This is a genomic window from Pseudomonas sp. Pseusp11 (assembly GCF_047304405.1).
Classification (GTDB): domain Bacteria; phylum Pseudomonadota; class Gammaproteobacteria; order Pseudomonadales; family Pseudomonadaceae; genus Aquipseudomonas.
Genome location: NZ_JBGLZF010000003.1, coordinates 1 through 57671 on the forward strand (window position 1 = coordinate 1; position 57671 = coordinate 57671).

The window sequence follows — 57671 nt, forward strand, 5'->3', positions numbered from 1 at the left end:
TGTAAGCGCTGTGAGGCGTTGAGCTAACCAATACTAATTGCCCGTGAGGCTTGACCATATAACACCCAAGCAATTTGTTGATCCGAAAGGACACCAGATTGCGGTGTGTGAAGACGCAATGAACCGAAAGTTCGCAACCATTCACAAAAGCCGCACAAACTATCGCATACCCAATTTGCTGAAGCGTCGAAAGACGGTTCGGTACCCGAATTTCTTGACGACCATAGAGCATTGGAACCACCTGATCCCATCCCGAACTCAGAAGTGAAACGATGCATCGCCGATGGTAGTGTGGGGTTTCCCCATGTGAGAGTAGGTCATCGTCAAGATTAAATTCCGAAACCCCTATCTGCGTACGCAGGTAGGGGTTTTGTTTTGCCCGCAGGAAAGTTCGTACAGCCTGAATCATGGCTATATCTTTTTTATCGAATATCGCAGTATATGAAAATATATAGCGAGAATTCGTATAAAAGGAATGATCGATGACAACGGCCCTGAGCGGTAAAGAAGCAGTAGGCGAGCGTTACACGCTGGAAACGATGCGCCATGCGCAGCAGATGACCTGGAAGGCCATCGAACAGATTGCCCGGGTTGTTTCTCCCGGCATGCGCGAGTCCGAAGCCCAGTCACTGGGTAAACAGGTTCTGTCGGAACTTGGCATGGATCGCATCTGGCACCCACTGCTGATCCGCTTTGGAGCCAATACACTCAAGACGTTCAAACAGCGCTCCGATGGCGATCCTGTGTTGGGGGACGAAGACATTTTCTTCGTCGACATGGGCGCGGTCTGGCAAGGGCATGAAGGTGATGCAGGGGCGACTTTCACCACCGGTTCCGACCCGGAAATGATCGCCTGTGCCGCGGCCTCCCGGGAGCTTTTCAATCGGGTCGAAGGCTTTTGGCGCAGCGAGCGGGTTTCCGGCATGGAGCTGTACAGCTATGCGGCCGACCAGGCGCAAGCCATGGGATGGAAGCTCAATCTGGACATCAAAGGCCACAGAGTCAGCGATTTCCCTCATGCGATTCACCGTGGTGGCGACCTCGGGGATCTAGACCAATACCCGACGACCGGCCTATGGATTCTGGAAATCCAGATCGCCCACCCTGAGCGCCCTTTCGGAGCGTTCTACGAAGACTTGCTTATCTGATCAAGGAAACCTCATGCCAAACCAAACAGAGCAACCGGTTCTGCTGTTCTCCTACGGTACTTTGCAGGACCGGGCCGTTCAGCTGTCCACCTTCGGGCGCGAGTTGAAAGGGCGCCTGGACAGCCTGCCAGGTTACAAGCAGAACCTGGTCGAGATAACCGATCCGGCAGTGTTGGCCGCTAGTGGGAAAACCCATCATCCGATCGTGCAGGAGAGTGGCGACCTGTCGGACGAGATCGCCGGCACTGTTTTCGAGATCACGGCCCAAGAGCTGGTCGCGGCCGACGAATACGAGGTGGCGGACTACAAACGTGTCAGGGTGACCCTCAAGTCCGGCATCAGTGCCTGGGTCTACGTGCGAGCCTGACTTCTGGAAGTTTCACGCCGACGGGCAAGGATTCTCGCCGGCGATGATCATGCAGGCCCAGGCTGAAGTTCAGCAATCGCCTGGGGGGATACTCATTTGCTGGGGAGGAGGATTACTGACCACACTACCAAAGTGATCGCTGCCGCCAACAGACTACACGTCCCGGCAATCAAATGACGGAAGGCGGGGTGTTCAGACTGCTTGAGTCTGGCAATCACCAAGAGCCATGTGCCGACGAAGGCGCCCATAACCGCCATCAACGTATAGAGTACGTATAAAACGATCCGTGCTGAGGAGGCTTCTCCGGGGGCAAGCCATCTATTGAACAGAACCAGCACCGCTATCCCGACAATAAAGCTACCCACGGCACCTGCCAGGTTGGCGAGCCATAGATTCACAGCTCCGCGGTTCTTCACCACCCAAATCCACATCCCCACTGTCGCAGCGAGGAACACCAATACGCCAATTAGCAGCATTCAATCCTTTTCCTTGTTCGCAATAACCCTGAAACCGCCATTGGTCATCTTTGATGAGATGAAGCGATGGCAACACGATATCAAACCGATGGGGTTATGCCGAAGGATGTTGCTGACTGATGTGGATTTTGGCTGCGTTTGGCTCCGTCACTCATTGAATATAGGGTCGACGTTAAAAACGCTGGAACGCTCCCTTGGCCTGTCTCAACAGGCCAAGGGATCTGTAAACCTAAGCCTCCCAGCCCGCCCCACTGACCGCTGCCTGCGCCAGCGGGTGCAAGTCTGCCCCCTGATGCGCCGTCTGCCAGGCCAGCAACTCCTTGCGCATGCCGGGTGTCCAGTACATCTGCAGATGATTGCGCACGCCGAGCACGGCCTGTTGCTGATCCGGTTCGCTGGCAAAGTATTGGGCGATCTGGTTGACCATTTTGATCAGGTTTTCCGTACTCATCGGCGTACCTCGGCTTTTGTCCCGGCGCTACGTTCATGGCGACGTTCGTTGAGCAGGCGTTGTTGTTCGTCGCTGAATGCCTGATAGCGTTTTTGCCACTCGGAAGGGTGATAGACGCGGCTGACCTCCACGGCGGTGACCTTGTACTCCGGACAGTTGGTAGCCCAGTCGGAGTTGTCGGTGGTGATCACGTTGGCACCCGACTCAGGGAAGTGGAAGGTGGTGTACACCACGCCTGGGGCAACCCGTTCGGTGACTCGTGCCCGCAGTACGGTCTGGCCGGCGCGGCTGCCGATGCCGACCCAGTCACCTTCGTTGATGCCACGGCTCTCGGCGTCGGTCGGGTGGATTTCCAGGCGGTCCTCATCGTGCCAAGCGACGTTTTCAGTACGCCGGGTCTGGGCGCCGACGTTGTACTGGCTGAGGATGCGCCCGGTGGTCAGTAGCAGCGGATAGCGACTGTTGACCTTCTCTTCGGTGGGCACGTAGCCGGTGAGCATGAAGCGCCCCTTGCCACGCACGAATTCCTCGATGTGCATGGTTGGCGTGCCGTCTGGTGCCTCGGCGTTGCATGGCCATTGCAGGCTGCCATGGCGTTCCAGTGAGGCGTAGCTGACGTTGGTGAACGTCGGCGTCAGGCTGGCGATTTCATCCATGATTTCCGACGGATGCTTGTAGTTCATCGGATAGCCCAGGGCGTTAGCCAGAGCCACGGTGCCTTCCCAGTCGGCCTTGCCGCCCAGAGGCTCCATGACCTTGCGTACCCGGGAGATGCGCCGTTCGGCGTTGGTGAAGGTGCCGTCTTTTTCCAGGAACGAGGCGCCCGGCAGGAACACATGAGCGAACTTGGCGGTTTCGTTGAGGAAAATGTCCTGCACCACGATGCATTCCATGGCCGACAGCGCCGCGGTGACGTGTTGGGTGTTGGGGTCGCTCTGGGCGATGTCTTCGCCCTGGCAGTACAGGCCCTTGAAGCTGCCGGCCAGTGCAGACTCGAACATGTTGGGAATGCGCAGGCCCGGATCGGGTTGCAGGGTGACGTTCCAGGCCTGTTCGAACTGCGTCCGTACCACCTCGTTGGAGACGTGACGGTAACCGGGCAGTTCGTGGGGGAAGGAGCCCATGTCGCAGGAGCCCTGAACGTTGTTCTGCCCACGTAACGGGTTCACGCCCACACCTTCGCGACCGATGTTGCCGGTGGCCATGGCCAGGTTGGCAATGCCCATGACCGCGGTACTGCCCTGGCTGTGCTCGGTGACGCCCAGGCCGTAGTAGATCGCCGCGTTACCGCCGGTGGCATACAAGCGTGCAGCGGCACGGATGTCGGCAGGTTCTACGCCGCAGACAGGGCCAAGGGCTTCCGGCGAGTTTTCGGCTCGGCTGACGAACTCTTTCCAGTGGGCGAAATCGTTGCCCTCGCAACGAGCGTCGATAAAGGCCTGGTTGAGCAAGCCTTCGGTGACGATGACGTGGGCCAGGGCGTTGAGCATGGCGACGTTGGTGCCCGGACGCAGGGCCAGGTGCAGTTCGGCGCGGGCATGCACCGTGTCCACCAGGTCAATACGGCGTGGGTCGATGACGATCAGTCGCGCGCCTTCACGCAGACGGCGCTTGAGCTGGGAGGCGAACACCGGGTGAGCGTCGCTGGGGTTGGCACCCATCACCAGGATCACGTCAGCCTGCATCACCGAGTCGAAACTCTGTGTGCCGGCGGACTCGCCCAGGGTTTGTTTCAGGCCATAGCCGGTCGGCGAGTGGCAGACCCGCGCACAGGTGTCGACGTTGTTGTTGCCGAACGCGGCGCGCACCAGTTTTTGCACCAGGTAGGTTTCTTCGTTGGTGCAACGGCTGGAGGTGATGCCACCAATGGAATCGCGGCCGTATTTTTGCTGCAACCGGCGGAATTCGCTGGCGGCGTAAGTCACCGCTTCATCCCAGCTGACTTCCTGCCAAGGGTCGTTAATGGACTTGCGGATCATCGGCTTGGTGATGCGATCCGGGTGAGTCGCGTAGCCCCAGGCAAAGCGCCCCTTGACGCAGGAGTGGCCGTGGTTGGCTTGGCCGTTCTTGTCCGGAACCATGCGCACCAGCTGGTCGCCTTTCATCTCGGCGCGGAACGAACAGCCCACGCCGCAATAGGCGCAGGTGGTGATCACACTGTGTTCGGGTTGACCCAGTTCGACCACACTTTTTTCCATCAGCGTCGCGGTCGGGCAGGCTTGCACACAGGCGCCGCAGGACACGCATTCCGAGTCGAGGAAGTCCTCGCCACCGGCGGCCGCGACCCGGGATTCGAACCCGCGCCCGGTAATGGTCAGGGCAAACGTACCCTGGGTTTCTTCGCAGGCGCGCACGCAGCGGTTGCAGACGATGCACTTGCTCGGGTCGTAGTCGAAGTACGGGTTGGACGTGTCCTTCACGTCGTCCAGATGGTTCTCGCCCTCATAGCCGTAACGCACTTCCCGCAGGCCGACCTGGCCGGCGACGGTTTGCAGCTCGCAGTTGCCGTTGGCCGAGCAGGTCAGGCAATCCAGCGGGTGATCGGAGATGTACAGCTCCATGACGTTGCGGCGCAGGGTCGCGAGCTTCGGCGTCTGGGTGTGCACGGTCATGCCTTCGCTGACCGGCGTGGTGCAGGATGCGGGGTAGCCGCGCATGCCGTCGATCTCCACCAGACACATGCGGCAGGAGCCAAAGGCTTCCAGGCTGTCGGTGGCGCACAGTTTTGGAATCGTGGTGCCGAGCAACGCGGCGGCGCGCATCACCGAGGTGCCTTCGGGCACGCTGATGTTTTGGCCGTCGATGTTCAGGGTGACTTGCACCTGGCTTTCGCGGGCCGGGGTACCCAGATCCATATCGGTTTTCGGGTCGAATACAGTGATCATTGCTCGGCCTCCGAGGCTTGCAGACCGAAGTCGGCGGGGAAGTGCTTGAGGGCGCTGACGACCGGATAGGAGGTCATGCCACCCAACGCGCACAGCGAACCGTATTGCATTGTGTCGCACAGGTCCTTGAGGATGATCGCCTGCTCATCGCGACCGTTCTGGTCAGGCGCAGCGAGCAGGCGGTCGATCACCTCAACGCCCCGGGTCGAGCCGATACGGCACGGCGTGCATTTGCCACAGGATTCTTCGGCGCAGAACTGCATGGCGAAGCGCGCCATGTGGGCCATGTCCAAGCTGTCGTCAGCCACCACCACACCACCGTGACCGAGCATCGCGCCGATGGCGGCGAAGGCTTCGTAATCCAGCGGCGTGTCGAATTGCGACGGCGGCACCCAGGCGCCGAGAGGGCCGCCAACCTGCGCGGCCTTCAACGGCCGGCCACTGGCGGTCCCGCCGCCGTAGTCTTCCACCAGTTCGCGCAGGGTCAGGCCAAAGGCCCGTTCCACCAAGCCGCCGTGACGAATATTGCCCGCCAGCTGGAAGGGCATGGTGCCCAGGGAACGGCCCATGCCGTAATCGCGATAGAACTGCGCGCCCTTGGCCATAATCATTGGCACCGAGGCCAGCGTCAGCACGTTGTGCACCAGGGTCGGCAGGCCGAACAGGCCCTGCAAGGCCGGGATCGGCGGCTTGGCGCGGACGATCCCGCGCTTGCCTTCGAGGGAGTCCAGCAGCGCGGTTTCCTCACCGCAGATGTAAGCGCCGGCACCGACACGCACTTCCATGTCGAAGGCCAGTCCGCTGCCACCGACATTGGCGCCGAGGTAACCGGCGGCCCGGGCGATGTCCAGCGCCTCGCGCAGGGTGGCCACGGCCTGTGGATATTCCGAGCGCACATAGATGTAGCCGTAGCTGGCGCCGACGGTGATGCCGGCAATGGCCATGCCTTCGATCAGCAGGAAGGGGTCGCCTTCCATCAGCATACGGTCGGCGAAGGTGCCGGAGTCGCCTTCGTCGGCGTTGCACACAATGTATTTCTGCGTCGCTTGGGTAGCGCGCACGGTGCGCCATTTGATCCCGGCCGGGAAAGCCGCGCCGCCACGGCCACGCAGGCCCGAATCGAATACTGCAGTCGCGGTCTGCTCGCCGCCCAGAGCGATGGCCTGGGTCAAGCCCTCGAAACCGCCATGAGCCCGGTAATCCTCCAACGACAGCGGCCGGGTAATGCCGGCGCGGGCGAACAGCAAGCGTTGTTGGCTCTTCAGATAAGGCAACTCCTCCACCAGCCCCAAGGCCAGCGGATGAGCGGACAGCTCGCCTTGCAGCGCATCGAGCACGGACGGCACATCGGCAGCGGTCAGCGGGCCGAAGCCGATACGACCTTGCGGGCTGTCCATTTCCAGCAGAGGTTCCAGCCAGTACAGGCCGCGCGAGCTGGTGCGTTGCAAGTCCAACGACAGACCGCGCTCCCGGGCCTGAGTGACCAGGGCCACGGCCACCTCATCGGCGCCTACGGCACGGGCAAGAGAATCACAGGGCAGATAAAGCGTCGGCATCATGCGTCCTCCTGGCAAGCGTTGAGCAGGGCATCCAGGCGTTCGGCAGTGAGCCGCGCATGCACCTGACCATCCAGCTCCAGGGCAGGCGAGCAGGCGCAGGCGCCGAGGCAATATACCGGGCGCAGACTGATGTTGCCGTCGGCACTGCTGCCGTGGTCGTCCAGTTGCAGGCGGTCGCGCAATTGCGCCGCGAGCTGCTCGGCACCGCGGCTCTGGCAGGACTCGGCCCGGCACAGACGCAGGATATGCCGGGCCGGAGGCGCGGTACGGAAGTCATGGTAGAAGCTGATCACCCCGCGAACCTCGGCCTGACTCAGGTTGAGGGCGTGGGCAATCTCGGGAACGGCGGCATCGGGAATGTAACCGATACCCTCCTGAATTTCATGAAGGATCGGCAACAATGCGCCGGGCAAACCCTTGTGGCGCTCCAGCAGGCTGTTGACCATAGGCAGGTGCAACATCTCATCAGACATACAGCATTCCTCACGGTCACGGACAAACCAGGCGGTTGTCGGTCGTCCGAAAGTGTCGGCTGCGGCGTTCACGCCACGTCACGGTTTCGTGGCATTTTCAGACCGTTGGCCAGGGCACCCTGAGTGGGCATCTTGTTGTGCCCGGCGCGGTCTTTGCCGCACCTCTTCAGGCATATCACGCAGCTTGCCACGCCGCCTTTGAATCATCCGCACCAAAGCGACGTGTTCGGTTCTGCCTACGACTATCCATTAAGTCTAGATGAGCGGGGCGTGGGGCGTTCACGCACTGGCTCAATGCTTTGAGGGCTTGTCGATGGAGGATGTATAGCAAGCATTACGGGTGAGAAACAGCATCAGATCTGTGGGTGATTTCAGGGAGCAGATGCGTCGATTTATTGCGCTGTAAACCAAAGGCCCTATAAACATTCACGCTGGATAAAAAGCCCCGCTTTGATCTGATCAACTAAAAGCCCCGAAAGCTCGGGGCTAACAATCCCTGTCAGACAACCGCAACCCCTGTAGGAGCGAAGCTTGCTCGCGAAAGCGCCAGCTCAGCCAACATCAATACTGATGCCCGGCCACCATCCCAAGCAGCTCACTCCCACAGGCGTCATACCAGTCACCCACCGGCATCAAAACCATCCCGCCATTCTCCAGCCACTACCCTTCAGATGTCGCCGCCCGCTCAGGTGCTGGTGCAGAATCCCGATCCCGCGCAAGCACCTTCACCGCATCATCAACCACCGCCTTACTCATCGCCGTCAAATAATGCGCGGTCCAGGCATGGCGGTCGGTATCTCTGGCGTAGGCGGCATCTTCGGTCAGCTTCTTGGCGAGAAACAGAAAATCAGAAGCCATGGCTAGTGCATCGCCGAGGGGGACGCCGTGAGAGACGTGGAAGAGGGGTTGATCGGAGCAGTAGATGGCGGGGGTTAGGCCGATGGTTTTGAGGTCTGATTGATCGGTCATTGGCCACCTCCGATGACGGAGAGGCGGTGGGGAAGGGGGGTACGCGATTGGAAATTGCGTAGAGTGGAAAGCCAAATTTTGTACGGATTCATGCTGCGCATTATCAGACTCCTTGATATGGGGAGCCGCCACGTTCGTTTCCACACGAATGGGTGACAGCTGTGCGCAGGGTGGAAAACCGGGAATCAAGGAAACCGGCACGCCCGAAGACGTCCCACGCACAGCCGCCATAACTCACGCCGCAGACACAAAAAAAGCGCCGGCAGACGTGATGGGGGCGCTGTTGCGCCTTGAATTACACGGGTTTCCACACCCGGTCGCTGAATTGGCAGCGACGGTGGGAGGGTATCCTGCGGACCACTTCCCTGCAACCTTTGAACGCTCCTAGTTCAAACTCTGCGGCTGAAAATTGGGGGGGGCAGATTGCGATCTATAATCGGTTTCTTGTATATGATTATGATTTTAAAAGATTTTATTTTTATAGCGAAATAACAGATGATTCCGTATTGCCATCCATTACAAAGAAAGGGTATTTTGCTCTGGCGTAAGCGTACCGCTTATTTGCGGCAATCGAAATTAGACATCTGCTGATTAGCTCGGATGTTCGAGCATTCAACGTTCAGGCGTTGAACAGAAGGGGAGACGGCCTAGGCAGTCTCCGACCCCCGCGTCCCGCTGGAGTGCTTCACGGTGGGCCAACTATGAGAAAGATGGTAGTTCTCAGCGGATGGTTTCGATGAAAGCAACATCTTTCTCTTGACCCTTTGTATTGGGTTGGTTTGGCCCACATTTATTCCTATGGATAGGATATGGAACTATCAAATCCAATAAAAGTTTCTCCCAGATCTATAGCCACGAAAGAAAGTTTGTGTTCAATTTTGCGTATAGAATTGGCACTCCTTGATGAGGTGTTGGGTCTTTCTGACGATCAGCGATATACAAAAATTGAAACTGTGAAAAAAGCTGGTGGAGAGTCACGTCCGATTTATAATCCTCACCACCTTCTTCGTCGTGTGCAGAAAAAAATTAACGATACTATTTTCTCTAATTATTATGTGATTAGGTGGCCGGCCCACTTGTATGGGTCTATCCCGAATCAAAAAGACGCGGCTGGGAAAAAGTTAAGTAAGGATTATGTTTCGTGTGCTGCAAGGCATTGTGGTGCTAAAAGTCTTTTGAAAATAGACGTTTCTAGTTTTTTTGATAATATTCATCAGGATATTGTTTATAGTATTTTTTATGACTTTCTAAAATATACCGATGAGGTGTCTAGGATCTTGGCAGATATTTGCTGTTATAGATCCCACTTGGTGCAAGGGGCTTTAACATCTAGTTATATTGCGTCCTTGTGTTTGTACGACGTAGAGGGGGCTGTTGTCGAGCGTTTACGGAGAAAAAGCTTGGTCTACACCAGGCTCGTTGATGATATAACTATTTCTTCACAAGCCTTAGCTACGGATTTTTCATATGCCCTAAAAATCGTAAGCGATATGCTCGTAGGTAAGGATCTGCCGATTAATGAGCGTAAAACAAAAGTATATCGTACCTCAACTGAGCCGCTAACTGTGCATGGTTTAAGAGTTTGCTTTTCAACCCCTAGGCTTCCGGCTGACGAGGTTGGTCGTATTAGAGCTGCTGTTCAGAATGTCGAGTCTTTGGCTCGAGAGCCTAACTATCGAGTAACTCATTTATATAGGCATGATTTCAATAGGTGCATGGGAAGAGTCAATAAGCTGCTTCGTGTGGGTCATGGACAGCATAAAAAACTTCTGGCGCGCTTAAATCAGGTGAAGCCACTGCCTTCAAGGCGCGATGTAAATCGTGCAAAGGATATGGTGGCAAGGCTGGAAAGGGATCACGGCTCTAAGAATGCAACTCATTGGTATCGAGGGCGGTATTATCGCGTTTTGGAACGCCTGATTGTTTTGGGTCGAACCTATCAGAAGACAACTATTATTTTGAGAGCGAAATTGAAAAGGCTGCGACCTGATGAAAGTGGACGCTAGAGGTTTTTGGGGAGGGCTAAATCCTTCATTGAAACGACTGGTTTTTTTGTTGATTTCAATAGGGGGTATTGGTTTTGCGCTTTCGATATGCTTATTTGTTTTGGTTGGAGTCGCTGGTGGGGTCTTCTCTTTGCCGTTCTGCTTCAGGGACGATTGCTTCATTTTGTTTTTTTCGAAAATTAGCTCAGCTGTTTATCTTACGAAGTTAACAGTGGATTTGATTGTTTTTGTTGCTACGATCGGTGGCATTGTTGTGGCGTTGCTAAGTTATTTGTCTAGTATGGCATCATCGCGTTTCGCTAACCATATCTCTCATTTGACACTGTTTCAGGCTTTTTTTGTTGAAGAGGTAAAGAAGCGGGATGCTCTTGTATTGTCCTCGTTTGATATTCATAAGTTGTATTCTATGATTTATGAGGGGTCGAGAAGCGGAGTTATGACAGTTTCCTCTTCGTACATATCGTTTGTTGGTTCTTTGAACTCCGTGATCGCGGCTTCAAATCTTAAGGCTACTAAAGCTTATGGTGGCGCATTTATCTATCAAGAGCATCAGGCGCGGATGATTGCAGTTCTGAAGCAGTTGGGATTTTCTTTGCAGCATATGCCAAAGAAAGATTTTTATGAAATCGAGACTCAGGTTTTATCTTTGTTGGACAGCGTTAATGGCTCGTTTTGCGGCTCTTTGGATGAGTTGGTTGTTCATGTTAGGATTTATAGGTAGAAGAAGTTTTTTTGGGGGGGGCGTTTTTCTTGTTGGGGGAAAAGGTGAACGATTTATTTTCGATGGGCGACCCGTGCAAGCTGTAACTTGAAAGGTGATGTTGTTATATTTTTGTGCGCTACGACGGTTTTTGCTTGGAGGCTGTATGGATGAGTTATCGAAACCGAAGAAAGCTAAAATTAATTCCAGGTGGCTGAGATCGCCGCGCATAAAAGCCTATGTCATGGCAAGGCACGGCTCAGAGTGTTCCTTTCCTGGGTGCGGGATACAACTTTATCATGGAGATCAATTTTTTTTCGGGCAGATAGCTTCAATTGTGTCAGCCGTTAAGCATGGGCCTAGGTACTCACCGAACTCCGCGGCTGTAAGTGATACCCCAGATAATTACATTCTTCTATGTCCAAATCATCACGCAATAATAGATAGAAAGCCAGATATCTATACGGCGGAGTGGCTCCGTGAGGCTCGAGCTGAGCACCTTAATAAGATGCTGCGTGCGCTATCAATAGCGGGCCAGCCTAGTGTTGTCATGGATGAGAGGGAAACAATTTCCCTGGCTGAGGCAGTCAAAGTCTGGGTTGATAATAAAACCAATGCTGCCGAAGAGTTTTGGCAGGTGTTGTTTCAGAAATGCCCTGCTGTACTGGGGCAATTGTTTCCTAGAAGCATGTTTCAGCTTGGTAGTAAGTGCTATGTGGGTGGGAAATCGCTGAATAATAAATCTGGCAATTTGGTGGATTTTGTTTATTCGAGTCCTTTGACTAGTAATGCTGTTCTGATGGAGATTAAGACGCCAGTAACAAAGCTTTTGGGTAGGCTCTATCGAGGGAACGCATATTCAATAAGCGACGAGTTGTCAGGTAGTTGTGTTCAAGTGCTCAATTACAAAGAGCAGTTCTTGAAGGAGTACCATAATCTAAGCGCAAATAGTACTGATCAAGCCTTTAGTGCCTTTAATCCGAAATGTGTGATTGTGATTGGAAATATCTCTACAGAAATCGTAAATCCAACTCAAATGAAATCATTTGAGTTGTTCAGGTCGAGCGTCTCAGGTGTGGAGATCGTCACCTATGACGAATTGTTCGAAAAGGTTCAATCCATACTGGAAATACTTGGCGCGGAATCTTGATTTTTTTATGGGAACTGATGAGGGGGCAGAATTTGTAAACGAGATTTCTGTTAAACCGACAACAGCCGATCTTCGAACTGGATACTGAACGATTCAACGAAAAAGGAGACGGATTTATTATTGGAAAAGGCGTGGCGACCAATGTCAGCCCGGCTATCGGGCGCTCCCGCTTTTTAGGTCGCCCGCCTTCATTCATTGAATGTCTTTCAGATAATCCTTGAGCGCGATGAGCGGACCATCAAGCTGCCCCATCGTCTGAATACCGGCAAATTCACCCGCCAACCTCTGCAACTCCCGCCCCAACGGCTTATCCACACCACCGATGGCTTCCAGCGCCAATCCCACACACTCATCCACTTTCAACTGAATCGTCTCGACATCCCCCCGCCGCACCAGCAGCTCAAACACATCCCGCTGGTAATCACCCATGACCAGATCATCACGCAAAATCGGACTTGAATCTTCCGTCTCGTAAGCCAGTTTCAGGGAGAAGAGGGCGACGCTTTCCAGCTGCAATTCCATGAGGGAATCCTTGTGAAATGTTCTACCGGTGCGGGACGTGCGTAAGAGAAGCAAGATCAAAAGATCGCAGCCTTCGGCAGCTCCTACACAACAGCGGTGCGGGCAATGACTTTTCTACAGGCGAAAAAAAAGGCCTTGCAAAGCAAGACCTTTCTTAATTTTGGTGCCCCGAGGGAGACTCGAACTCCCACTCCTTTCGAAAACGGATTTTGAATCCGCCGCGTCTACCAATTCCGCCATCAGGGCTCAATGGCGGCGAAGTATAGAGAGGTGAATACCGCTGGTCAATCAGGTACATGGAGAATTTTTGATATTTCCGCTAGACTTCCCGGCCCTGCTAGACGAACCCCATCATGCGCGTTGCTGACTTTACCTTCGAGCTCCCTGATTCGCTGATTGCTCGCCATCCTTTGGCCGAGCGTCGCGGTAGTCGCCTGTTGACCCTGGATGGGGTCAGCGGCGCCCTGGCACACCGTCAATTCACTGATTTGCTTGAGCATTTGCGCCCAGGCGATTTGATGGTGTTCAACAATACCCGGGTGATTCCGGCGCGGCTGTTTGGCCAGAAAGCTTCCGGCGGCAAGCTGGAAATTCTGGTGGAGCGGGTGCTCGACAGTCATCGCGTGCTGGCCCATGTGCGTTCCAGCAAATCGCCCAAGCCCGGCTCGAAGATTTTGATCGACGGCGGTGGCGAGGCCGAGATGTTGGCGCGTCACGATGCGTTGTTCGAACTGGGGTTTGCCGAAGAGGTGTTGCCGCTGCTCGACCGCGTCGGGCACATGCCGTTGCCTCCTTATATAGACCGCCCGGATGAAGGCTCGGACCGCGAGCGTTATCAGACGGTGTACGCCCAGCGCCTGGGCGCGGTGGCGGCGCCGACGGCGGGGCTGCATTTTGATCAGCCGCTGATGGAGGCGATTGCCGCCAAGGGCATCGAGACCGCATTCGTGACCTTGCACGTCGGCGCTGGCACTTTTCAGCCGGTGCGCGTGGAGAAGATCGAAGATCACCACATGCACAGCGAATGGCTGGAAGTCGGCCAGGATGTGGTCGATGCCGTTGCGGCCTGCCGCGCTCGCGGCGGTCGTGTGGTGGCCGTGGGGACCACCAGCGTGCGTTCCCTGGAAAGCGCTGCGCGCGATGGCGTGCTCAAGCCGTTCAGTGGCGACACCGATATCTTTATCTACCCGGGCCGGCCGTTTCATGTGGTCGATGCCCTGGTTACCAACTTCCACTTGCCCGAATCCACGCTGTTGATGCTGGTTTCGGCGTTCGCCGGTTATCCCGAGACCATGGCCGCCTATAAAGCCGCCGTCGACAACGAATACCGCTTTTTCAGCTACGGTGATGCGATGTTTATCACCCGTAATCCCGCACCACGTGGCCCTGAGGACAAAGAATGAGTCGCCAAAGTCGTATGTCGTTTGAGTTGCTTGCTACTGACGGCAAGGCGCGTCGTGGTCGCCTGACCTTCCCACGCGGTACCGTCGAGACCCCGGCCTTCATGCCGGTGGGCACGTACGGCACGGTCAAGGGCATGCTGCCGCGGGATATCGTCGCCACCGGCGCGGAAATCATTCTGGGCAACACTTTCCACTTGTGGTTGCGTCCTGGCACCGAAGTGATCAAGAAGCACGGCGACCTGCACGATTTCATGCAGTGGAAAGGCCCGATTCTGACCGACTCCGGCGGTTTCCAGGTGTTCAGCCTGGGCGCCATGCGCAAGATCAAGGAGGAGGGCGTGACCTTCGCCTCTCCGGTCGACGGCGCCAAAGTGTTCATGGGGCCGGAAGAGTCGATGCAGGTCCAGCGTGACCTGGGCTCTGATATTGTGATGATCTTCGACGAATGCACTCCGTACCCGGCCGACGAAGACGTCGCTCGCGTATCGATGGAGCTGTCGTTGCGCTGGGCTCAGCGTTCGAAGAATGCCCATGGCGACAACACCGCCGCATTGTTCGGCATCGTCCAGGGCGGCATGCATCAGGATTTGCGCATGCGCTCCCTGGAAGGCCTCGACAAGATCGGCTTCGACGGTCTGGCCATCGGCGGTCTGTCGGTGGGCGAGCCCAAGCACGAGATGATCAAGGTGCTCGATTACCTGCCGGGCCAGATGCCGGCTGACAAACCTCGTTACCTTATGGGCGTTGGCAAACCGGAAGATCTGGTTGAGGGTGTGCGCCGCGGTGTGGACATGTTCGATTGCGTGATGCCAACCCGTAATGCCCGCAACGGGCATCTGTTCATTGATACAGGCGTGCTGAAGATCCGTAACGCGTTCCATCGCCATGATGATTCGCCGCTGGATCCGACCTGCGATTGCTACACCTGCCAGAACTTCTCCCGTGCTTATCTGCACCATCTGGACAAGTGCGGCGAAATGCTGGGTAGCATGTTGAATACCATCCACAATTTGCGCCATTACCAGGTGCTTATGGCTGGTTTGCGCGAGGCTATTCAACAGGGTACATTGGCCGCCTTTGTCGATGCCTTCTACGCCAAACGCGGGTTACCCGTTCCGCCTTTGGACTGAGTTTTCTGACCCCAAGATTCAACATTTGCAACTGGAGTGCTAAATGAGCTTTTTTATCTCTAATGCCATGGCTGACGCTGCTGCACCTGCGGCAGGCCCGATGGGCGGCGGCTTTGAGTGGATTTTCCTGGTCGGTTTCCTGGTCATCTTCTACCTGATGATCTGGCGTCCACAGGCCAAGCGCGCCAAAGAGCAGAAGAACCTGCTGAGCAGCCTGCAAAAAGGTGACGAAGTTGTGACCACCGGTGGTATCGCCGGCAAAATCACCAAAGTGTCCGACGACTTCGTGGTTCTGGAAGTTTCCGACACCGTTGAAATGAAGTTCCAGAAAGGCGCCATCGCCGCCACGCTGCCAAAAGGCACGCTCAAAGCGATCTAAGTTTCAACTTCTACTCAATCGACGGGGCGCGCAAGGCGCCCCGCGTCATAAGCGGGCGGCGTGATGCTGAACAAATACCCTCTGTGGAAATACATTCTGATCCTGGCGGTGCTGGCGGTCGGTCTGATTTATTCCGCTCCCAATCTATATCCTGATGACCCGGCCATTCAGGTCAGCGGTGCAAGCACTGCGCTGCAAGTCAATCAGGCTGATCTGGACCGTGTGAGCACCGCGCTCAAGGAATCCGGGATCAACGTCAAGGCGGCCACGCTGGCGGCAAACGGCAAGGGCGGTCTGATTCGCCTGGTCAAGGCTGAAGACCAGTTGCCAGCCAAAGACGTCGTGCGCAAGGCATTGGGCGATGACTACGTCGTTGCACTGAACCTGGCGCAAACCACCCCGCAATGGCTGCGCAGCCTGGGCGCGCACCCGATGAAGCTGGGTCTGGACTTGTCCGGTGGTGTGCACTTCCTGCTGGAAGTGGACATGGACAAAGCCCTCGACGCACGCCTGAAAGTCTACGAAGGCGACGTCAAGAGCCTGTTGCGTAAAGAGAAACTGCGCTATCGCAGCCTGCCGCAACTGGGCGGAGCCATTCAGCTGGGCTTCACTGATGAAGACTCCCGCGAACAGGCCCGTGCGCTGATCCGCAAGAACTTCAACGATTTCGACATTGTTCCGGCCGACCTCAATGGCCAACCGGTACTGCGTCTGGCGATGACCCCGGCCAAGCTGGCGGAAATCCGTGAATACTCCATCAAGCAGAACTTGACCACGGTACGTAACCGCGTCAACGAGCTGGGTGTTGCCGAACCTATCGTTCAGCGCCAGGGCGCCAACCGCATCGTGGTTGAGCTGCCGGGCGTGCAAGACACCGCAGAAGCCAAGCGTATCCTCGGCAAGACGGCCAACCTGGAGTTCCGTCTGGCCGCTGAGCCTGGCGCTTCGAAAGCCACTTCCGAGGAATTTGAGTTCCGTGAAGGCAAGCGTCCTCCGGCTCTGATCGAGCGTGGCCTGATCATCACCGGCGACCAGGTGACTGACGCCAAGGCGGGCTTCGGCGAGCACGGTACGCCAGAAGTGAACATCCGTCTGGATGGCCACGGTGGCGAGCTGATGAGTCGTGCGACTCGCAGCAACGTCGGCCGCAGCATGGCGGTGATCTTCATCGAACAGCGTCCGGTCACCACTTACGTCAAGCAAGTGGTCAACGGCGTCGAGAAAGACGTGCCGGTCCAGACGTTCAAGGAAGAGAAGAAGATCATCAGCCTGGCGACCATCCAGTCGCCGCTGGGTGCCCAGTTCCGCATCACTGGCCTGAACGGCCAGGGCGAATCGTCCGAGCTGGCGCTGTTGCTGCGTGCCGGTGGTCTGGCGGCTCCGATGTACTTCGCAGAAGAGCGCACCATTGGCCCAAGCCTGGGTGCCGACAACATCACCAAAGGTATCGATGCATCGTTGTGGGGCATGCTGTTTGTCTCGCTGTTCATCATGGCCATCTACCGCTTCTTCGGCCTCATCGCCACTGTCGCGCTGGCAGTGAACATGGTGATGCTGCTGGCCTTGATGTCGCTGCTGGGTGCAACGCTGACCCTGCCGGGTATCGCCGGTATCGTATTGACCATGGGTATGGCGGTCGACGCCAACGTACTGATCTTCTCGCGGATACGCGAAGAGATCGCGGCCGGCATGACCATTCAACGGGCAATCAACGAAGGCTTCGGCCGGGCATTCACCGCGATTCTCGACGCCAACCTGACAACCTTGTTGGTGGGCGGGATTCTCTTTGCCATGGGCACCGGCCCGGTCAAGGGTTTCGCCGTGACCATGTCCCTCGGGATCTTTACCTCGATGTTCACGGCCATCATGGTGACCCGCGCGATGGTCAACCTGATCTTCGGCGGTCGTGACTTCAAGAAGTTGTGGATTTAAGGGGCTGCCATGTTACGTACAATCAACTTCATGGGCGTTCGCAACTTTGCGTTCGGCGTCACATTGTTCCTTACCGCGCTGGCAATGTTCAGTGTCTTTCATAAGGGCATGAACTGGGGCCTGGACTTCACCGGCGGTACGCTCATCGAGCTGACCTACGAGCGTCCGGCCGATGTCACCAAGGTGCGTGAGCAACTGGCTACAGCCGGTTATCACGAAGCCATCGTGCAGAACTTCGGTGCGACTACCGATCTTCTGGTGCGCATGCCTGGCGAAGACCCGCAACTGGGTCATCAGGTGGCTGAAGCGCTGCAGAAAGTCGGCGGCGACAACCCGGCTCAGGTCAAGCGTGTCGAGTTCGTCGGCCCGCAGGTGGGTGAAGAACTGCGCGACCAGGGCGGCCTCGGCATGCTGATGGCGCTGGGCGGCATCCTGATCTACCTGGCTTTCCGCTTTCAGTGGAAGTTTGCGGTCGGTGCGATCGTGTCCTTGATCCACGACGTGATCGTGACCATCGGTATCCTGTCGTTCTTCCAGATCACCTTCGACCTGACGGTGCTGGCGGCGGTGCTGGCGATCATCGGTTACTCGCTCAACGACACCATCGTGGTATTCGACCGGGTTCGTGAGAACTTCCGCGTCCTGCGCAAGGCCAGCCTGATCGAGAACATCAACATCTCGACCACGCAAACCCTGCTGCGGACCATGGCGACGTCGATCTCCACCTTGCTGGCGATCGCGGCCCTGTTGTTCTTCGGTGGCGACAACCTGTTCGGTTTCTCCATTGCCCTGTTCATCGGTGTTCTGGCAGGTACTTACTCCTCGATCTACATCGCGAACGTGGTGCTGATCTGGCTGAACCTGAACAGCGAAGACCTGATTCCTGTGGCAACGAGCGAGAAGGAAGTCGACGACCGTCCATAACGGTTATCTTTTTCCTGCTGCAAGCCGAGAAGGCGCGAGTGTTGAACTCGCGCCTTTTTTTATGCTCCAAGGCTGGGAGAAGCGCGGGTTTGTCCCGTCTGTTATAGCCAGGAGGTTCATGTGAACAAGTCGTTGCTGGTTGGTGCGGTATTGGGTGCTGTCGGTGTGACTGCCGGTGGTGCTGTTGCCACCTACAAACTGGTTAAAAGCGGCCCTGAGTATGCACAAGTGCTGGCCGTTGAACCGGTCAAGACACAAATCAAGACTCCACGTGAAGTGTGCAAGGACGTTACGGTGACCCGGCAAGCGCCGGTGAAAGACCAACACCAGATCGCCGGTACGGTGGTCGGCGCCTTGGCTGGCGGCCTGTTGGGCAACCAGATCGGCGGCGGTACAGGCAAGAAAATCGCCACAGTGGCCGGTGCGGTCGGCGGCGGTTATGCGGGGAACAAGGTGCAGGAAGGCATGCAGGAGCGTGACACCTACACCACGACTCAGACTCGCTGTAACACGGTCAATGACATCAGCGACAAGGTCGTAGGCTACGACGTTCGTTATTCGCTGGACGGCAAGGAAGGCAAGGTGCGAATGGATCGCGATCCAGGCAACCAGATTCCGGTCGACAAGGAAGGCAGGCTGATCCTGGGGCAGAACGAACCGGCCAAATAGTGAGCTGATCGTCCCACACAAAAAGAAGCATCCCGCAAGGGATGCTTTTTTTGTGCCCGAATTTCATGTGTCACCTTCAACGTGTTATGCAAGACTCTTCATTTTTGCGGCCTTTTGCCCGCCAGTCCTGAGCCCCCATGCCTGCCATCGATCATCCCCTGATAGACCAGTTCCTCGACGCCCTGTGGCTGGAGAAAGGCCTTTCCGATAACACCCGCGATGCCTATCGCAGCGACCTGGCCTTGTTTAACGGCTGGTTGCAGGAGAAGGGCCTGGAGCTGATCAACGCCGGGCGCGAGTTGATCCTCGATCACCTGGCCTGGCGCCTGGAGCAAAACTACAAACCCCGTTCTACGGCGCGATTTCTCTCCGGCGTGCGTGGTTTCTATCGCTATTTGTTGCGGGAAAAGCTGATTGCCGTGGATCCGACCCTGCGCGTGGATATGCCGCAGCTGGGTAGGCCATTGCCCAAATCCTTGTCGGAAGCCGATGTGGAAGCCTTGCTGGCCGCGCCGGACCTGAGCGAGGCCATCGGTCAGCGTGATCGCGCCATGCTTGAGGTGCTTTACGCGTGTGGCTTGCGGGTGACGGAGCTGATCAGCCTGACGCTGGAGCAGGTCAACCTGCGCCAAGGTGTGCTGCGGGTGATGGGCAAGGGCAGCAAGGAACGGCTGGTGCCGATGGGCGAGGAGGCGATTGTCTGGGTCGAGCGCTACATGCGCGATGCCCGTGGCGAGCTGCTGGGCGGGCGTCCCAGCGATGTGCTGTTCCCCAGCCTGCGCGGTGAGCAAATGACCCGCCAGACCTTCTGGCATCGCATCAAGCACCAGGCCAAGGTCGCCGGGATCGGCAAATCGCTGTCGCCGCATACCTTGCGTCATGCCTTCGCCACGCACCTGCTCAACCACGGCGCCGACCTTCGGGTGGTGCAAATGTTGCTCGGCCACAGCGATCTCTCCACCACCCAGATCTATACTCACGTCGCCCGCGCGCGCTTGCAGGACCTGCATGCCAAGCATCACCCCAGAGGCTAGCGCAAACCCTGTGGCGAGGGAGCTTGCTCCCGCTGGGTTGCGCAGCAACCCCAAAACCAGGCTGCATTTATTCAGGAAATGCCCAACCAGCCTATTTGCGACTGCTACGCAGCCGAGCGGGAGCAAGCTCCCTCGCCACGGAATTATGGCCAGTCATGCATCGCGGGGTGTCTCGCGTCAGCCGCATTCGGCCACAGGGGCCTTATGTGGTAGGCTTTGCCGGTTTGCACGATGGGCGGTTATGACCCGGTGTTTCGGCACGGGCGTTCTGATCGTCCCATTTGTCCGCCTTCAGGAGTTCTCATGCGTCTGACCCAGATTTTCGCCGCTGCAGCCATTGCGTTGGTCAGCACCTTTGCCGTCGCCGATGACGCGGCCGACAAAGCCATTCGTAAAAGCCTGGAAAACCTCCAGCTCGACGTGCCGGTCGAAACCATCACCGCCAGCCCGCTGCCAGGTCTGTACGAAGTCAAGCTCAAGGGCAGCCGCGTGCTTTACGCCAGCGCCGACGGCCAATACGTCGTTCAGGGCTACCTGTTCCAGCTCAAGGACGGTAAACCGGTCAACCTGACCGAGAAGACCGAACGCCTGGGCATTGCCAAACTGATCAACGGCATTCCAGTGGCTGAAACCGTGGTCTACCCGGCCATCGGCGAAACCAAGTCGCACATCACCGTGTTCACCGACACCACTTGCCCGTATTGCCACAAGCTGCACGCCGAAGTGCCTGAGCTGAACAAGCGCGGCATCGAAGTGCGTTATGTTGCGTTCCCGCGCCAGGGCCTGGGCTCGCCGGGTGACGAGCAACTGCAAGCCGTGTGGTGCTCGAAAGACAAGAAAGCCGCCATGGACAAAATGGTCGATGGCAAGGAAATCAAGGCCGCCAAGTGCGATAACCCGGTGTCCAAGCAGTTTGCCCTCGGTCAGTCGATTGGCGTGAACGGTACACCGGCCATCGTTTTGGCTGACGGTCAGGTCATTCCGGGCTACCAGCCTGCGCCACAAGTCGCCAAACTGGCACTGGGCGCGAAGTAAATTCGCATCGTCACGGCCAGCCTTTGACGAGCGTGGTCCGGCGGCAGCATTTGCCGGGCCATCAATAGAGAGCCGCGAACCTGCGGCTGTTTTCACGGCCGGCCTTGAGTCGGCCGTTTTATGGGGAGTTCACAGTGAAACCGGTCAAAGTAGGCATCTGTGGGTTAGGGACCGTCGGTGGCGGTACCTTCAACGTACTTCAGCGCAACGCCGAGGAAATTGCTCGTCGTGCCGGGCGTGGAATCGAAGTGGCTCAAATTGCCATGCGCACGCCAAAGCCTCAGTTCCAGACGACCGGTATTGCGATTACCAACGATGTCTTCGAAGTGGCCACGAACCCTGAGATCGACATCGTCATAGAGCTGATGGGCGGCTATACCGTTGCCCGCGAGCTGGTACTCAAGGCCATCGAGAATGGCAAGCATGTGGTCACCGCGAACAAGGCACTGATTGCCGTTCACGGTAATGAAATTTTCGCCAAGGCTCGCGAGAAGGGCGTGATCGTTGCGTTCGAAGCGGCCGTGGCCGGCGGCATTCCGGTGATCAAGGCGATCCGTGAAGGCCTGTCCGCCAACCGTATCAACTGGGTCGCCGGCATCATCAACGGCACCGGTAACTTCATCCTTACCGAAATGCGTGAAAAAGGCCGGACTTTCGAAGACGTGCTGGCCGAAGCGCAAGCCCTGGGTTATGCCGAAGCCGACCCGACGTTCGACGTCGAAGGCATCGACGCAGCCCACAAGCTGACGATCCTGGCGTCCATCGCATTCGGCATTCCGCTGCAATTCGACAAGGCCTACACCGAAGGCATCACCAAGCTGACCACCGCTGACGTGAACTACGCCGAAGCGCTGGGCTATCGCATCAAGCACCTGGGCGTGGCGCGCAGCACCGCGGCTGGTATCGAGTTGCGCGTGCACCCGACGCTGATCCCGGCCGATCGCCTGATCGCCAACGTCAACGGCGTGATGAACGCGGTGATGGTCAACGGTGACGCTGCCGGTTCGACCCTGTTCTACGGCGCTGGCGCCGGCATGGAACCGACCGCTTCGTCGGTAATTGCCGACCTGGTGGACGTGGTTCGCGCCATGACCTCCGACCCGGAAAACCGTGTACCGCACCTGGCCTTCCAGCCGGATTCGCTGTCGGCCCACCCGATCCTGCCGATCGAAGCCTGCGAAAGCGCTTACTACCTGCGCATTCAGGCCAAGGACCATCCAGGCGTGTTAGCCCAGGTGGCGAGCATCCTGTCGGAGCGCGGCATCAACATCGAATCGATCATGCAGAAGGAAGTCGAGGAACACGACGGCCTGGTGCCGATGATCCTGCTGACCCATCGCGTGCTGGAACAGCACATCAACGATGCGATCGCTGCCCTGGAAGCCCTGGCGGGCGTGGTCGGTCCGGTTGTACGGATCCGCGTCGAGCACCTGAACTAAGCCGTTATCGTTCACCGGGCCCGCGTGCGGGCCCGGGTTTGCGAACACTGTCTATTGGAGCCAGTCATGCGTTATATCAGTACCCGCGGCCAGGCACCGGCCCTGAATTTCGAAGACGTCCTGCTGGCCGGTCTAGCCACCGACGGCGGTCTGTACGTCCCGGAAAACCTGCCACGTTTCACTCAGGAAGAAATCGCTTCCTGGGCCGGCCTGCCGTATCACGAGCTGGCCTTCCGGGTGATGCGCCCGTTCGTCACCGGCAGCATTCCGGATGCCGACTTCAAAAAAATTCTTGAAGAAACATACGGCGTATTTTCCCACAACGCCGTGGCACCGTTGCGTCAACTGAACGGTAACGAATGGGTGTTGGAGTTGTTCCACGGCCCGACCCTGGCGTTCAAGGACTTCGCTCTGCAACTGCTCGGTCGCCTGCTCGACTACGTGCTGGAAAAACGCGGTGAGCGCGTGGTGATCGTCGGTGCTACCTCTGGCGACACCGGTTCGGCGGCCATCGAAGGCTGCAAGCACTGCGAAAACGTCGACATCTTCATCCTGCACCCGCACAACCGTGTGTCCGAAGTGCAGCGTCGCCAGATGACCACTATCTTCGGCGAGAACATCCATAACATCGCCATCGAAGGCAACTTCGATGACTGCCAGGAAATGGTCAAGGCGAGCTTCGCCGACCAGAGCTTCCTCAAGGGCACACGCCTGGTAGCGGTGAACTCGATCAACTGGGCGCGGATCATGGCCCAGATCGTTTACTACTTCCACGCAGCCCTGCAGTTGGGCGGCCCGGCGCGTTCGGTGTCGTTCTCGGTGCCGACCGGCAACTTCGGCGATATCTTCGCCGGTTACCTGGCGCGCAACATGGGTCTGCCGATCAATCAGTTGATCGTCGCCACCAACCGCAACGACATCCTGCACCGCTTCATGAGCGGCAATCAGTACGTCAAGGAAACCCTGCACGCCACGCTGTCGCCGTCCATGGACATCATGGTCTCGTCGAACTTCGAACGCCTGCTGTTCGACCTGCACGGTCGCAACGGCGCGGCGATTGCCGGTTTGATGGACACCTTCAAGCAGGGTGGTGGTTTCAGCGTCGAACAGGAGCGCTGGACCGAAGCACGCAAACTGTTCGATTCGCTGGCCGTGGACGACGCCCAAACCTGCGAAACCATTGCCGAAGTCTTCGAGCAGACCGGCGAGCTGCTGGACCCGCACACCGCCATCGGCGTGAAGGCCGCGCGCGAATGCCGTCGCAGCCTGGATATCCCGATGGTGATCCTGGGCACGGCTCATCCGGTCAAATTCCCGGACGCGGTGGAAAAAGCTGGTGTAGGAAAAGCGCTCGAACTACCTGCACATCTTTCTGATTTGTTTGAGCGAGATGAGCGTTGCACCGTGTTGCCGAATGATCTGAAAGCTGTGCAGGCCTTTGTCAGCCAGCATGGCAACCGCGGCAAGCCACTGTAACCGGTAAAAGCTGTCACATTTTGAAGCCCGTCTCCTGACGGGCTTTCTCATTTCTGCATGCCACACTTGTCGGGTTTCGTAAATGAAGAGCCGCCCATGAAGGGCGGGCGAGACGATCACCAAGGAAGTGGCAATGCTGTTTTTTAGAGGGTTTAAACCAGCCGCGTGCTGGATATTGTTGGTCGGCGCCATGAGCGTTGCTCAATGGGGGCTGGCGGCGCAATTGGCGGCTTATGAGCCCCGGGGGGCGGTCGGCGTGGCCGCTATCGGGCTAGACGCTCAGGAGCTGCAATGGATTGCGGAACATCCGACGGTCATCGTCGCCTCGGCGCAGTACCCGTTGTACCTGTTCAAGGATGAGCATGGACAGTGGAACGGTTTGAACAACGATGTGCTCAACCGCATCAGCGCCATGACAGGGCTGAGGTTTCTCCATAAAGAGACGTTTTCCACCGACCAATTGCTGGAGCGTCTGGAAAACGGCACAGCAGATATGAGCACCACATTGGCAATGAGCGAGGAGCGCAAGGAGTTTCTGGATTTCAGTCATGCGTTCGGTGGTGCAGGCTGGGTGTTCGTCGGGCGAGTGGGGGCGCCAGCGGTGCAATCCATGCAGCAGCTGTCGAAAAGAGTACTGGTGCTGCCAGCCCGGCATGCGCTGGAGGCCACCATTCGTCGCGACTACCCGGCCATCGAGCTGCGTTCGGTCAAAACCTACGCCGAGGCCAGGGCGCTGGTCGAAAGCGGCGAAGCCTACGCCACCATCGAAAACGAAACCGGGGCGCAGCTCTATCCGTCCGGGCAGCTCAAGGTGGGCTCTACGGTAGAGGGTAAATGGGAGGCCGATCATCTGGCGGTACGCAAAGGACAGACGCAATTGTTGAGCATCCTCAACAAGGCGCTCGAAGCGTTTCCGCCTGCCGAGTTACGCGCCATTCGCTTGAAGTGGCTCGATGGCATTGTTCCTGTACAGACGCCTTCGACCTGGCAGCGAATAACCGAATGGGGCTGTTGGGGCATTTTTTTCGCCAGTGTTTTTGTGCTGCTATCCCTGTTGTGGAACCGACGACTCACGATGTTGATCCAGCAACGTCGGGACGCCGAAAAAGACCTCAATGACCAGCTCGCCTTCCAGCACGCCTTGATAGACGCCATGCCCGATCCAATGTTCGTGCGTGATCTGGAAGGGCGTTTGATCATGTGCAACAAAAGTTATGAGGAGAGTTTGTCGACCCGTTTCGACCATATTCAGGGGCGCCGACTGATCGAACTCGATGTCTTGCCCAAAGAAACCGCCGAGCAACTGCACGCCGAGTTCATGGCCCAGCTCGGCACGCGCAAGACCCGCTTCAGCGAACGTCAGTTGATGTTCAAGGACGGCGTCAGGGACATCTATCAGTGGACGGTGCCGTTTTACAGCGCGGACGGTCAATTGCGAGGACTGCTGGGTGGATGGACCGATCTGGCCAAGCGGACAAGGCAGGCGTGAAGCGCGATGCCTGAAGCGGCTGTTTTTTTACTGTCATCTTTTCCGGGCATGCTTTATCCACCAGAGGCGCCGGTGCGCCTGCCGTTGGAATCCAGAACTTTCTTCTCGGGCCTGGGGTCATTTACTGTGGATACGCCCCAGGCACTTTGTTTGCGGACTATTGAGTGGTGATCGAGATGGAAAGTATCAGTCTATTGCTCGGCGAGGCTCTGAGCCCGTACCAAGTCACGTTGACCCCATCGGGTGCCCATGGCGAATGCCTGGTGACGCTCAAGAGTGCGACCGGCGCTATCGTGGTCGAACGGCTGTTCAATCAGGCCCAGTTAACCGATAAACGTCTGCTGACGGATGTCGTCGACGGCTTGCACCGCGACGTGCTGATCGCTGAAGGACGCCTGGAGCCCTGTGTCATCGCGGCATTGCGCAATGCGGCTCAGGACAAGCGCCTGGCCAGCCGAAATTGAAGTGTTTTTTGTGGGAACCTTCCTGCACCAAGGTCAGTCAGACCATGTAACGGCAGGATCAAGCATTGTGCTCCGGTGCTTGTAGCTTGCTGCTACTGGTCTGTAATACAGGCCACGTTTAACCCCGAGTTGTCTCCCCACTTCTCGGGGTTTCTTTTTGCCCGCGATTTGTCATTGCGTGGCCTGATGCTCGAAAAAGGCCCTGGTTTCTTCCAGGTAATCCTTGCGTCTTTTTGGATCGAGCCAGTCGGCATACAGCGGGTCCATGTGATCGCGGGGCAGGGCGCGCAGTAGTCGGTTGATTTCACTGATCGCCTGTCGACCCTGGGGCGTATTCGAGCAACCGATGTACACGGGCATGTAGTTGCCCGTGCCTTTGACCGGGTAGAACTCCAGTTGCTCATCGGCCAGGTTTTCCCGATGGGCCTGATAGCGGATTTCTGGCCAGTAACCCAATACCACCTGCAAACGCCCCAGGCGCTGCATCTGCAACAGGCTGCCGAGGGCGTCATTGCCATAGTGGGGCGTCAGCGCGCCGGCCGGCGCCTGTTGCAGCAGCGTGTCGAGGAACTCACCGTAACGGCGCTCGGCAATCACCCCGACTTTCTGTCGGCCGCTGGCCAACAGTGCCGCCAGGTCGACTTCACCGTTGGAAAGAAACGGCTCCAGCACCGGCCGATCTTCACGTCGGATCACCAGCCCGTTGCTGACCACCCGGAAGGCCGGAATGGAATACGCGATCCATTGTTCGCGCTCCTTGCTCCAGACCAGCGAGGGGTCGCAGGTAAAGGATTCATCGTGAAGCATCTGCATGCCGCGGGCGCGATTGACCCGCATCAGGGTGTGTTCGTATTGCGGCATGCCGGCGATCAGCAGGGGCATCAATTGGTCGATGACGCCCTGGCCTTTTTTCGGACCTTCGAAGATTGTCAGTGGCGGCAGGTCGCGCAACAGCCAAAACAAATGCTCCTTAGGTTGCGCCAGGGCCGGGGATATCAGGCCCGACAACAGCCCGAGCGCCGCCAGCAGGCGCCCGATGCCGGCGTAATCGAGGACGGATGAAAACAGACGATTCAGCTTAGATGGCCCCGTCTTCACGCAGTCGTGCGATCTGTGCCGGGTCGTAGCCCAGGTCGTGAAGGACCTGGGCATTGTGTTCACCCAACTGCGGCCCGACCCATTCCGAGGTGCCGGGTGTCTCAGAGAGTTTTGGCACAATGCCGGGCATCTTGAAGTCCTTGCCGTCGGGCAGCTTGGCTTGCAGGAACATTTCCCGGGCCAGGTACTGCGGATCGCTGAACATGTCTTCGGCGCTGAAGATCCGGCTGGCGGGAACGTCAGCCTGGTTCAATTGCTCGATCACTGCGTCCAGCGACAGTGAGTTGACCCAGCGGTCGATCACCCCGTAAATCTCGTCGCGACGGCTGTCACGCCCGTCGTTGCTGGCCAGCACTGGGTCGTTGGCCAGATCCTCGCGGCCGATGATCAGCATGAAACGCTTGAAGATCGCATCGCCGTTGGCGCCGATCTGCACGTGTTTGCCGTCGGCGCTGGTGTGGATGGAGGAGGGCGTGATGCCCGGCATGATGTTGCCGGTGCGTTCGCGGATGAAGCCGAACACGTCGAACTCCGGGACCATGCTTTCCATCATGGCGAAGATCGCTTCGTACAGCGCCACGTCCACCACTTGGCCCAAGCCACCGTTGACCTCGCGATGACGCAAGGCCATCAGTGCGCCGATCACGCCCCAGAGCGCGGCAATCGAATCGCCGATGGAAATCCCGGTGCGCACTGGCGGCCGGTCCTCGAACCCGGTGATGTAGCGCAGGCCGCCCATGGACTCACCGACCGCACCGAAGCCCGGCTGATCTTTCATGGGGCCGGTCTGGCCGAAGCCGGAAAGCCGCACCATCACCAGCTTCGGGTTCAGTGCGTGCAAGACTTCCCAGCCCAGGCCGAGCTTTTCCAGCACACCGGGGCGAAAATTCTCGATCAGGATATCCGCTTCACTGAGCAGCTGTTTCAGGATCGCCAGGCCATCGGGGTGTTTCAGGTTCAGGGTCAGGGATTTCTTGTTGCGCGCCTGAACGAACCACCACAGCGAGGTGCCTTCGTACAACTTGCGCCATTTGCGCAGCGGATCACCGCCGTCCGGTGACTCGATCTTGATCACTTCGGCGCCGAATTCGCCGCAAATACGCGAGGCAAACGGCCCGGCAATCAACGTACCCAATTCGATGACTTTCAGACCCGAGAGCGGTTTATTGGAGAACGGCATGCGAAATCCTGTAGGACAAAGGCTGAGCGAATACAGAGTTTTATCATAGGCCGACATCCATCGCCCAAAGTTGATTCGCCTTCAATTCGTTGATTGCCCTCTTGCATCGGTTAGACTTGCCGCCTTTCCCCGTATCAAGAAGCCCGTTCATGGCCCAGCCGTCCACGACCTACAAGTTTGAACTGAACCTCACCGACCTCGACCGCAGCGTCTACGAGAACGTGAAGCAGACCATCGCCCGTCACCCTTCGGAAACCGAAGAGCGCATGACCGTGCGGCTGCTGGCCTACGCCTTCTGGTACAACGAGCAGCTGTCTTTTGGCCGCGGTCTGTCAGACGTGGATGAACCGGCGCTGTGGGAAAAGAGCCTGGACGACCGTGTCCTGCACTGGATCGAAGTCGGCCAGCCAGACGCCGACCGCCTGACCTGGTGTTCGCGCCGCACCGAACGCACCAGCCTGCTGGCCTACGGCAGCCTGCGTGTCTGGGAAGGCAAAGTGATTCCGGCGATCAAGACCCTGAAAAACGTCAACATCGCCGCCGTGCCCCAGGAAGTGCTGGAAACCCTGGCCAAGGACATGCCGCGCGTTATCAAGTGGGACGTGATGATCAGCGAAGGAACGATTTTCGTCACCGACGACCGTGGTCAGCACGAAGTCCAGTTGCAATGGCTGGCCGGCGAACGCGGCTGATTATTCGCCGCTTGGCAGCGTCACCCGGTTTTATCCTACGTATTCAAGAGAAGCACCTGTCACCCCATGCGCATCGAACCTCGCCTGTTGCCCGACACCCTGCCATTCCTCGGTGATATTCCACCGCTGTTGACCCGCCTTTACGCGGCGCGGGGCGTGCAGTCCGAGGCTGAACTGGACAAGAGTCTGGCGCGGCTGATTCCGTTCCAGCAGCTCAAGGGCATCGAGGCGGCGGTGGATTTGCTGGTAACGGCGCTGGAGCAGCGTCAGCGGATTCTGATCGTTGGCGACTTCGATGCCGATGGCGCGACGGCCAGTACCGTGGGCATGTTGGGGTTACGCCTGCTGGGCGCGGCGCATGTCGACTATCTGGTGCCGAACCGCTTCGAGTACGGCTACGGCCTGACCCCGGAAATCGTCGAAGTGGCGCTGACCCGCGAGCCGCAGTTACTGATCACCGTGGACAACGGCATTTCCAGCGTCGAAGGGGTGGCAGCGGCGAAAAAGGCCGGGCTCAAGGTGCTGGTCACCGATCACCACTTGCCCGGCGACGAGCTGCCGTTGGCCGATGCCATCGTCAATCCGAACCAGCCGGGTTGCGAATTCCCGAGCAAAGCCCTGGCCGGTGTCGGGGTGATTTTCTATGTACTGATGGCCCTGCGCGCGCGCCTGCGCAGCCTGGGCTGGTACGAGAGCAATCCGCAGCCGAACATTGGCGAATTGCTCGACCTGGTGGCGCTGGGCAGCGTCGCCGACGTGGTGCCGCTGGATGCCAACAACCGGATTCTGGTGCATCAGGGCCTGGAGCGAATTCGCGCCGGGCGCGCGCGGCCGGGGATCAAGGCGATCCTTGAAGTGGCCAAGCGTGATCATTCGCGCATCACCTCCACTGACCTGGGCTTTATCCTCGGCCCGCGTCTGAACGCGGCAGGGCGGCTGGATGACATGAGCCTGGGCATCGAGTGCCTGCTCACCGAAGACACTGGCGCCGCCCGTGAAATGGCTGCTCAGCTGGATGGCATGAACCAGGACCGTAAATCCATCGAGCAGGGCATGCAGCGCGAGGCGCTGGCCCAGCTCAAGGATCTGCCGGTGGAATCGATGCCGTTCGGCCTGTGCCTGTTCGATCCCGAGTGGCACCAGGGCGTCATCGGTATCCTCGCGTCGCGTATGAAAGAGCGCTATTTCCGTCCGACCATTGCCTTTGCCGATGCTGGCGACGGCCTGCTCAAAGGCTCGGGGCGTTCGGTTCAGGGCTTTCACATTCGTGATGCCTTGAGCGTGGTCGCGGCGCAGCATCCAAACCTGATCAGCAAATACGGTGGCCATGCCATGGCGGCCGGCCTGACCTTGCCGGAAGCGAATTTTCCGTTGTTCGCCGAAGCCTTCGACGCCGAAGTGCGCAGGCAAATGCGCGAAGAAGACCTGACCGGGCGACTGCTGTCGGACGGCACCCTGGCGGTCGAGGAGTTTCACCTGGAACTGGCTCGCGCCCTGCGCCACGCCGGGCCTTGGGGGCAACACTTCCCGGAGCCGCTGTTTCACGGGGTGTTCCAGTTGGTCGAGCAGCGTGTGGTTGGCGAGCGGCACCTCAAAGTGGTGCTGAAGAGTGAATGCGGCTCGGTGAAGCTGGATGGCATCGCCTTCGGGATCGACCGGGACATCTGGCCGAATCCGACCATCAAGTGGGTCGAATTGGCCTACAAACTCGACCTCAACGAGTTTCGTGGGAACGAGACTGTACAGTTGATGATTGCCCACATCGAACCGCGATAACGGCACGATGCTTTTGTGGCGAGGGAGCTTGCTCCCGCTGGGCTGCGAAGCGGCCCTAAACCTTTAAACGCTTCTTTCCTGTGGTACCGCGTCGGTTGGTTGACGACTGCTGCGCAGCCGAGCGGGAGCAAGCTCCCTCGCCACAGGTATCGCCCAGACCTCAAATTGGCGGTGTTTCATTTCTTGAACCCTCCCTGATCCCGCGATGTCGACTAGGCTCTAAGCACTGCTTGATTATCCTTGTGACGTCTTGTCGAATTTTTTGCCCGCGGGGGCGGGTGCTGCACCTTTTTCCTGTCACTCGTCGACTATTCAAACAGAACCCTGGAGCCTGCCCACTGATTTGAGAGGTGCCCCATGAGTCTGCTGCTTGAACCCTATACCCTTCGTCAATTGACCCTGCTTAACCGCATTGCGGTGTCACCGATGTGCCAGTACTCCAGCGTCGATGGGCTGGCCAATGACTGGCATCTGGTCCATCTCGGCAGCCGCGCGATCGGCGGCGCCGGTCTGGTATTCACCGAAGCCACGGCGGTCACCGCCGACGGGCGTATCACCGCCCAGGACCTTGGCCTCTGGAATGATCAACAGATCGAACCCTTGCAACGTATTACGCGCTTCATTGCCGCTCAGGGCGCCGTTGCCGGCATCCAGTTGGCCCATGCCGGGCGCAAGGCCAGCACGCATCGGCCGTGGCTGGGCAAGCATGGCAGCGTCAAGCCGGAAGACGGCGGCTGGATCCCGGTCGGCCCTTCGCCGATCGCTTTCGACCCCCAGCACACACCACCCAAGCAGCTTAATGAAAGTGAGATCGCCGAGGTCGTCCAGGCTTTCGTCGATTCGGCCAAACGGGCGCTGACCGCCGGTTTCAAAGTGGTCGAAGTGCACGCCGCCCATGGGTATCTGCTGCATCAGTTTCTTTCGCCGTTGAGCAATCAACGGCGCGATCAGTACGGTGGCTCATTCGAGAATCGTATTCGGCTGGTGCTGCAAGTCACCGAAGCGGTGCGGGCCGTGTGGCCTGAAGAGTTACCGGTGTTTGTGCGGGTATCGGCCACCGACTGGGTGGAAGACGGTTGGAACCCCGACGAAACCGTGGAGCTGGCGCGACGCTTGAAAGATCTGGGTGTGGACCTGATCGACGTTTCGTCGGGCGGTACGGCGGTAAATGCCGAAATTCCTACAGGGCCCGGTTATCAGACCCGATTTGCTGAGCGGGTACGTAAAGAGTCGGGCATTGCCACCGGCACGGTAGGCATGATTACCGAGCCAGCCCAGGCCGAGCATATTCTGCGTACCTGTCAGGCCGACATTATCTTCCTCGCCCGGGAGTTGTTGCGTGATCCGTATTGGCCGCTGCATGCCGATGACGATCTGGGTGGGCACAAGGCTGTCTGGCCGGCGCAATACCAACGGGCCACCCATCGTGACCAGCCGATTCATGAATCGGATTTGCGTGACTGAAAGCCGCTGTAAAACCAAAAAGCCCCGGTCGGGTTGACCGGGGCTTTTTAACGTCAAAAGATCGCTATATCAGGTGTACTTGCGCTTATCCGGCGCCGGCGGGAAATACTGGTACAGCCAGGTTTCACTCAACGTGCGGTCATTGGTGCGAATGAACAACCGCAGTTCTACCGGCGCCACGCTGTCATTGGTCGGGTACCAGTCAAAGGTGATTCGGTAGCCCTTGATGTCATCGAGCACCAGCACGTTGAAATCCTTCACCTGACCGTTCGAGCAGGTCACCACCGGTTCGATCCCCGCGCCTTCGGGCAAGCGGTCCAGCCCGCCGCCGGTGAAGTCCACGGCAAAGCGGCGTGCCCAGACTTCAGGATAATGCTCACCCGGTGCCCAGCCTTCGACAAAGCCGCCCATGCCCGAACGGGTCGCGTTGACCCGTGCCAGCGGCGTACCCGTCGGTGGCAGGGCGCTCCAGTAGAGCTTGTAGCCGTAGTTCAGGGAATCACCGGCGGCCACCGGTTTCTTCGGCGTCCAGAACGCGACGATGTTGTCCAGGGTTTCGCCGGTCGTAGGAATTTCCAGCAAATCAATAGAGCCTTCGCCCCACGCGGTCGTAGGTTCTACCCACAGGCTCGGCCGCTTGCTGTACCAGTCGACGGTGTCCTGATAACTGTCGAATTCATGGTCGGTCTGCACCAGGCCAAAGCCTTTCGGGTCGGTGTCGGCGAAGGCGTTGAATTGCAGGGTGGCCGGGTTGTTCAGCGGACGGCAGATCCACTCGCCGTTGCCGCGCCACATCGCCAGGCGGTCGGAGTCGTGGATTTGCGGGTGGATGGTGTCGCACATACGGCGCTCGTGAGTGCCGCAGCTGAACATGCTGGTCATCGGTGCGATGCCCAGTTGCTCGATGGCGGTGCGGGCATTGACGTGGGCGTCGACTTCCATCACCACGCGCTCGGCCTGGCAATCGATGTCAAAACGGTAGGCCCCGGTGGCGCTCGGCGAATCGAGCAGGGCGTACACCACGAAACGGGTGCTGTCCTTGTCCGGTGTCTCGAACCAGAACTTGGTGAAGTCCGGGAATTCTTCACGCTTCTTGGCGTAGGTGTCGATCGCCAGGCCGCGGGCCGACAAACCGTACTGGCCGGTGGCGTCAACCGCACGGAAATAGCTGGCGCCGAGGAACGACAAGACGTCGTGCTGATCCAGCTCCGGGGCCTTGAACAGCTTGAACCCGGAAAACCCCAGGTCGCCCTTGAGCTGTTGGGTGTCTACGGTGGTTTTTTCGTAGTTGAACAGCGACGGGCGGAAATGCACCTCGCGCGCCAGTCGAGTCTTGGGATCGACGCTGTACATGCGCACCGGCTGCTTGAAACCCATGCCGACGTGGAAAAACTGCACGTCCAGCTGACCTTTCAGATCCTTCCACAGCGAGTGATTGCCGTCGTAGCGGATTGCGTTGAAGTTCTGCGGCGTCATGGTCGCCAGCGTCGGCGGCAGCACCTGTTTGGTGTCCTGATACGGCTTGCCGGCGAGCTGTTTGGCCTGGCTCTTCAGCGCTTCGAAGTCGAACGCCTGGGCGTCGCCATCGGCAGTGCCACTGCCGGCCCAGGCGTTTGCGGCCAGCAGGCCGGTGGCCGAGAGACCGGTATAAGCCGCGATGGCCATGGAGGCTTTGAGCAAATTCCTGCGGTGCATAAGTACAACCTGTCGTGAACAATCCCGCGCCGTTCCTGGCACGTGCTGGATCAGAAATAACGGTTCGGACATGCCTTCGGCCAAACGCAACGGACTTTAGAGCAGATGCCAATAAGCTTAAACCGTTCAGTTGTAGAGCAAAAATGATTGATAACACCGCGACAGCGCGGCAATGAAACAAGACATGTCAGGTAACGTTTCTCACAGCACTTTCTGATTTATAGGGCATATCTGCTTTTTTCGACTAATTACTCTAAAAACCGCTTTTCAGCGCCGATTTAATTTCTATTCTATGGGCATGACCGGTTTCGGCCCTTCAGGCCGGTGGGTTCAGTGCACACAAGACGGCCGCTGAAAGTGATAGGGCGATGCGGTTTTGCAGTTTTCTCTGACGTATAGAAGGACATCGTCCATGTCGAAAGTACAAGGCATCACTGAAATGTTAGGACTCTTTCCCTGCCTGGCCACCGGGCGGCGAAGGCGTCGTCTCAGTTCGGAGGAGTTGAAGTTGGTGGAGCGCTATCGCGAGTTGTCGGAGAGCGACCGGATTGCGATGCGCTATCTGGTGGATGCGATGAGGAGTGTTTCGCGGTTTTGAGGTGTAAAGGCTTTGTCCGTTGAGCAAAAGATCGCGGCCTGCGACAGCGCTTACAGGAGAACTGCCGCAGGCAGCGATCTTTTTGCTTTTAATGCTTGAACATCACATGCCTTACAACCGTGTAATCCTCCAACCCATACATGGACATGTCCTTGCCATAACCGGACAGTTTCTGACCACCGTGCGGCATTTCGCTGACCAGCATGAAGTGGGTGTTCACCCAGGTGCAGCCGTACTGCAGGCGTGCAGACAGGCGATGGGCGCGGCCGACATCCGAGGTCCAGACTGACGACGCCAGGCCGTAGTCCGAATCGTTGGCCCAGGCCAGCGCCTGCGCTTCATCGGTGAATTTGGTCACTGATACCACCGGCCCGAACACTTCGCGGCGCACGATCTCGTCGTCCTGTTGCACGTCGGCCAACACCGTTGGCTCAAAGAAGAAGCCATTGCCTTCCACTGGCTTGCCGCCGGTGATCAAGCGAATGTGCGGTTGCGCCATGGCTCGCTCGACAAGCTCGGTCACGCGGTCGCGATGTTGCGCGCTGATCAATGGGCCCAGCTCCGTCGATGGATCATCCTGCACGCCGTACTTGAGGCTGCTGACCGCGGCGCCGAGCTTCTCGACGAAGGTGTCGTAGATGCCAGCCTGGGCGTAGATGCGGCAGGCGGCGGTGCAGTCCTGGCCGGCGTTGTAGAAACCGAAGGTGCGAATGCCTTCCACGGCGGCGTCGATGTCGGCATCGTCGAAGATGATCACCGGCGCCTTGCCACCCAGTTCCATGTGCATGCGTTTGACGTTGCCGGCAGTGCTGGAAATGATATTTGAGCCGGTGGCGATAGAGCCGGTCAGCGACACCATGCGCACTTTCGGGTGGGTGACCAGTGGGGTGCCGACCGTAGGACCACGGCCGTACACCAGGTTAAGCACGCCCGCCGGGAAAATTTCCGACGCCAGTTCTGCCAAGCGCAGGGCGGTCAGCGGGGTTTGTTCCGACGGTTTGAGCACCACGGTATTACCGGCGGCCAGGGCCGGGGCGATTTTCCAGGCGAGCATCATCAGCGGGTAGTTCCACGGCGCGATAGAGGCAATCACGCCCACCGGGTCGCGGCGGATCATCGAAGTATGGCCGGGCAAGTATTCACCGCCCAGTGCTCCGCTCAGGCAACGGCTGGCGCCGGCGAAGAATCGGAACACGTCGGCAATCGCCGGGATCTCGTCGTTCAGCGCGGCGCTGTAGGGTTTGCCGCAGTTGTCCGACTCCAGTTTGGCCAGCTCTTCGCCATGGGCTTCGATGATGTCGGCGAGTTTGAGCAGCAACAGCGAGCGTTCTTTCGGCGTGGTTTGCGACCAGCCTTCGAAGGCGCTATCGGCGGCGCGCACGGCGGCGTCGACCTGGGCTTCGCTGGCTTCGTTGATTTCCACCAGTACACGACCGAGGGCCGGGTTGAACACGGCTTGGGCGGGGCCGTCGCCGGCGACCAGTTGGCCATTGATCAAGAGTTTGGTTTGCATGGCGTTGTCCTCCGAAGCTGTTGTATTTCCTCTGTGGGAAATGAGTTGTCAGTTATTTCCCGCCACTGCCCGCAACGCTTTCCCCACCACGGGTCAGGTAATACGCGCCGAGAATCGGCAACATGGTCACCATCATGACCAGCATCGCCACGACATTGGTCACCGGCACGTCCCGAGGGCGGCTGAGCTGGTTGAGCAGCCACAACGGCAAGGTGCGTTCGTGGCCGGCGGTGAAGGTGGTGACGATGATTTCGTCGAACGACAGGGCAAACGCCAGCATGCCGCCAGCCAGCAACGCCGAGCCGAGGTTCGGCAGGACGATGTAGCGGAAGGTCTGCCAGCCGTCGGCGCCGAGGTCCATCGACGCCTCGATCAAGCTATATGACGTGCGGCGTAACCGGGCGATGACGTTGTTGTAGACGATCACCACACAGAAGGTCGCGTGACCGATCACGATGGTGAATACCCCCGGCTCGATCCCCAGCGTCTTGAAGGTCGCCAGCAACGCGATCCCGGTGATGATCCCCGGCAATGCGATCGGCAGGATCAGCATCAGCGAAATACCTTGCTTGCCGAAGAAGTCCCGCCGGTACAACGCCGCCGAGGCGAGGGTGCCGAGGATCAGCGCAATCAGCGTGGCGATGGCGGCGATCTGCAGTGACAGCTTGATCGCCTCCAGTACGTCGGGCCGCGAGAACGCCACGGCGATCCACTTCAGGGTGAAGCCCTTGGGCGGAAAGCTGAACGCCGCGTCTTCGGTGTTGAAGGCATAGAGGAAGATGATCAGGATCGGGAAATGCAAGAACAGCAACCCGCCCCAGGCGGCTATGCGCAGGCCCAGGGATGCCCGGTCTTGAGAGGAAGCGTCAGAGCGCATCGAAGGCCCCCAGGCGTTTGACGATGGACAGGTAAATGGCGATCAGCACGATCGGCACCAGCGTGAAGGCCGCCGCCATCGGCATGTTGCCGATCGCCCCTTGCTGGGCGTAGACCATGCTGCCGACGAAGTAGCCCGGCGGGCCCACCAGTTGCGGCACGATGAAGTCGCCCAGTGTCAGTGAAAACGTGAAAATCGAACCGGCCGCGATCCCCGGAATCGACAGCGGCAGAATCACTTGCATGAAGGTCTGACGCGGCTTGGCGCCCAGATCCGCCGAAGCTTGCAGCAAGGACGGCGGCAGGCGTTCCAGTGACGCCTGGATCGGCAGGATCATGAACGGCAGCCAGATATAAACGAACACCATGAACCGCCCCAGATGCGAGGTCGACAGGGTGCTGCCACCCACCCCCGGCATCCCGAGTACGAACTGCAACACCGGCTCCAGGTTCAGGTACTGAACGAACCACTGAGCCACGCCGCCCTTGGCCAGCAGCAAGGTCCAGGCATAGGCCTTGACGATGTAACTGGCCCACATCGGCATCATCACCGCGATGTAGAAAAACGCCTTGGTGTTGCCGCTGGTGTAGCGCGCCATGTAGTAGGCGATCGGGAAGGCCACGATTGCACTGGCGATCGACACGACGATGGCCATGCTCAGGGTGCGCAGGATGATGTCGAAGTTCGATGGCTGGAACAGCGCTGCGAAGTTCGCCAGGGTCAGGTCGGGGGTGACCGTCATGGTGAAGTCATCGAAGGTGTAGAAGCCTTGCCACAGCAGGGTCAGCAGCGAGCCGAGGTAGATCGCGCCAAACCACAGCAACGGCGGCACCAGTAGCAGCGACAGATACAGGTTCGGCCGCCGGTACAGCAGGTTCGAAAACCGGCGTAGCGGCGAGCCGTTGGCCGGGGTTCGAGAGATCACGCTGTCCATCTCATACCCCGCCTACAACATTGTCGTGCAGCGGGATCATCGCTTCGCGCGCCCAGCGAGCGCTGATGCGTTGCCCGGGCTGATGTTGCGCACTGACGTCCAGCCACTGGACGTTGGCCTGGCTGATGTTCAGGGTCTGGCCGTTTTCCAGTTTCAGTTCATAGCGGGTGGCGCTGCCCTGGTACTGGATGTCGTGGAGCAGGCCGCTGACTTCGATTTCATGGCTGGCCAGCGGGCCTTCGGCGAAACGCACGTGTTCCGGGCGGATCGAAAACGGCTGAGGATTGCCGCTCAACTGCCGGGCCAGATCACCGCGTATCACATTGGAGGTGCCGACGAATTCGGCGACGAAGGTGGTTGTCGGTTTCATATAGAGGTGGCGCGGCGTGTCGACCTGTTCGATGCGCCCCTTGTTGAACACCGCCACGCGGTCGGACATCGACAACGCTTCGGTCTGGTCGTGGGTGACGAAGATAAAGGTGATGCCGAGCTGACGTTGCAGCTTCTTCAGTTCGCCTTGCATTTGCTCGCGCAGCTTCAGGTCCAGCGCCCCGAGTGGTTCGTCGAGCAACAACACGCGAGGGCGATTGACCAGCGCGCGAGCCAGGGCCACACGCTGGCGTTGGCCGCCCGACAGCTGCACTGGTTTGCGCTCGCCGTAGCCGTTGAGGGCGACCATGTCGAGGGCTTCTTCGGCACGTTTGTGGCGTTCGGTCTTGCCGACGCCTTTGACTTTCAAACCGTAGGCGACGTTGTCGAGTACGTTCATGTGCGGGAACAGCGCGTAATCCTGGAACACAGTGTTTACGTCGCGCTGATACGGCGGCAGCCCGGCGGCCTCCAAGCCATGGATGCGGATGGAGCCGGTGCTCGGCTGTTCGAAACCGGCGATCAGGCGCAGGCAGGTGGTTTTACCCGAGCCGGAAGGGCCCAGCAGGGAAAAGAACTCGCCGTCCTGGATGTCGATGGAAACCCGGTCAACGGCCTTCACCTCACCGAACTGACGGGAAACGTTGGTGAACTGGACTGCAAGCGTCATGGATACGGTGCTCCCAAAAAGCGGGGGCCATCACAGCGGCCCCTGCCTGGACTTCTGAAAAAGCTGAATCGGTGTGCTTTTGTGGCGAGGGAGCTTGCTCCCGCTGGAGTGCGTAGCACTCCCAAAAAGGGTTAATGCGGTTTACTTGATAGACCGCATTGGCGGGTTTTGGGGCGGCTTCGCCACCCAGCGGGAGCAAGCTCCCTCGCCACAAGGGGGCGGTGTATTACCTGCCTCCCATAATCGCGATGTAGTCCTGGGTCCAACGGCTATAAGGTACAAACTTGCCACCCTCAGCCTGCGGGGTTTTCCAGAAGGCGATCTTGTCGAACTGGTCGAAACCGTTGGTCTTGCACCCCTCGGCCCCCAACAGTTCGCTTGCCTTGCACGCCGCCGGAACCGCCGGCAGCGAGCCGAACCAGGCGGACACATCGCCCTGGACCTTCGGCGTCAGCGACCAGTCCATCCATTTGTAAGCACAGTTCGGGTGCTTGGCTTCAGCGTGCATCATGGTGGTATCGGCCCATCCGGTGGCGCCTTCCTTGGGGATGGTCGAGGCGACTGGCTGTTTCTCGTTCATCAGGCCGTTGACCTGATACGGCCAGGAACTGGAAGCCACCACGCCTTCGTTCTTGAAGTCACTCATCTGCACGGTGGTGTCGTGCCAGTAGCGGTGGATCAACTTTTGCTGGTTGCGCAGCAGGTCGAGAACGGCCTGGTACTGTTTTTCGTTGAGCAGGTAAGGGTCCTTGATGCCCAGTTCCGGCTTGGCGGTTTTCAGGTACAGCGCCGCGTCCGCGATGTAGATCGGGCCGTCATACGCCTGCACGCGGCCCTTGTTGGATTTACCGTCGGGCAGCTTCTGCTCTTCGAGTATCACGCTCCAACTGGTCGGCGGCTGTTTGAACACGTTGGTGTTGTACATGAGCACATTCGGCCCCCATTGGTACGGGGTGCCATAGGTTTGCTTGTCGACCACGTACCACGGCCCATCCTTCAGGCGCGGATCGAGATTCTTCCAGTTGGGGATCAATGCGGTGTTGATCGGCTGGACACGCTTGCCGGCGATCAAGCGCAGGGAGGCATCGCCGGACGCCGTCACCAGGTCGTAACCGCCCTTGGCCATCAGGCTGACCATTTCATCGGACGTGCCGGCCGTCTTGACGTTGACCTTGCAGCCGGTTTCTTTCTCGAAAGCGCTGACCCAGTCGTAGGCCTTGTCGCTTTCACCCCGTTCGATATAGCCGGGCCAGGCAACGATATCCAGCTGGCCTTCGCCGGCACCGACGGCTTTCAGCGGCTCGGCGGCCTGCAGGCTGGCGCTGGCCAGCAGTGCCGTGGTGATTGCACTGAGCAGTGCGGTCTTGTGTTCGAACATGGGGTTTCCCTCTTCTTTAATTAGGGTCGGGACAGCGTTGAACGGGGTAGTTCGCCACGAGTGGCTTGTTATTAGCGTAGTGCGCTTTGTGGGAGGCTGACTGAGGCCGGGCTGTGTCATGGGTTTATCCAGACTAGTGCCCGATGCCACGGTCGACAAATTTCCAATGCGGGATGTGATGTTTCTGCCGAATCCCGGCTTTTTATTGGCGGGATGAGAAACGATGCTCAGCGTCTGATTAATGAAACACCGCCCTCAGCTATACTCCCCCGCAATTTGACCCGCACCGAGGACTGACTGTGAAGAACTGGACGTTGCGCCAACGCATTTTGGCGAGCTTTGCGGTAATTATCGCGATCATGCTGCTGATGGTCGTGGTGTCTTTTTCTCGGCTGATGAAGATCGACGCCGGCGCAGAATCGGTCCGCACCGATGCGGTCCCGGGGGTGTATTACAGTTCGATGATCCGCGGTGCGTGGGTCGACAGTTTTAACCTCACCCAACAGCTTGTCGGCCTTTCCGGGCATCGCGAAATGACCGTCGCCGACCAGACCATGTACAAAAGCTTCGAAGAGCGCTTGAACGAGCAAATAGGCAACTACCGCAAAACCATTTTCACGGAGGACGATCGGGTCCTGTTCGACGAGTTCGAAGTGCGTCACCAGCTCTACAACAAAGAAATGACCAACGTTCTCGATCTCTATCAGCGCAAAGAGTACGACCAGGCGGTTCTTGCCCTGGAGCAAAAACTGACGCCGGCCTGGGTCAATGGGCGCAAGCAATTGAACAGCCTTCTTGAAAATAATCACGCCCTGGCTGAACAATCCACGCTGGCCATCAGTGACGCGGTGACGGCCGCCAAAATCAGCATGGGCGTCTCTTTGCTGGTGGCAATCATCGCCGCCGGCCTCTGCGGCCTGCTGTTGATGCGCGCGATCATGGCGCCGATGAATCGCATTGTGGATATCCTCGAAGTCATGCGCACGGGCGATCTCAGCAGTCGCCTGAATCTTGATCGCAAGGACGAGTTCGGCGCGGTGGAAACCGGCTTCAACGACATGATGACCGAGCTCACCTCGTTGGTGTCCCAGGCCCAGCGCTCCTCGGTGCAGGTCACCACGTCGGTCACCGAAATCGCCGCGACCTCCAAGCAGCAACAGGCCACCGCCACCGAAACCGCAGCCACCACCACCGAAATCGGTGCGACATCCCGTGAAATTGCCGCCACCTCACGCGACCTGGTGCGCACCATGACCGAAGTCTCCACCGCCGCCGACCAGGCTTCGGTGCTGGCCGGTTCTGGTCAGCAAGGCCTGGCGCGCATGGAAGACACCATGCACTCGGTGATGGGCGCGGCAGATCTGGTGAATGCCAAACTGGCGATCCTCAATGAGAAGGCCGGCAACATCAACCAAGTGGTGGTGACCATCGTCAAAGTCGCCGACCAGACCAACCTGTTGTCCCTGAACGCCGCGATCGAAGCCGAGAAGGCCGGTGAATACGGTCGCGGGTTTGCCGTGGTCGCCACCGAAGTGCGACGTCTGGCAGACCAGACCGCCGTGGCCACCTACGACATCGAGCAGATGGTGCGCGAGATCCAGTCGGCGGTGTCGGCCGGGGTCATGGGCATGGACAAGTTCTCTGAGGAAGTGCGCCGCGGCATGTCCGAGGTGCAGCAAGTGGGCGAGCAGCTGTCGCAGATCATCCATCAGGTCCAGGCGCTGGCGCCACGGGTGTTGATGGTCAACGAAGGCATGCAGGCCCAGGCCACCGGCGCCGAGCAGATCAACCACGCGCTGGTGCAGTTGGGCGATGCCAGCAGCCAGACGGTTGAGTCCTTGCGCCAGGCCAGTTTCGCCATCGACGAACTGAGCCAGGTGGCCGTTGGGCTGCGTGGCGGTGTCTCGCGATTCAAAGTCTGATGAGCGAACTTACGGCCAGGCGCGGCGTGGCGATGCCGGCGAAGCAGTCGTTGTTTCTGGTGTTCCGCATCGGCAACGAGCGCTACGCCTTGCAGGCCATCGAGGTGGCCGAAGTGCTGCCGCAACTGCCGTTGAAACCCATTCCCCGGGCGCCAGACTGGGTAGCGGGGGTGTTCGCCTATCGTGGCGCGGTAGTGCCGGTGATCGACCTCAGCGCGCTGACGTTTGGCCAACCGGCCCAAGCCCGCACCAGCACGCGGCTGGTGTTGGTGCACTATCGGCCGGATGAGGCGACGCCTGCGCAATTGCTCGGGCTGATTCTGGAGCAGGTCACCGACACGTTGCGCTGCAACCCGGCGGACTTTCAGCCTTATGGCCTGGACAATCGCCAGGCGCCGTACCTCGGCCCGGTGCGCGAAGATGCCCAGGGGCTACTGCAATGGGTGCGGGTTGCCGATTTACTGGATGCACAGGTTCGCGCCTTATTGTTTCCCTCGCCGCCGCTGGACCTGGCGCAGTTTGAGGAGCAGGGATGAGCAGCGATCAACGGTTTTTCGATTTCCTCAAGGAGCGTATCGGCCTGGATGTCGGCTCGGTCGGCCCGGCGCTCATCGAGCGCGCGGTGCGCCAGCGCATCACGGCGGTTCGGGCGCGGACGGCCGATGAGTACTGGCACACTTTGCTGGGCTCGCGCGACGAACAGCAGGCGCTGATCGAAGCGGTGATCGTCCCCGAAACCTGGTTTTTCCGTTACCCGGAATCCTTCGCCACGCTGGCGAAGCTGGCAGCCAAGCGGCTGGCGGCGATCAACAACATGCGCGCCCTGCGGATTCTCAGCTTGCCGTGTTCTACCGGCGAAGAACCGTACTCGATCGCCATGGCATTGCTCGATGCGGGGCTGGCGCCGCACCAGTTCAAGGTCGACGGCATAGACGTCAGTCCGCTGTCGGTGGAAAAGGCCAGGCTCGCGCTGTACGGCAAAAATTCGTTTCGTGGCCAGGACATCGAGTTTCGCGAGCGCCATTTCACCGCGGAACACGACAACTATCGCCTCAGCGGGCGCGTGCTTGAACAGGTGCGTTTACAGGTCGGTAACCTGCTGGATCCGACCTTGCTGGTCAACGAGCCGCCCTATGACTTCGTGTTCTGTCGCAACCTGCTGATTTATTTCGACCAGCCGACCCAGCAGCAAGTGTTCGAAGTGCTCAAGCGTCTGACTCACGTCGACGGCGTGCTATTTATCGGCCCGGCCGAGGGCAGTCTGCTCGGCCGTTTCGGCATGCGCTCGATCGGTATCCCGCAGTCGTTTGCCTTCAGTCGCCAGAGCGCGCTCGAGCCGCCTGCGACCTTCGCGCCGATGTCGCTGCCAGTGCAGCAACCGTTGCGCAGCGTGACTCCGCCGCCTGTGCGCAGTCGGCCTTTCGCGACGGTCGTGCCGATGCCTCAGGCTGCCGCCACCCCTTCGGCCACTTCTTCGGACGCCGCCACGCTGTTGGCGAATATCGCCGCGCTGGCCAATGAAGGCAAAAGTGCCGAGGCCCGCGCCGCGTGCGAAAGTTATTTGCGCAGTCACGAACCGGTGGCCCAAGTGTTCTATTGGCTGGGGCTGCTCAGCGATGTCGCTGGCAGTGCCCTGGAGGCCCAGGGCTTTTATCGCAAGGCGTTGTACCTCGAACCGCAACACCCCGACGCGTTGATGCACTTGGCGGTCTTGCTGCAATCCCAAGGCGACACGGCGGGTGCCAGACGATTGCAGGCCCGCGCCGCCCGCAGCGAGCGCGCCGCTGACAGTGAGCGTAAACGATGAACGCCTCCGACACCTTGAACGTCACCCATGAAGATGCCCAGGCCATCGACGACTGTTGGAACCGCATCGGTATCCACGGCGACCAGTCCTGCCCACTGCTGAGCGAGCACATTCATTGCCGCAATTGCGCGGTGTATTCGGCTGCCGCCACACGCTTGCTCGACCGTTACGCCTTGTCGCAGGGCGACCGTGGGCAAATCTCCACGGTGGCCGAGAGTGAGGTGAAAACCCGCTCGCTGCTGATGTTTCGCCTCGGCGAAGAGTGGCTGGGCCTGGCCACTCGCAGCCTGGTCGAAGTGGCGCCACTGCAAGCGATCCATTCCTTGCCGCACCAGCGTTCCCGGGCATTGCTCGGCGTGGCGAATGTGCGCGGTGCCTTGGTGGCGTGCCTGTCTTTGGTGGAGCTGTTGGGGCTCGACGACACCAGTAGCGTGGCGCCCGGCGCGCGGGTAACGCCGCGGATGCTGATCATCGCCGCCCACGGCGGGCCGGTGGTGGTGCCGGTGGACGAAGTGGACGGGATTCACGCCATCGACGAGCGCATTCTCGATGCCGCGTCCCAGTCCGGCACCCAGGCCAGCGCCAAATACACCCGCGGAGTCTTGCCATTCAAAGGTCGCAGCCTGCGTTGGCTGGATGAAGAGCAGCTGCTGTCTGCCGTGACCCGGAGCCTCACATGACCCCCGACCAAATGCGTGACGCCTCCTTGCTGGAGCTGTTCAGCCTGGAAGCCGAGGCCCAGACCCTGGTGCTGAGCGCCGGTCTGCTGGCGCTGGAGCGCGATCCGACCCAGGCCGATTACCTCGAGTCGTGCATGCGCGCGGCCCATTCGCTCAAGGGCGCGGCGCGAATTGTAGGCGTCGATGCCGGGGTCAGCGTCGCCCACGTGATGGAGGATTACCTGGTCAGCGCCCAGGAAGGGCGCCTGTACCTGCGACCCGAACACATTGATGCGCTGTTGCAGGGCACCGATCTGCTGATGCGGATTGCGACGCCGAACAATGCTCCGGCGCCTGCGGATATCGACGCTTATGTCGTCTTGATGGGACGGCTGCTCGAACACATGGCGACGGTTGCCCCCATCGCGCTGCCGATGGCAGAGCCTCAGCTCGAACCACCGACACCCAAGGTCGAGCCGCCCGGTCGTGCCGCCGAAACACCCGTCGACACACTCATTGAAACACCCCAGGCAGAGCCCGCCGAGCCTGCGTCCAAGACCAGGCGCGCCGCCGACACTGGCGAGCGCGTATTGCGCGTCACGGCCGAGCGCTTGAACAGCCTGCTCGACCTGTCGAGTAAATCGCTGGTGGAAACCCAGCGCCTCAAGCCGCACCTGGCCACCATGCAGCGCCTTAAACGCATGCAGAGCAATGGCCTGCGGGCGCTGGAAAGCCTCAACGTTCATCTCAAGGACCATGCCTTGAGCCTCGAAGCCCAGGAAGCCTTGGGCGATGCCCGCCGATTGCTGGCCGAGTCCCAGCAATTACTGGTGGAAAAAAACGCCGAACTGGACGAGTTCGCCTGGCACGCCAGTCAGCGCGCACAGGTGTTGTATGACACCGCGCTGGCCTGTCGCATGCGGCCGTTCGCCGACGTGCTGAGCGGTCAAGTACGCATGGTCCGCGATCTTGGGCGCAACCTTGGCAAACAGGTGCGGCTGGAGATCGAGGGAGACAAGACCCAAGTCGACCGCGACGTACTGGAAAAACTCGAAGCACCGCTGACACACCTGCTGCGCAATGCGGTGGATCACGGCATCGAAACCCCGGAACAGCGACGCTTGGCGGGCAAGCCGGAGGAAGGCGTGATCCGTTTGCGAGCCTCCCATCAGGCCGGTCTGTTGGTGCTGGAGCTGAGCGATGATGGCAATGGCGTCGACCTGGAAAAGGTCCGCCGCACGATCGTCGAGCGGCAGTTATCCCCAGCCGAGACTGCCGCGCAATTGAGCGAAGAAGAGCTGCTGACGTTCCTGTTTCTGCCGGGTTTCAGCCTGCGCGACACGGTCACCGAAGTGTCCGGGCGCGGCGTCGGGCTGGATGCGGTTCAGCACATGGTCCGGCAGTTGCGCGGCGCCGTGGTGCTGGAGCAGACGGCGGGCGCGGGCAGTCGTTTCCATCTTGAAGTGCCGCAGACGCTGTCGGTGGTGCGCAGTCTGGTGGTGGAAGTCGGTGACGAGGCGTACGCCTTCCCGCTGGCGCACATCGAGCGCATGTGCGACCTGGAGCCGGAAGACATCGTGCAGGTCGAAGGCCGGCAGCACTTCTGGTACGAAGGCCGGCATGTCGGGCTGGTCGCAGCCAGTCAGCTGTTGCATCGGCCGGCGAGCCAGAACAGCGTGCAGACCCTCAAAGTCGTGGTCATCCGCGAGCGTGAGGCGATCTACGGGGTGGCGGTCGAACGGTTTATCGGCGAGCGGACGCTGGTGGTGCTGCCGCTGGACGAGCGTCTGGGCAAGGTACAGGACATTTCCGCTGGGGCTTTGCTCGACGACGGCTCGGTGGTGCTGATCGTCGACGTCGAAGACATGCTGCGTTCGGTGGACAAACTGCTCAATACCGGGCGTCTGGAGCGCATTGCCCGGCACGCCAATCAGGCCGTTGAAGCCGCGCGCAAACGGATTCTGGTGGTGGACGATTCGCTGACCGTTCGTGAGTTGCAGCGCAAGTTGTTACTCAATCGCGGCTACGACGTCGCCGTGGCGGTGGACGGTATGGATGGCTGGAATGCCCTGCGTTCGGAGGATTTCGATCTGCTGATCACCGACATCGACATGCCGCGCATGGACGGCATCGAACTGGTGTCGTTGTTGCGTCGCGACAATCGCCTGCAATCGCTGCCGGTGATGGTGGTGTCCTACAAGGACCGCGAAGAAGACCGTCGTCGTGGACTGGACGCCGGCGCCGACTATTATCTAGCCAAGGCCAGTTTTCATGATGACGCCTTACTGGATGCAGTCGTTGAGCTCATTGGAGGGGCGCGAGCATGAAAATCGCCATCGTCAACGATATGCCCATGGCGGTAGAGGCTTTACGCCGCGCCCTGGCGTTCGAACCGGCGCACGAGGTGGTCTGGGTCGCCAGCAACGGGGTGGAGGCGGTGCAACGTTGCACCGAATACACCCCGGATCTGATCCTGATGGACTTGATCATGCCGTTGATGGACGGCGTGGAAGCGACCCGGCGGATCATGGCCGAGACCCCGTGCGCGATCGTCATCGTCACCGTCGACCGTCAGCAGAACGTGCACCGGGTGTTCGAAGCCATGGGCTACGGCGCGCTTGATGTGGTCGATACCCCGGCGCTGGGCGCAGGTAACCCTCAGGAAGCCGCTGCGCCGCTGCTGCGCAAGATCCTCAACATTGGCTGGTTGATCGGTGACCACAGCAATCGGGAGCGATCGGCACCGAGCCCGCACCGCAACTCGGCCTCGCGCCAGCACCTGGTGGCGATCGGTTCATCCGCTGGCGGGCCGGCGGCGCTGGAAGTGCTGCTCAAGGGCCTGCCCCGGGATTTTTCGGCGGCCATCGTGCTGGTCCAGCATGTGGATCAGGTGTTCGCCGCCGGCATGGCCGAATGGCTTGCCACCGCCAGCGGCCTGGACGTGCGCCTGGCCCAGGAAGGCGAACCGCCGCAAAGCGGCACGGTCCTGCTGGCCGGTACCAATCATCACATCCGCTTGCTGAAAAACGGCACGCTGGCCTACACCGCCGAACCGGTCAACGAGATCTATCGGCCTTCGATCGATGTGTTTTTCGAGAGTGTGGCCAATTACTGGAGCGGTGATGCCGTGGGCGTTCTACTGACCGGTATGGGGCGTGACGGCGCCCAGGGGCTTAAACTCATGCGCCAACAGGGCTACCTGACCATCGCTCAGGACCAGAACAGCAGTGCCGTGTACGGAATGCCCAAGGCGGCCGCAGCCATCGACGCTGCCGCGGAAATCCGCCCACTGGACAAGATAGCGCCACGTTTGCTGGAGATTTTCCAAAAATGACTATCATTAGCAGCAATCGTGGCCCAAGCAGTACTCAGGTGACCGCACATGAATGAATTACAGCTCGACGACTTCAAAACCGACGAAAACGCCGCCATGGTGTTGTTGGTGGACGATCAGGCGATGATCGGCGAGGCGGTGCGCCGTGGTCTGTCGAACGAAGAGAACATCGACTTCCACTTCTGCGCCGACCCGCACCAGGCCATCGCCCAGGCGATCCGCATCAAGCCGACGGTGATCCTTCAGGACCTGGTCATGCCCGGCCTCGACGGCCTGAGCCTGGTGCGCGAATACCGTAATCACCCGGCGACCAAGGACATTCCGATCATTGTCCTGTCGACCAAGGAAGACCCACTGATCAAAAGCGCGGCGTTTGCCGCCGGGGCCAACGATTACCTGGTCAAGCTGCCGGACAACATCGAACTGGTGGCGCGCATCCGCTATCACTCGCGCTCCTACATGACCCTGCTGCAGCGTGACGCGGCGTACCGTGCGTTGCGGGTCAGCCAGCAACAGTTGCTCGACACCAACCTGGTGCTGCAACGCTTGATGAACTCCGACGGCCTGACCGGGCTGTCGAACCGCCGGCACTTCGACGAATACCTGGAACTGGAGTGGCGGCGTTCGTTGCGTGACCAGACGCAATTGTCGTTGCTGATGATCGATGTCGACTATTTCAAGTCCTACAACGACAGTTTTGGCCACCTCGAAGGCGATGAAGCCCTGCGCAAAGTCGCCACGGCAATTCGTGACGCCAGCGCCAGGCCATCGGACCTGCCGGCCCGTTACGGCGGCGAAGAGTTCGTCCTGGTCTTGCCCAACACCTCGCCGGGCGGTGCGCGGCTGGTGGCGGAAAAACTGCGCCAGACCGTGGTCGGATTGAAGATCCCGCACGTTTTCCCGACCGAAGGTTCGTGCCTGACCATCAGCATCGGCCTGTCGACCGTGATCCCGCAGCCGGGCAGCGACTGCCGGCAATTGATCTCGGCGGCGGACAAGGGGTTGTACCTGGCGAAGAACAATGGGCGCAATCAGGTGGGAATTGAGTAGTCTTCAGATCAAGTGAAGCCCCAAGGCTGGCGCAAACACTGTGGCGAGGGGGCTTGCCCCCGTTGGGCTGCGCAGCGGCCCCTATCCGGTTTCTTCATTCAGACCGCAGTCTCTGGTTTTACGACTGCTGCGCAGCCGAACGGGGGCAAGCCCCCTCGCCACAGGTTTTATGTTGCCCCTAAAGCCGCCAGGCGGGCTGCCTTGACAGCGTGATTACGTTATACTCGCCGGCTTTCAAAAGTTCGCCAACGAGTGCTGCCCGCCATGGAAATCAACCCGATCCTTAACAGTATCAAGGACCTGTCCGAGCGCTCCGAAACTATTCGGGGGTATCTTTGACTACGATCAAAAGCATGAGCGTCTGACCGAAGTCAATCGCGAGCTTGAAGATCCGAGTGTCTGGAACAACCCTGAGTACGCTCAGAACCTGGGGCGCGAGCGCTCTGCGCTGGCCCAGATCGTAGAAACCCTCGATGAAATGTCCAGCGGTCTGGCCGATGCCAAGGACCTGCTGTTGATGTCTGCCGAGGAAGAAGACCAGGCCGCCGTCGACGACGTAGCCCTTGAAGTGGAGCGCCTGCGCGAAGCCCTCGAGAAGCTCGAATTCCGTCGTATGTTCAGCGGTGAGATGGACCAGAACAACGCCTACCTGGACATCCAGGCCGGCTCCGGCGGTACCGAGGCCCAGGACTGGGCCAACATCCTGCTGCGCATGTACCTGCGCTGGGCGGATAAACGCGGTTTCGACGCGACCATCATGGAATTGTCGGCCGGTGAAGTCGCCGGTATCAAAGGCGCGACCGTGCACATCAAGGGCGAATACGCCTTTGGCTGGCTGCGTACCGAAATCGGCGTGCACCGTCTGGTGCGCAAGAGCCCGTTCGACTCCGGCAACCGTCGTCACACCTCGTTCTCGGCCGTGTTCGTGTCGCCGGAAATCGATGACAACATCGAAATCGACATCAACCCGTCGGACCTGCGCATCGACACCTACCGCTCCTCCGGTGCCGGTGGTCAGCACGTAAACACCACCGACTCGGCCGTACGGATTACTCACGTACCGACCAACACCGTGGTCAGCTGCCAGAACGAACGCTCCCAGCACGCCAACAAAGACACCGCGATGAAAATGTTGCGGGCGCGCTTGTACGAGCAGGAAGTGCAGAAACGCAACGCCGCCTCCCAGGCTCTGGAAGACACCAAGTCGGACATCGGCTGGGGTCACCAGATCCGTTCGTACGTGCTCGATGCCTCGCGGATCAAGGATCTGCGCACCAACATCGAACGCAGCGACTGCGACAAGGTGCTCGACGGCGACATCGACGAATACCTGGTGGCGAGCCTGAAACAAGGGCTGTAAGGCACGCCCTACAGCGATCCCCAGCCGAAGGCTGGGGGCAACGAATCTGTGATGGAATTTTTAAAGACATGAGCGACCTACAACTCGACCCGCAAGCCCTGCAACAGGAAGAAAACTCCCTGATCGCCCTGCGCAAGGAAAAGCTTGCTGCCGAGCGCGCCAAGGGCCAGGCCTTCCCCAACGACTTCCGTCGCGACGCCTACTGCGAAGACTTGCAGAAGAAGTACGCGGACAAGACCAAGGAAGAGCTGGCAGAGGCTGCGATCCCGGTCAAGGTTGCCGGTCGTCTCATGCTCAACCGTGGCTCGTTCATGGTGATTCAGGACATGTCCGGGCGCATCCAGGTTTACGTCAACCGTAAAACCCTGTCCGAAGAAACCCTGGCCGCGGTGAAAACCTGGGACCTGGGCGACATCATTGCCGCCGAAGGCACCCTGGCCCGTTCCGGCAAGGGCGACCTGTACGTAGAAATGACCAACGTGCGCCTGCTGACCAAATCCCTGCGCCCGCTGCCAGACAAGCACCACGGCCTGTCCGACACCGAGCAGCGCTACCGCCAGCGTTACGTCGACCTGATCGTCAACGAAGACGTGCGCCAGACCTTCCGCGTGCGTTCGCAAGTGATTGCGCACATCCGCAGCTTCCTGATGAAGCGTGACTTCCTGGAAGTCGAAACGCCGATGCTGCAAACCATTCCGGGTGGTGCGGCGGCCAAGCCGTTCGAAACTCACCACAACGCGCTGGATATGCAGATGTTCTTGCGCATTGCGCCGGAGCTGTACCTCAAGCGTCTGGTTGTCGGCGGGTTTGAAAAAGTCTTCGAAATCAACCGCAACTTCCGTAACGAAGGCGTCTCGACCCGGCACAACCCCGAGTTCACCATGCTCGAGTTCTACCAGGCCCACGCTGACTACGAAGACAACATGGACCTGACCGAGGAACTGTTCCGCGAACTGGCTCAGTTGGTTCTGGGCAGCACCGACGTGCCTTACGGCGACAAGGTGTTCCACTTCGGCGAGCCGTTCGTGCGCCTGTCGGTGTTCGACTCGATCCTCAAGTACAACCCGGAACTGACCGCTGCCGACCTGCAGGACATCGACAAGGCCCGCGCCATCGCCAAGAAGGCCGGCGCCAAGGTGCTCGGCTTCGAAGGCCTGGGCAAACTGCAGGTGATGATTTTCGAAGAACTGGTCGAGCACAAGCTGGAACAGCCGCACTTCATTACCCAGTACCCGTTCGAAGTGTCGCCGCTGGCCCGTCGTAACGACGAGAACCCGAACGTCACCGACCGTTTCGAACTGTTCATCGGCGGCCGTGAAATCGCCAACGCCTACTCCGAGTTGAACGACGCGGAAGACCAGGCCGAGCGCTTCATGGCACAGGTGGCCGACAAGGACGCTGGCGACGATGAAGCCATGCACTACGACGCCGACTTCGTTCGTGCGCTGGAGTACGGCATGCCGCCGACCGCCGGTGAAGGGATCGGCATCGACCGTCTGGTGATGTTGCTGACCAACTCACCGTCGATCCGCGACGTGATCCTGTTCCCGCACATGCGTCCGCAAGCGTAAATGTTTCAATTAAAAAGCCGCCTAAAACAGGCGGCTTTTTATTGCCTGTCTGGTACAAACGTATCAATTGGTTACTTTTGACGTTAGAGAGGAATACCTGTCGTGAATCGTGCAATTGCTCAAGAAGGTGCAGCGGGTATCGCCACTGCGGTCGCTGAAAGTGTTCAGTACCAGGGCCGCAAGGCCAGCCGACAGGGCAGCGAACAGCGTCGACAGGACATTCTCGACGCGGCGATGCGCATTGTCGTGCGCGATGGCGTGCGGGCCGTTCGGCACCGTGCGGTAGCCGCCGAGGCCTGTGTGCCGCTGTCGGCCACCACCTACTACTTCAAGGACATCGATGACCTGCTCACCGATACCTTTGCCCAATATGTGGAACGCAGCGCGGCATACATGGCCCGGTTGTGGGCCAGTAACGAAGGCCTGTTGCGCGAGATGGTTGTCAGCGGTGATGGCACCGCCGAGTCCCGCTCACAGCTGGCGGACGATATCGCACGGCTGATGGCTGACTATGTTCATCGGCAATTGATCAATCGCCGCGAGCACTTGATGGCCGAGCAAGCCTTCCGCCAGGAAGCGTTGCTCAACCCGCGTCTGGCGTTGTTGGTGCGTTCCCATCAGCAGATTCTCTTGCAGGGCACTTGCCAACTTTTCGAAGTATTGGGTTCCCGCGAGCCACAACAAGATGCCAAAGTGTTGACGGCGATTGTCGGACGGATGGAATATCAGGGCCTGCTCAACGATGCCGAGCCTGTTGCCGAAGAGGAAATGCTCGGCATCCTGACCCGCTACATGCACCTGGTACTGGCGTCGGTGTAGGCAACTGATCGTTCCCACGCTCTGCGTGGGAATGCATCCCGTGACGCTCCGCGTCACACCAAAGCGGACGCAGAGCGTCCATGGCGGCATTCCCACGCAGAGCGTGGGAACGATCGCAGGGCGAAGTGTGTCGATAGGGAGTGTTGAATGAGAGCCTGGCGTGTCGTTGTGATCGCCTTGTCGTTCCTGCTGCTCAGTGGCTGTCTGGTGACCTTCAAGGAGTCGCTGCCCGCCAGCGAGCCCGCGCCCAAAGGGCTGCTCGGCAAATGGGCCAGCACCAACGCCTGGGGCGAGCCGATGAACCTGGAACTGACACGCGTCGGCGACAATCACTACCAGGCGGTCAGCTACTTCAAGGCCAAACCCCATGAGCGCGAAGCCTATCCCTTCACGGTGTCGCGCCATGGCAATCGCTGGTACCTGTCGGCGAAGGTGCCGGCACAGTTCGGCGGGCATTTCACCATCGCCGGGTTCGAGCTCAACGATAAGCACGAATTGGTGGTCTACAACCTCGACCTTGAGCAGATCAGACAGGCCATGGGGCAAGAAGCCCTCAGTGGCGAAGGCTTTCAGACTGAAGATGGCGATGGGGTGTTGATCAACAACAGCCTGGATCAGGTATTCGCTTACCTCGACGACCCGGCCAATTCCGATGTCTTCGTCGAAGCGGTACGCTATCAGCGCTTGGCCAAAACCAAATAAACCCAGCACGTAACAGCTTTACTACAGGAGTCTCGGGTGGACGAATACCAGCAGACGATACGCATGTTGTCCGATCGCATAGTGCTGGCGCAAACGCCGATTCGCATTCTGGATGCGGTCAAGTGGGATGACAGCATTCGCAAGGGGTTCCTCAAGGGCAAGGGCAAGGAAATGCCGGCCGTGGACCGCGACTACTACCTCAATCGACCGCTGTCGTTCGACTCCAGCAAAGTGAAGCTGGAATTCCAGAACATCGAGCGCGATATCACCCGCCAGCTCGGCCAGTTCAACCCGGTCGGGCAGATCATGCGCCGCATGTGCAAGGAATACCGCATGGTGGTGCGCATGCTTGAAGCGCGCGGCACCGAGGATTTCGGGCTGATTTCCCAGGAATTGTACGGCGCGGCGTCCGATGCGTTTCACGCCGGCGACCCGACCCTGGCTGACCTGGGGCTGATGCTCTCCGATTACCTGAACAACATCGACGGCCGTGGCGACCTCAAGGACGAACCGAAAGTCCTCACCGCCAAGGAAGCCGTCGACCTGCTGCAACATCGGTTGAACAAGGTGTTTGGCGAAAACGAGGAAACCATCCGGGTGTTCGAGTCCGACGGGATCGTCGCTGACGCGGCAGCCGGCGCCGACTACATCAAGATCCGCACCGACGCGATGTTCAACAATCGCGACGTGCGTGCGTTGGAAGTCCATGAAGGGTTGGTGCATGTGGGCACCACCCTCAACGGCCTGAATCAACCGATCTGTACGTTCCTGTCCAAGGGTCCGCCGTCGTCCACCGTGACTCAGGAAGGCCTGGCGATCCTGATGGAAATCATCACCTTCGCCTCCTACCCGAGCCGCTTGCGCAAACTGACCAACCGCACCCGCGCCATTCACATGGTGGAGGAGGGCGCGGACTTCTTGCAGATATTCGAGTTCTTCCGGGCTCAGGGCTTTGAAATGGCCGAAAGCTACGGCAATGCCAGTCGGGTGTTCCGCGGCTCGGTGCCGAATGGTCTGCCATTCACCAAAGACTTGTCCTACCTCAAGGGCTTTATCATGATTTACAACTACATTCAGCTGGCCGTGCGCAAAGGCAAGCTGGAGCAGATACCGCTGTTGTTCTGCGGCAAGACTACGCTGGAGGACATGCGGACCTTGCGCCAATTGGTGGACGAAGGCCTGGTGGTGCCGCCCAAGTACCTGCCCGAGCAGTTCCGCGACATGAACGCGTTGTCGGCGTGGATGTGCTTCTCCAACTTCCTCAACCACCTGAGCCTGGACCGGATCGAAGCGGATTACTCCAATATCCTTTGATTCGGATCGTTCCCACGCGGAGCATGGGAACGATCACCCACATTGAGGCTTCACCGGATGAGAATCCTCGGCATCTTCTGCCTGCTCCTGGCCCTCGGCGGTTGCAGCTCTTTGCTGTTCTACCCCGAGCCCGGCCAGCCGTTTACCCCGGAAAAAGCCAAGCTCGACTATCGCGACGTCACCCTGACCACTGCCGACGGCCTCAAGCTGCATGGCTGGTGGCTGCCGGCGAAAAAAGGCGTCGAAGTCAAAGGCACTGTGCTGCATCTGCACGGTAACGGCGGCAACCTGGCGTGGCATCTGGGTGCGAGCTGGTGGTTGCCGAAGCAGGGCTATCAGGTGTTGCTGGTGGACTATCGCGGGTACGGATTGTCCGAAGGCAAGCCGGCGTTGCCGGAGATTTATCAGGACATCGACGCTGCCTTCACATGGCTCGACCAGGCGCCGGAGGTCAAGGGCAAGCCGTTGATCCTTCTCGGTCAGAGCCTTGGCGGTTCGATGGCCGTGCATTACCTGGCCCAGCATCCCGAGCGCCAGCGGCAACTCAAGGCGTTCGTGCTCGATGGCGTGCCTGCCAGCTACCGCGATGTCGGGCGTTTCGCCCTCAGCACGTCATGGATGACCTGGCCGTTCCAGGTGCCGTTGTCCTGGCTGGTGCCGGACGGCGACAGCGCGATCCGTTCCATGACGCAGCTCAATGGTGTACCGAAACTGATCTATCACAGTATCGATGATCCGCTGGTGCCCCTTTCCAACGGCATCCGACTGTATCAAGCTGCGCCGCCACCGCGAGTGCTGCAACTGACCCGGGGCGGTCATGTGCAAACCTTCGCCGACCCGGTCTGGCGCAAAGTCATGCTGCGCTACCTCGAAGACCCGCAGCATTTCAACGGCCTGCGCCGCCTGGGTGAAATCCCCAATTACCCGGCACCCCCGAATTCTGAAGATGAACCACCAGAGAGTCCGCAATGAGTGAAGAACGTAACGCCATCCCGCTGATCATCACCGGTATTTGCAGCATCCTCGGCACCGTCGGGGCCCTGTGGTGGTACGGCTACCTGCACTTCGCCAAACCCGAGGATGCGTTGCTGCTCAGCGACTTCACCATGCTCAAGACCGTGCCGGGCGAAGACTACAAAATCTCCCTGGAGCCGGCCACGCAAGTGGCGCAGTGCATCGATGGCGTGCTGGTGATGTTTGATACCGAACAGAAAGGCCTGACTGGTGTACTGGTCAACAACAAGAAAAAAGCCGTGCGCTGCATGGGCCAGGAAACCCCGCAAAAACTGCAACCATAACTTGCCTTTTGATCTTATAAACGAAAGCCCCGCCTGATCGCTCAGGCGGGGCTAATGCGTATTACAGCAGCGGAATCAGTGTTTTGGCTTGTCGTTTTCGGTCGACAAATCGTGCAAATGACGACGGGACAAGGCGAGAAAACGCGGGGTTGGACCGACGTCTTCGTACAGCGGATCGCCTTCTTCATCGGTGGCGACCACCGTTGACCCTTTCACATACGGAAAGCTCGCTTCGAGCTCTTCCAGGGCGGCGCCGATCAATTCTCCGAGCAGTTCTTCAGGGTGCCGTTTGGGGTACATATCGATAATCGCCGCCAGCCGTGCGGCGGCTTCCACGTCCAGACGAATCGTATAGCCAGTGTCGGTCAGGCGACCCTTGGCGTTTTCTTCCCAGTGCTTGGCGAGCTCGCGGATTTTCATAATGACCTCATTACGCACCTGCTCATGGCAGGCCGGGTGAGTGTCCGGCGGTGGCCGGTGGTAAGCCGTTGTACGGCTTGTGTTGAGACTAGCTGCAAGGCTTGAAGTTTGACGGCCCCTTGCCGTCTGCTTGTAAGAACCGCTTTACAACGGCACTCTCTAATGACAAGGCTTCTATTTCAAAGCCTCTAACATCTAAAGCATAGCCGCCCGGATTTTCGCTGGAGAACTGCTGATGACCGATATTGATGCACGCTTGCGCGAGGACGTTCACCTGTTGGGTGAGCTGTTGGGCAACACCATTCGTGAGCAGTACGGGGATGGCTTTATCGACAAGATCGAGCAAATCCGCAAAGGCGCCAAGGCCGACCGTCGCGGTTCGATGGATGCCGAACTCAGCGCCAGCCTCAACCAGTTGAGCGAGGACGAATTGCTGCCGGTGGCGCGGGCGTTCAACCAGTTCCTCAACCTGGCCAATATCGCCGAGCAATATCAGCTGATTCACCGCCGCGAAGAGTCACAACCCGCGCCGTTCGAGGCCCGGGTATTGCCGGAACTGCTCGCTCGCCTGCTGACTGCCGGCCATGACGCCGAATCCCTGGCCCGGCAATTGGGGCGGGTGGACATCGAGCTGGTATTGACGGCGCACCCCACCGAAGTGGCGCGACGCACACTGATCCAGAAATACGACGCGATCGCCGCGCAACTGGCGGCTCTGGATCATCGCGACCTGACCAGCGCCGAGCGCGAGCAGATCACGACGAAGCTGCAGCGGTTGATTGCCGAAGCCTGGCACACCGAAGAAATCCGCCGCACCCGCCCGACACCTGTAGATGAAGCCAAGTGGGGCTTTGCGGTGATCGAGCATTCGCTGTGGCAGGCGATTCCCAACTATTTGCGCAAGGCCGATCAGGCCCTGCATGCCGCCACTGGCCTGCACCTGCCGCTGGAGGCCGCACCGATTCGTTTCGCCTCGTGGATGGGCGGCGACCGCGACGGCAACCCCAACGTCACCGCCGCCGTGACCCGCGAAGTATTGTTGCTGGCTCGCTGGATGGCTGCCGATTTGTATGTGCGCGATGTCGATCACC

Annotated in this window: 52 protein-coding genes, 1 tRNA gene and 1 rRNA gene (1 of these 54 running past the window's edge); 37 read left to right on the forward strand and 17 right to left on the reverse strand. The window is 59.2% G+C overall.

The annotated features are described in order from the left end of the window. Positions 1-213 precede the first annotated feature (213 nt). From rrf to ACCC96_RS02825, 3 genes are all read left to right on the forward strand, one after another. Positions 214-329: ribosomal RNA gene (gene rrf / locus ACCC96_RS02815) — 5S ribosomal RNA — on the forward strand. Positions 330-482: 153 nt separating this feature from the next. Continuing rightward, on the forward strand, positions 483-1148 hold the full coding sequence (locus tag ACCC96_RS02820) for a M24 family metallopeptidase (RefSeq protein ID WP_413694950.1): 666 nt from the start codon (positions 483-485) through the stop codon (positions 1146-1148). A 13-nt stretch (positions 1149-1161) separates the two neighbouring features. Next, positions 1162-1515 carry a gamma-glutamylcyclotransferase family protein gene (locus ACCC96_RS02825; protein ID WP_413694951.1) on the forward strand — a complete coding sequence of 118 codons (354 nt, stop codon included), beginning with the start codon at positions 1162-1164 and terminating at the stop codon, positions 1513-1515. Positions 1516-1607: 92 nt separating this feature from the next. Here ACCC96_RS02825 and ACCC96_RS02830 read toward each other — a convergent pair whose 3' ends face one another. The 6 genes from ACCC96_RS02830 to ACCC96_RS02855 form a co-directional block, all read right to left on the reverse strand. Further along, a complete protein-coding gene (locus ACCC96_RS02830; RefSeq protein WP_018926722.1) occupies positions 1608-1991 on the reverse strand; it encodes a hypothetical protein in 384 nt (127 codons plus the stop codon). A 229-nt stretch (positions 1992-2220) separates the two neighbouring features. Beyond that, a complete protein-coding gene (locus tag ACCC96_RS02835; protein WP_019581641.1) occupies positions 2221-2442 on the reverse strand; it encodes a formate dehydrogenase subunit delta in 222 nt (73 codons plus the stop codon). Next, complete coding sequence (fdhF, locus tag ACCC96_RS02840) at positions 2439-5327, reverse strand: formate dehydrogenase subunit alpha (RefSeq protein WP_413694952.1); 2889 nt, start codon at positions 5325-5327, stop codon at positions 2439-2441. The genes ACCC96_RS02835 and fdhF overlap by 4 nt, the downstream gene beginning before the upstream one ends. Then, positions 5324-6886, reverse strand: a complete 1563-nt coding sequence (locus ACCC96_RS02845) for a formate dehydrogenase beta subunit (protein ID WP_413694953.1) — start codon at positions 6884-6886, stop codon at positions 5324-5326. The genes fdhF and ACCC96_RS02845 overlap by 4 nt, the downstream gene beginning before the upstream one ends. Next, the gene (locus ACCC96_RS02850) at positions 6883-7359 is read right to left on the reverse strand and encodes a formate dehydrogenase subunit gamma (protein WP_018926718.1); all 477 of its coding nucleotides are present in this window, start codon (positions 7357-7359) and stop codon (positions 6883-6885) included. The genes ACCC96_RS02845 and ACCC96_RS02850 overlap by 4 nt, the downstream gene beginning before the upstream one ends. A 660-nt stretch (positions 7360-8019) precedes the next feature. Beyond that, positions 8020-8328: a DUF3077 domain-containing protein gene (locus ACCC96_RS02855; RefSeq protein WP_413694954.1), complete on the reverse strand. Its 309-nt coding sequence runs from the start codon at positions 8326-8328 to the stop codon at positions 8020-8022. A gap of 809 nt (positions 8329-9137) precedes the next feature. Here ACCC96_RS02855 and ACCC96_RS02860 point away from each other — a divergent pair. The 3 genes from ACCC96_RS02860 to ACCC96_RS02870 all read left to right on the forward strand — a co-directional run bounded on the left by ACCC96_RS02860 (position 9138) and on the right by ACCC96_RS02870 (position 12184). Further along, positions 9138-10334 carry a reverse transcriptase family protein gene (locus ACCC96_RS02860; RefSeq protein WP_413694955.1) on the forward strand — a complete coding sequence of 399 codons (1197 nt, stop codon included), beginning with the start codon at positions 9138-9140 and terminating at the stop codon, positions 10332-10334. Beyond that, positions 10318-11055, forward strand: a complete 738-nt coding sequence (locus ACCC96_RS02865) for a retron Ec48 family effector membrane protein (protein ID WP_413694956.1) — start codon at positions 10318-10320, stop codon at positions 11053-11055. The genes ACCC96_RS02860 and ACCC96_RS02865 overlap by 17 nt, the downstream gene beginning before the upstream one ends. 145 nt (positions 11056-11200) lie before the next feature. Further along, on the forward strand, positions 11201-12184 hold the full coding sequence (locus ACCC96_RS02870; protein WP_413694957.1) for a Shedu anti-phage system protein SduA domain-containing protein: 984 nt from the start codon (positions 11201-11203) through the stop codon (positions 12182-12184). Positions 12185-12376: 192 nt separating this feature from the next. Here the strand turns inward: ACCC96_RS02870 and ACCC96_RS02875 are convergent, their stop codons facing one another. Together ACCC96_RS02875 and ACCC96_RS02880 are read right to left on the reverse strand one after the other, a co-directional pair. After that, the gene (locus tag ACCC96_RS02875; protein WP_413694958.1) at positions 12377-12706 is read right to left on the reverse strand and encodes a hypothetical protein; all 330 of its coding nucleotides are present in this window, start codon (positions 12704-12706) and stop codon (positions 12377-12379) included. 161 nt (positions 12707-12867) lie between these two features. Then, positions 12868-12952: transfer RNA gene (locus ACCC96_RS02880), tRNA-Leu, on the reverse strand. A 107-nt stretch (positions 12953-13059) separates the two neighbouring features. On the opposite strand from ACCC96_RS02880, the gene queA reads away from it, so the two are divergent. The 12 genes from queA (at position 13060) to ACCC96_RS02940 (ending at position 26080) form a co-directional block, all read left to right on the forward strand. Beyond that, positions 13060-14109: a tRNA preQ1(34) S-adenosylmethionine ribosyltransferase-isomerase QueA gene (gene queA, locus ACCC96_RS02885; RefSeq protein ID WP_019651853.1), complete on the forward strand. Its 1050-nt coding sequence runs from the start codon at positions 13060-13062 to the stop codon at positions 14107-14109. Positions 14110-14123: 14 nt separating this feature from the next. Continuing rightward, positions 14124-15239 (forward strand): tRNA guanosine(34) transglycosylase Tgt, encoded by a 1116-nt coding sequence (tgt, locus tag ACCC96_RS02890; protein ID WP_019651852.1) that lies wholly within the window; start codon positions 14124-14126, stop codon positions 15237-15239. A gap of 43 nt (positions 15240-15282) precedes the next feature. Continuing rightward, positions 15283-15618, forward strand: a complete 336-nt coding sequence (gene yajC / locus ACCC96_RS02895; RefSeq protein ID WP_007934009.1) for a preprotein translocase subunit YajC — start codon at positions 15283-15285, stop codon at positions 15616-15618. 63 nt (positions 15619-15681) lie between these two features. Then, entirely contained in the window at positions 15682-17550 is a 1869-nt protein-coding gene (gene secD / locus ACCC96_RS02900) for a protein translocase subunit SecD (protein WP_019581634.1), read from the forward strand. 9 nt (positions 17551-17559) lie between these two features. Next, the gene (gene secF, locus ACCC96_RS02905; protein ID WP_019651851.1) at positions 17560-18474 is read left to right on the forward strand and encodes a protein translocase subunit SecF; all 915 of its coding nucleotides are present in this window, start codon (positions 17560-17562) and stop codon (positions 18472-18474) included. A gap of 120 nt (positions 18475-18594) precedes the next feature. After that, positions 18595-19143 (forward strand): glycine zipper 2TM domain-containing protein, encoded by a 549-nt coding sequence (locus ACCC96_RS02910; protein WP_019651850.1) that lies wholly within the window; start codon positions 18595-18597, stop codon positions 19141-19143. A 137-nt stretch (positions 19144-19280) separates the two neighbouring features. Beyond that, positions 19281-20177, forward strand: a complete 897-nt coding sequence (xerD, locus tag ACCC96_RS02915) for a site-specific tyrosine recombinase XerD (RefSeq protein ID WP_019651849.1) — start codon at positions 19281-19283, stop codon at positions 20175-20177. A gap of 303 nt (positions 20178-20480) precedes the next feature. Further along, entirely contained in the window at positions 20481-21212 is a 732-nt protein-coding gene (locus ACCC96_RS02920; protein ID WP_205887318.1) for a DsbC family protein, read from the forward strand. 134 nt (positions 21213-21346) lie between these two features. Further along, on the forward strand, positions 21347-22651 hold the full coding sequence (locus ACCC96_RS02925) for a homoserine dehydrogenase (protein ID WP_018926703.1): 1305 nt from the start codon (positions 21347-21349) through the stop codon (positions 22649-22651). A gap of 66 nt (positions 22652-22717) precedes the next feature. Further along, complete coding sequence (gene thrC / locus ACCC96_RS02930; RefSeq protein WP_007897604.1) at positions 22718-24127, forward strand: threonine synthase; 1410 nt, start codon at positions 22718-22720, stop codon at positions 24125-24127. Positions 24128-24260: 133 nt separating this feature from the next. Beyond that, a complete protein-coding gene (locus ACCC96_RS02935) occupies positions 24261-25616 on the forward strand; it encodes a transporter substrate-binding domain-containing protein (protein WP_413694959.1) in 1356 nt (451 codons plus the stop codon). Positions 25617-25792: 176 nt separating this feature from the next. Further along, the gene (locus ACCC96_RS02940) at positions 25793-26080 is read left to right on the forward strand and encodes a DUF3509 domain-containing protein (protein WP_019581629.1); all 288 of its coding nucleotides are present in this window, start codon (positions 25793-25795) and stop codon (positions 26078-26080) included. A gap of 171 nt (positions 26081-26251) precedes the next feature. Here ACCC96_RS02940 and ACCC96_RS02945 read toward each other — a convergent pair whose 3' ends face one another. Then, positions 26252-27178 carry a TIGR02285 family protein gene (locus ACCC96_RS02945; protein WP_413694960.1) on the reverse strand — a complete coding sequence of 309 codons (927 nt, stop codon included), beginning with the start codon at positions 27176-27178 and terminating at the stop codon, positions 26252-26254. Continuing rightward, entirely contained in the window at positions 27159-28358 is a 1200-nt protein-coding gene (locus tag ACCC96_RS02950) for a CaiB/BaiF CoA transferase family protein (RefSeq protein ID WP_413694961.1), read from the reverse strand. Before ACCC96_RS02950 ends, ACCC96_RS02945 begins: the two co-directional genes overlap by 20 nt. A gap of 149 nt (positions 28359-28507) precedes the next feature. On the opposite strand from ACCC96_RS02950, the gene ACCC96_RS02955 reads away from it, so the two are divergent. The 3 genes from ACCC96_RS02955 (at position 28508) to ACCC96_RS02965 (ending at position 32290) form a co-directional block, all read left to right on the forward strand. Continuing rightward, positions 28508-29050: a YaeQ family protein gene (locus tag ACCC96_RS02955; RefSeq protein ID WP_007940622.1), complete on the forward strand. Its 543-nt coding sequence runs from the start codon at positions 28508-28510 to the stop codon at positions 29048-29050. Positions 29051-29116: 66 nt separating this feature from the next. Next, a complete protein-coding gene (recJ, locus tag ACCC96_RS02960; protein ID WP_413694962.1) occupies positions 29117-30826 on the forward strand; it encodes a single-stranded-DNA-specific exonuclease RecJ in 1710 nt (569 codons plus the stop codon). Positions 30827-31183: 357 nt separating this feature from the next. Continuing rightward, on the forward strand, positions 31184-32290 hold the full coding sequence (locus ACCC96_RS02965; protein WP_007940618.1) for an NADH:flavin oxidoreductase/NADH oxidase: 1107 nt from the start codon (positions 31184-31186) through the stop codon (positions 32288-32290). 69 nt (positions 32291-32359) lie between these two features. Here the strand turns inward: ACCC96_RS02965 and ACCC96_RS02970 are convergent, their stop codons facing one another. Then, positions 32360-33985, reverse strand: coding sequence for a glucan biosynthesis protein D (locus tag ACCC96_RS02970; protein ID WP_019581625.1), 1626 nt, complete (start codon positions 33983-33985; stop codon positions 32360-32362). A 412-nt stretch (positions 33986-34397) separates the two neighbouring features. Here ACCC96_RS02970 and ACCC96_RS02975 point away from each other — a divergent pair, with 412 nt between their 5' ends. Then, on the forward strand, positions 34398-34583 hold the full coding sequence (locus tag ACCC96_RS02975; protein ID WP_007940616.1) for a hypothetical protein: 186 nt from the start codon (positions 34398-34400) through the stop codon (positions 34581-34583). A gap of 88 nt (positions 34584-34671) precedes the next feature. Here the strand turns inward: ACCC96_RS02975 and ACCC96_RS02980 are convergent, their stop codons facing one another. From ACCC96_RS02980 to ydcS, 5 genes are all read right to left on the reverse strand, one after another. Then, the gene (locus tag ACCC96_RS02980) at positions 34672-36096 is read right to left on the reverse strand and encodes a gamma-aminobutyraldehyde dehydrogenase (RefSeq protein WP_413694963.1); all 1425 of its coding nucleotides are present in this window, start codon (positions 36094-36096) and stop codon (positions 34672-34674) included. Positions 36097-36148: 52 nt separating this feature from the next. Continuing rightward, complete coding sequence (locus ACCC96_RS02985; protein WP_019581623.1) at positions 36149-36973, reverse strand: ABC transporter permease; 825 nt, start codon at positions 36971-36973, stop codon at positions 36149-36151. Continuing rightward, positions 36963-37907: an ABC transporter permease gene (locus tag ACCC96_RS02990; RefSeq protein WP_019581622.1), complete on the reverse strand. Its 945-nt coding sequence runs from the start codon at positions 37905-37907 to the stop codon at positions 36963-36965. The genes ACCC96_RS02985 and ACCC96_RS02990 overlap by 11 nt, the downstream gene beginning before the upstream one ends. A 1-nt stretch (position 37908) precedes the next feature. Continuing rightward, a complete protein-coding gene (locus ACCC96_RS02995; RefSeq protein WP_258672448.1) occupies positions 37909-38946 on the reverse strand; it encodes an ABC transporter ATP-binding protein in 1038 nt (345 codons plus the stop codon). Positions 38947-39172: 226 nt separating this feature from the next. Then, positions 39173-40324, reverse strand: a complete 1152-nt coding sequence (ydcS, locus tag ACCC96_RS03000; protein WP_413694964.1) for a putative ABC transporter substrate-binding protein YdcS — start codon at positions 40322-40324, stop codon at positions 39173-39175. A gap of 299 nt (positions 40325-40623) precedes the next feature. Here ydcS and ACCC96_RS03005 point away from each other — a divergent pair, with 299 nt between their 5' ends. From ACCC96_RS03005 to ACCC96_RS03070, 14 genes are all read left to right on the forward strand, one after another. Further along, the gene (locus tag ACCC96_RS03005) at positions 40624-42246 is read left to right on the forward strand and encodes a methyl-accepting chemotaxis protein (RefSeq protein ID WP_258672450.1); all 1623 of its coding nucleotides are present in this window, start codon (positions 40624-40626) and stop codon (positions 42244-42246) included. After that, entirely contained in the window at positions 42246-42782 is a 537-nt protein-coding gene (locus ACCC96_RS03010) for a chemotaxis protein CheW (RefSeq protein ID WP_018926686.1), read from the forward strand. Before ACCC96_RS03005 ends, ACCC96_RS03010 begins: the two co-directional genes overlap by 1 nt. Beyond that, positions 42779-44053 carry a CheR family methyltransferase gene (locus tag ACCC96_RS03015; RefSeq protein ID WP_413694965.1) on the forward strand — a complete coding sequence of 425 codons (1275 nt, stop codon included), beginning with the start codon at positions 42779-42781 and terminating at the stop codon, positions 44051-44053. Before ACCC96_RS03010 ends, ACCC96_RS03015 begins: the two co-directional genes overlap by 4 nt. Then, on the forward strand, positions 44050-44733 hold the full coding sequence (locus tag ACCC96_RS03020; protein ID WP_413694966.1) for a chemotaxis protein CheW: 684 nt from the start codon (positions 44050-44052) through the stop codon (positions 44731-44733). The genes ACCC96_RS03015 and ACCC96_RS03020 overlap by 4 nt, the downstream gene beginning before the upstream one ends. Then, the gene (locus tag ACCC96_RS03025; protein WP_413694967.1) at positions 44730-47039 is read left to right on the forward strand and encodes a hybrid sensor histidine kinase/response regulator; all 2310 of its coding nucleotides are present in this window, start codon (positions 44730-44732) and stop codon (positions 47037-47039) included. Before ACCC96_RS03020 ends, ACCC96_RS03025 begins: the two co-directional genes overlap by 4 nt. Next, on the forward strand, positions 47036-48046 hold the full coding sequence (locus ACCC96_RS03030) for a chemotaxis response regulator protein-glutamate methylesterase (protein ID WP_413694968.1): 1011 nt from the start codon (positions 47036-47038) through the stop codon (positions 48044-48046). The genes ACCC96_RS03025 and ACCC96_RS03030 overlap by 4 nt, the downstream gene beginning before the upstream one ends. A gap of 48 nt (positions 48047-48094) precedes the next feature. Beyond that, positions 48095-49096 carry a diguanylate cyclase domain-containing protein gene (locus tag ACCC96_RS03035; protein WP_019651829.1) on the forward strand — a complete coding sequence of 334 codons (1002 nt, stop codon included), beginning with the start codon at positions 48095-48097 and terminating at the stop codon, positions 49094-49096. A gap of 264 nt (positions 49097-49360) precedes the next feature. Continuing rightward, positions 49361-50456 (forward strand): peptide chain release factor 2 gene (gene prfB, locus ACCC96_RS03040; protein ID WP_096481021.1). Its coding sequence is split into 2 segments (ribosomal slippage): positions 49361-49432 and positions 49434-50456, totalling 1095 coding nucleotides; the frame shifts between segments, so codons are not numbered across the junction. A gap of 68 nt (positions 50457-50524) precedes the next feature. Further along, the gene (lysS, locus tag ACCC96_RS03045) at positions 50525-52027 is read left to right on the forward strand and encodes a lysine--tRNA ligase (protein WP_019651828.1); all 1503 of its coding nucleotides are present in this window, start codon (positions 50525-50527) and stop codon (positions 52025-52027) included. A gap of 102 nt (positions 52028-52129) precedes the next feature. After that, complete coding sequence (locus ACCC96_RS03050; RefSeq protein ID WP_019651827.1) at positions 52130-52846, forward strand: TetR/AcrR family transcriptional regulator; 717 nt, start codon at positions 52130-52132, stop codon at positions 52844-52846. A gap of 147 nt (positions 52847-52993) precedes the next feature. After that, positions 52994-53548, forward strand: coding sequence for a hypothetical protein (locus ACCC96_RS03055; protein ID WP_413694969.1), 555 nt, complete (start codon positions 52994-52996; stop codon positions 53546-53548). A 63-nt stretch (positions 53549-53611) separates the two neighbouring features. Beyond that, the gene (locus ACCC96_RS03060; RefSeq protein WP_172901247.1) at positions 53612-54862 is read left to right on the forward strand and encodes a flavohemoglobin expression-modulating QEGLA motif protein; all 1251 of its coding nucleotides are present in this window, start codon (positions 53612-53614) and stop codon (positions 54860-54862) included. Between the two features lie 57 nt (positions 54863-54919). Further along, positions 54920-55834, forward strand: a complete 915-nt coding sequence (locus ACCC96_RS03065; RefSeq protein WP_028939493.1) for an alpha/beta hydrolase — start codon at positions 54920-54922, stop codon at positions 55832-55834. Then, complete coding sequence (locus ACCC96_RS03070) at positions 55831-56160, forward strand: hypothetical protein (RefSeq protein ID WP_413694970.1); 330 nt, start codon at positions 55831-55833, stop codon at positions 56158-56160. Before ACCC96_RS03065 ends, ACCC96_RS03070 begins: the two co-directional genes overlap by 4 nt. 75 nt (positions 56161-56235) lie before the next feature. Here the strand turns inward: ACCC96_RS03070 and ACCC96_RS03075 are convergent, their stop codons facing one another. Next, positions 56236-56580: a hypothetical protein gene (locus tag ACCC96_RS03075; RefSeq protein WP_018926676.1), complete on the reverse strand. Its 345-nt coding sequence runs from the start codon at positions 56578-56580 to the stop codon at positions 56236-56238. 235 nt (positions 56581-56815) lie between these two features. Between ACCC96_RS03075 and ppc the strand changes: the two genes are divergently transcribed. Continuing rightward, positions 56816-57671: the 5' portion of a phosphoenolpyruvate carboxylase gene (ppc, locus tag ACCC96_RS03080; protein ID WP_413694971.1), read on the forward strand. The gene runs 1775 nt beyond the window's last position; 856 of the gene's 2631 nt are visible here — the first part of the coding sequence; its start codon is at positions 56816-56818; its stop codon lies beyond the right edge, outside the window.

Coding starts and splice junctions, on each gene's coding strand:
- ydcS (WP_413694964.1), bottom strand. CDS start 40,324: ATGTTCGAACACAAGACCGCACTGCTCAGTGCAATCACCACGGCACTG.
- ACCC96_RS03075 (WP_018926676.1), bottom strand. CDS start 56,580: ATGAAAATCCGCGAGCTCGCCAAGCACTGGGAAGAAAACGCCAAGGGT.
- ACCC96_RS02835 (WP_019581641.1), bottom strand. CDS start 2,442: ATGAGTACGGAAAACCTGATCAAAATGGTCAACCAGATCGCCCAATAC.
- ACCC96_RS02975 (WP_007940616.1), top strand. CDS start 34,398: ATGTCGAAAGTACAAGGCATCACTGAAATGTTAGGACTCTTTCCCTGC.
- ACCC96_RS02985 (WP_019581623.1), bottom strand. CDS start 36,973: ATGCGCTCTGACGCTTCCTCTCAAGACCGGGCATCCCTGGGCCTGCGC.
- ACCC96_RS02855 (WP_413694954.1), bottom strand. CDS start 8,328: ATGACCGATCAATCAGACCTCAAAACCATCGGCCTAACCCCCGCCATC.
- ACCC96_RS02940 (WP_019581629.1), top strand. CDS start 25,793: ATGGAAAGTATCAGTCTATTGCTCGGCGAGGCTCTGAGCCCGTACCAA.
- ACCC96_RS02950 (WP_413694961.1), bottom strand. CDS start 28,358: ATGCCGTTCTCCAATAAACCGCTCTCGGGTCTGAAAGTCATCGAATTG.
- ACCC96_RS03015 (WP_413694965.1), top strand. CDS start 42,779: ATGAGCAGCGATCAACGGTTTTTCGATTTCCTCAAGGAGCGTATCGGC.
- ACCC96_RS02865 (WP_413694956.1), top strand. CDS start 10,318: ATGAAAGTGGACGCTAGAGGTTTTTGGGGAGGGCTAAATCCTTCATTG.
- ACCC96_RS02995 (WP_258672448.1), bottom strand. CDS start 38,946: ATGACGCTTGCAGTCCAGTTCACCAACGTTTCCCGTCAGTTCGGTGAG.
- ACCC96_RS03070 (WP_413694970.1), top strand. CDS start 55,831: ATGAGTGAAGAACGTAACGCCATCCCGCTGATCATCACCGGTATTTGC.
- ACCC96_RS02820 (WP_413694950.1), top strand. CDS start 483: ATGACAACGGCCCTGAGCGGTAAAGAAGCAGTAGGCGAGCGTTACACG.
- recJ (WP_413694962.1), top strand. CDS start 29,117: ATGCGCATCGAACCTCGCCTGTTGCCCGACACCCTGCCATTCCTCGGT.
- ACCC96_RS03020 (WP_413694966.1), top strand. CDS start 44,050: ATGAACGCCTCCGACACCTTGAACGTCACCCATGAAGATGCCCAGGCC.
- fdhF (WP_413694952.1), bottom strand. CDS start 5,327: ATGATCACTGTATTCGACCCGAAAACCGATATGGATCTGGGTACCCCG.
- ACCC96_RS02830 (WP_018926722.1), bottom strand. CDS start 1,991: ATGCTGCTAATTGGCGTATTGGTGTTCCTCGCTGCGACAGTGGGGATG.
- ACCC96_RS02875 (WP_413694958.1), bottom strand. CDS start 12,706: ATGGAATTGCAGCTGGAAAGCGTCGCCCTCTTCTCCCTGAAACTGGCT.
- ACCC96_RS03060 (WP_172901247.1), top strand. CDS start 53,612: ATGTTGTCCGATCGCATAGTGCTGGCGCAAACGCCGATTCGCATTCTG.
- queA (WP_019651853.1), top strand. CDS start 13,060: ATGCGCGTTGCTGACTTTACCTTCGAGCTCCCTGATTCGCTGATTGCT.
- ACCC96_RS02955 (WP_007940622.1), top strand. CDS start 28,508: ATGGCCCAGCCGTCCACGACCTACAAGTTTGAACTGAACCTCACCGAC.
- ACCC96_RS02965 (WP_007940618.1), top strand. CDS start 31,184: ATGAGTCTGCTGCTTGAACCCTATACCCTTCGTCAATTGACCCTGCTT.
- xerD (WP_019651849.1), top strand. CDS start 19,281: ATGCCTGCCATCGATCATCCCCTGATAGACCAGTTCCTCGACGCCCTG.
- secF (WP_019651851.1), top strand. CDS start 17,560: ATGTTACGTACAATCAACTTCATGGGCGTTCGCAACTTTGCGTTCGGC.
- secD (WP_019581634.1), top strand. CDS start 15,682: ATGCTGAACAAATACCCTCTGTGGAAATACATTCTGATCCTGGCGGTG.
- tgt (WP_019651852.1), top strand. CDS start 14,124: ATGTCGTTTGAGTTGCTTGCTACTGACGGCAAGGCGCGTCGTGGTCGC.
- ACCC96_RS02920 (WP_205887318.1), top strand. CDS start 20,481: ATGCGTCTGACCCAGATTTTCGCCGCTGCAGCCATTGCGTTGGTCAGC.
- yajC (WP_007934009.1), top strand. CDS start 15,283: ATGAGCTTTTTTATCTCTAATGCCATGGCTGACGCTGCTGCACCTGCG.
- ACCC96_RS03065 (WP_028939493.1), top strand. CDS start 54,920: ATGAGAATCCTCGGCATCTTCTGCCTGCTCCTGGCCCTCGGCGGTTGC.
- ACCC96_RS02970 (WP_019581625.1), bottom strand. CDS start 33,985: ATGCACCGCAGGAATTTGCTCAAAGCCTCCATGGCCATCGCGGCTTAT.
- ACCC96_RS02845 (WP_413694953.1), bottom strand. CDS start 6,886: ATGATGCCGACGCTTTATCTGCCCTGTGATTCTCTTGCCCGTGCCGTA.
- ACCC96_RS02870 (WP_413694957.1), top strand. CDS start 11,201: ATGGATGAGTTATCGAAACCGAAGAAAGCTAAAATTAATTCCAGGTGG.
- ACCC96_RS03035 (WP_019651829.1), top strand. CDS start 48,095: ATGAATGAATTACAGCTCGACGACTTCAAAACCGACGAAAACGCCGCC.
- ACCC96_RS02850 (WP_018926718.1), bottom strand. CDS start 7,359: ATGTCTGATGAGATGTTGCACCTGCCTATGGTCAACAGCCTGCTGGAG.
- ACCC96_RS03055 (WP_413694969.1), top strand. CDS start 52,994: ATGAGAGCCTGGCGTGTCGTTGTGATCGCCTTGTCGTTCCTGCTGCTC.
- thrC (WP_007897604.1), top strand. CDS start 22,718: ATGCGTTATATCAGTACCCGCGGCCAGGCACCGGCCCTGAATTTCGAA.
- ACCC96_RS02825 (WP_413694951.1), top strand. CDS start 1,162: ATGCCAAACCAAACAGAGCAACCGGTTCTGCTGTTCTCCTACGGTACT.
- lysS (WP_019651828.1), top strand. CDS start 50,525: ATGAGCGACCTACAACTCGACCCGCAAGCCCTGCAACAGGAAGAAAAC.
- ACCC96_RS02980 (WP_413694963.1), bottom strand. CDS start 36,096: ATGCAAACCAAACTCTTGATCAATGGCCAACTGGTCGCCGGCGACGGC.
- ACCC96_RS03010 (WP_018926686.1), top strand. CDS start 42,246: ATGAGCGAACTTACGGCCAGGCGCGGCGTGGCGATGCCGGCGAAGCAG.
- ACCC96_RS03025 (WP_413694967.1), top strand. CDS start 44,730: ATGACCCCCGACCAAATGCGTGACGCCTCCTTGCTGGAGCTGTTCAGC.
- ACCC96_RS02990 (WP_019581622.1), bottom strand. CDS start 37,907: ATGGACAGCGTGATCTCTCGAACCCCGGCCAACGGCTCGCCGCTACGC.
- ACCC96_RS03030 (WP_413694968.1), top strand. CDS start 47,036: ATGAAAATCGCCATCGTCAACGATATGCCCATGGCGGTAGAGGCTTTA.
- ACCC96_RS02935 (WP_413694959.1), top strand. CDS start 24,261: ATGCTGTTTTTTAGAGGGTTTAAACCAGCCGCGTGCTGGATATTGTTG.
- ACCC96_RS02860 (WP_413694955.1), top strand. CDS start 9,138: ATGGAACTATCAAATCCAATAAAAGTTTCTCCCAGATCTATAGCCACG.